The sequence below is a fragment of the Agrobacterium sp. DSM 25558 genome (assembly GCF_900100825.1).
GTDB lineage: Bacteria > Pseudomonadota > Alphaproteobacteria > Rhizobiales > Rhizobiaceae > Agrobacterium.
The window spans coordinates 55,410-113,080 of record NZ_FMUD01000015.1 but is presented as its reverse complement, the minus strand read 5'-3'; the positions used below and the strand labels follow the sequence as shown (position 1 = coordinate 113,080).

The window sequence follows — 57,671 nt, the reverse complement described above, 5'->3', positions numbered from 1 at the left end:
CTTTTGCGAAGTGCGGATTCAAAGACCGCGCCGACGCTCGCTGTGCTCACGCCCTACAAAGCGCAGGTTGACAAGATAAGCAGCCGCCTCAAGCTGGAGATGAAAAGATCGTTGACCCACCTCGCTGAGTTCAGATCGGTGCGGACCGATGGTTCTTTCGTTGGCACGATCGATTCGTTCCAGGGCAATGAAGCGGATGTGGTCGTCCTTTCCCTCGTGAGAAATAATCCGCGCACGGGTAGTGGCGCGCTCGGGTTTCTCAGGGATCCACGCCGAATGAATGTCGCGATCAGCCGAGCGAAGTCTCAGCTCATCATCGTTGGGAGTACAAAATTTCTGGAAGAGGCAGTTGATGGCGTGAACCCCGACGATGATGAGCACGACCTCTCCTTTCTGACTTTGATGATGACAACTTTGCGGGACCTGGCGAAAAGCGAGCGGAACGGTATGCCTTTGGCCACTTTCATCAAGCCGGATCGATTGAAAGATTAAAGATGACAGTCCTCATCGCGATCCCGATCTTCCGCGTCGGATGCAAGGTAGAGATTGATCGTGGCCGCTCATGGAGCGTTGTCGAGGAGGCCCTTTTGTGGGCCGTCGCTCGGCAGGGCCGGACGATTGCCTGGCTAAAAGAGCAGGCTGACCTGCCCCATCAAATTGTCGTTGGAGCTCTGGCACGACTTATGCAGTTCCGGCTTGTGGAGGCGCTCGTTTCCGAAAATGGTGCGTCATTCAAGGCCAGCGCCTACGGACTAAGGATCGTTACCGGGGGCGATGCATTGCCATATTTTCCGAAACGGTTCTCCAAGCGAGTGGGATTTGTCATCGAATGGGCGACCGGCGAGTTTTTCCCGACGTCTCAGATCACCCTAATGTCACCCTATAAGCTGGATCAGGAAAGACGCGGTGGCGCAGAAATTCGGCAGTTAAATGTGAGCGGCGGTTTGCCCCCAATGTCGCATTCCGCCAACCTGAACCGGTTGGCAGATATAGCCACCCGAGGGTGGGACGAGCGGATTGCGTTGGTTGACGGGCGTACTGCAACATTGCACGATAATGAGTTCATGATCGTCAAAGTGATCGATGGCGCTCCCCGAGGGCTGCCGGACACCACCGGCCCCAAGCTGAAAGCGCTCGTGGACGAAGCCTGCGCCTTGCCTACAGGTACGAAAACGATGTCGGTTTCATATGCCGGACCGCGCGAGGAGGACGAAGCTCTGGCCGACGAGCATCCTTGCTCCTTCGATCATTCCGACATCATCATTGGCGGATCTCAACAACGGGAATGTTTCGAGGGGATTCTTCAACGGGCTCATAGAAGAGTAGTCATCCATTCGACCTTTCTGGACGCGAAGCGCTTCGAAGTTATGAGTGAGCCCATTCGGGCAGCATGTGTGAGAGGGGTGCGCTTCGACTTCCTGTGGGGTGCCGAACGGGATGATGACACAGAGCAGAAAAACTATCGCGCTGCCCTCACGATAGCGAAAATGATCCGCAACGACCGAGATTTACGCGGCCGGTGTACTATTCATTTACGCTCGACCGGATCGCATGCAAAGCTCATCCTTGCCGATACGCTTCACGATGGCTGGATTGGTGGCGTCAGTTCGTGCAACTGGCTTTCCTCCCCATTCCAGAGCGTTGAGCTGACAGCTTTGTTGCGCGACCAACACGCTGTAGCGGACGTGGCGGAAGCGTTGCGGCATCTCGTTGGAAGACGAGGATTATATGATGATCTGGCCACAGAGATGGCGATAACCGCAATCGATCTTAGACGGATGCCAAGCGGAAAGGGCATTGATCGCGTACGCGTGCTTATCGGTGAGGAGCATGACCGCTTTATGCGGGTCGCAAGCGGGGCGGCCAAACGACGATTTGTTGTCGGGAGCAACCGCCTCGGCACCACGGCCCGCCCTGGGGCGCTCATTCAAGGCGAAGTCGCTGCTTCCGCACATGTCCCGGCGACGGTTCTCTATTCCACGACGACAGGCCCCGTGAAGAATCGCCACGCCAGAGCGCTGGCGGAGCAATCGGCCGAGGCTGGAGTGAGGCTCGTGCGGACAAAGAAGATACCACTGCACGGTAAATTCGTCGCGGTCGACGACGACGAAATTGCTGTTACAAGCCTCAATTGGGCGTCGGCTTCTGCGGATCCAGATTTCCCCTGGGGTGAAATCGGCGTCCAAATCCGATCAGAAGGAATAGCGGCGGCCGTATGCAATCAGCTTGAAGGGATTTTCCCAATGTTAAAAGAGGGCGCTTCTGCGTCTACTGAGGCGGTGTCGGACTGACGCTGTATCGGAACGGCAGCACCGCCTCCTTTAGTGGCCGTCCGGGCAGATTGCCAAATAGCCTGGCACAGCCAGGTCGTTGCCTCTTGCGGCGATGCGCTGAAAAGAAGAACAAAGAGTAGGCAGAGATTCAAATGCAAGGGACAGGTAGGTAACCAAACGGCAAACCAATGAATGCCCGATTCGGGAACCAAACATGACCTTTGTTACGCAAAGTGAAGCCGAACTTCCTGAATGTCGCGCGGGGTGGCTGTGACCGGCCTGCGTTGAAGTCAAAGGCAAAGACACCGCCCACTCCTTCTTCAAAAGAATGGCCTGACTCCGAAAATTTCGCCCGTGAGCGCCAAGCGGGCATCGTAACGCCGTACATTCTCACGAATAGGGTTTCCTGTCTGACCGCCCTTTCGTTATGGTTGCATTTGCCGACGCAAGCAGCTTGGGGGGTAGATGAGTCGAATATTCTCAAATGGTCCGGGAAAAGATTTCGTGTTCAATCCTTTTTCTAAACTGATCGGAGCCTCGTCGTCCGTGCAGTTGGCGGCACCCTACTTTACCGAAGCACAGGGAATATTGGCGGCCGCCCAGGCCGGTAAACAGGTGCGGCTTCTCGTCGGCCTGAACTCGGCGACGAGCCCTGAGGCCTTAAAAACAGTTTTCGGGGTTCCTGGGCTGACCGTCCGATACCTGACGCGGCGGTTTCATGCAAAGATTTTTGTGTTCGACGATGCCGCGCTGTTGGGCTCGTCCAACCTCACGGATGGAGGATTTCGCGCAAATCGTGAAGCGGTCATCTGCTTGGACCGGGAGGAGGATGCGGATTCAATCGAAGAAATCAGGACCCTGTTCGTCGAGCTCTGGGAGGCAGGGCAGGTTTTGACTCAACCGAAGCTAACCGCCTTCGTCAACGCGACTAACACTATACGCAAACGCATGCTCAATCCGGACCGAGAGATCGAAGACGCCGTTGGCAAGGCTGAGCCACCGAACATCAATGTCGCCAGCACCGCGAAACCTAAGGAGCGTGTGTTCCTCCAAACGCTGCAGCGCGAGATCTATGAACAGTACCGGCCGGCCTTTACGGAAGTGGCTGCACTCCTCGCTTCAAATGGACTGCGCCGACCTGAACTCGACGCGATAGGGCTTGCCAATGAAGCCAATCGATTCCTCAATTTCGTCCGGCTCTCTCACGTCATCGGAGACGAGGCGTGGCAGTCAGCACCGCTGCGCGGAGTCGAGGATCGCAAAACACTTATCTTGTCACTTGGGAAGGAATGGATCAGGGCAAAGAACAATCTGGTTCCCGAGAACTTCACCGATTGGCTCGATACAGTCGCTCATACATTCGGGACAGCCGAGTCTCTCAAAGCAGCAAGCAAGGACGAAATCACGCAGGGTCTCCTGTCTCTGCACGCATTTTCCGAGCAGCTGCGTTTCGTAAAGGGCGGTCAAAAGAACCTGCCCGGAGAGTTCTGGGCACGCAACGAAGACCGGTTAGACCACGTTCGATCGTCGCTGAACTATCTCATCCATGGGCCAGGGGACTTCATCGAGCGTTTCCATGACATTCTCTACCATCCGTCGCGCCGATTGGGACGGTTCGGCTATTTTTCCGCGCTGGAACTCTATGGCACCGTGAAGCCGGACGAGTGCCCGCCGATGAACGGAAGGATGGCGAAGGCTTTGCGCTATCTTGGTTTCGACGTGAAGGGGGCCTGAACAAGCATCATGTCTAAACCTTCCAAGAATCACCATTATGTGACGCGAGCACAGCTTCGGCATTTCTCGATCGACAGTAAGGAGAAGCAGGTTTGGGTCTTCGACAAGGAAAGCGAGAGGACGTGGCCGAGCGGGATCGCCGCGGCCGGCTCGGAGAACAACTTCAATACGGTTGAGCACGAGGCCGGGAAGTGGAACTTCGAAGATCTGTTCAATGATGTAGACAATCGATCCGCCAGGCTCATCCGCGACATCGTTGGAGCACGATCTCTCGCTTGGTTTCAGGCGGAGGACCATATCGCGCTGCTTAATCTGTTCGCGACACAGATGCTGCGCACCCATCTGGCGCGCACGTCACCTCGGATGCTTGCCGAACAGATGCGGGACCTGGTACGCCAGTTTGGCTACGATCCCGACCAAGACCCAGGAATGACGGTACCAAGCGAGACAATTCTGCGCCTGGGAGCCGTGCGCAGTTTTCTAGATCGAGGCGAACTACTCAAGCCGATGGCCCGTCTCGTCCCAGCATTATTTGCAGCACGTGATAATGCGCGCTTTGTTCTGTCTGATCACCCGGTGGTTATGAGCAACGCCTATCTCTACGGTGATGCGGCGCTTCAATCCCATGGGGTGATTGTCTTTCTTCCTCTCGCGCCCGGCATTGCTGTCGCGCTCATTTGCCCCACAATCATTGCAAGATACGAGGCGATCGAGCGGGCCGAACTGCCAGCAGAACGACGGAGCCGGATGGAGCGATATCGCAACGGCTTCCGCGCTGGTCAACCGATAACAATAGAAGATGCAGAGCTGGACAACTGGAACCGTCTCCAGGTCGCTTGTAGCCGGCGCTACCTCTACGCTTCGACTAACGATTTCAACTTCGCGCGCGCCATCCTTGCTAAAAACGCCTCGCTTCGAACGGTCGAGACGCATACTTCGATGGGGGAAATGGGGAGTGGTCCCCCTCGACGGCGAGGAATGCCAGCGGGGCTGCAACTGTTGGTTCACGGGCGATACGACAGCTGCCTCCTGACAATTGCGGAAGTTGATGAGGCTGGTGAGGGATTGACGGCAAGGACTGAGAACCTGGACCTCCTTCAGCAGGTTTCGGTGGATCCTGACGAGTTGAGGGTTGAGCTCTACGATAACGGCAGAGTGCGGCGCGGCATGTCGGCAGCATGTGTTGAGTGCTTTGGGGACCCGCAGTTTGGGTGGTTTCGCGTTGTCCATCGCGACGGAGCATTGCGAGAGCTCGCGCGACGGACCGATCCAACACGTCCCTTGAATACCCATCCTCCGCCCTGATCAACTATCGAAGGTGTTCATCGACGGCGCCTGTGTTCGTCGAAGTATTCTGTTCGATTGCAGTCACTGCAGCCTTGATCCTCACTGTTTGCGTGCCGCGTCGGCACCTTGTGCCTCACCTGCTCCGGAGCCCCGCCAACGGCAGGAAACGATCGCGACAACGGAGAGCGCTGCCAGGAATGCAGCGAAAAGGAGGACGAAAGAAAGCGAGCGCGTTGCAATGGATCCTGCGACTGCAGTTGCAGCTGCCGAACCGAGCCATGATCCGGCCTGCAGCCATCCGAATGCCGAACGAAGGATGTTCGCGCGCATGGAATTGATCAAGGCAACCGATGAAGACTTTCACTTCCTGAGTTCGTGGCTGGCGGACGAGGAAAAAGCATACCAGCGGCTGCGTGACAACGATCAATACGGTGATTTCGACAGAGGCTTCTGGTGCAATCTTTCGGTTATTGAGAGAAACTTCGAGCGAGGCGAGCTTGAAGTAGTCCGAATCGGTGGCAAAGCCGTCGCCTTTCATTTCGGCCAGTTTCTATCGCCCGGTATCACGGAGGTGCATCCCCTCTACAGGGGTCAAGGATTGGGTACTGCGATCGTGAGGCAAGTGCTTGCACGAGCTTCGAGCCTGCGAGTGTGCGAGTGTGCGAGTGTGCGAGTGTGCAGACTACACGTCTCCTGTATCACGCAACGGTCGGTGCAGTTTTGGGAAAGGTTCGGATTTTATCCGCGCGACGCCGACGCAGACGACCGTTATAAGATCCTGGACCACCCGATCAAATTACCGTTGGAGGCGCGCCCGGTGGTGCAGGTAGAGTTTTTCGGCGAGGGCGCGTGGTACACCCAAGGGTCGGGTGGAAGGCCCTATAAGATGGTGGATCTTCCTTGCGTCCTGGTCGGCGACAGGATCCTGCTTGGCGCGATGTGTCACGATGCAACGGCTGACCGTGACAGTCCTCGGGGCGATCGACACGTCCGAGTCACGTTGGACGGCGAGACGATTTTTCACGACTGGATCGGTACCAGCTCTTCGAAAGCCTTTGGCTTTGGTCGAAACCCGCATTGCTATACAACCTGCGCAGACTCGTTTGATCTCTCAACGCTGACGATTGAGTAGGTCCGGAAGCACCTCGCATCAATCCAAGAACCAGCCGCATCAATCCAAGAACCAGCCGCAGCAATCAGAAACTCGCCGAGGCAAACGGCAAGCGGGCCGTGATCGATCACGCGACTTTGACCGCGCTCGCAGATGGTTGTTCAACCTTGTAAGCCGAACAATCCACCTCAGGGCGCGTACAGTATGCTGGCAAGCCAATGAATGGATTATCGCCGGAAGGCCGGGTAAAGCACTGTTCATGGAACTCCGTCCAGCAATGACCGTAGGTTTGATACAATTACCTTTGTCATCGCACTCGATGACAGCCCAAGAATGGCGGCCGTAGCGTGGGCGGCAAGCGGCACGTCGCTCGGTTCGGTTGCCTTTCCCTCCAGCTGGGTGAACGGTCCATCTGTTTCGGTGAGGATGCGATCCCGCGGAAGGATTGCGATAAGGTCTCGACCGCGATCGTTTCGGGCCATTTCGGCATTAATCGAGAAGTAACACCCCAGAGCCGCCGCTCTGCGCGCATCGCTCTTGCTGCCGGTGAACCAGTGAAGCACGACCGTTCCGCGTTCTCGTGGAAGGTAGGTTTCGATCATGTCCAGAACCGCAGGCGCGCTCCTCACGCTGTGTACCGTGAGTATTTTCCCGCCCGCTTCGGCGCATCGTACGAGAACCCGCTGAAACACTTGTTTTTGAGCTTCCAGCGACTTGTAAAAGCGAGGGCCTGCATCGAGACCAACCTCACCCACGTAGCGTGCCTCGGGCAGATGACGCTCCCATAAAGACAGCTCGTCGGCGCGCTCGGCAACCAGCTGAGGGTGTAGCCCCAGCGCTGCGCGAACATAACGTGTGTGTCGCGTGAGCTCGTGGTTGCGTGCCCACGCCCTCGGCGTCGTCGTCACCGTTAGCGTATAGATCCGCGCAGCTTCCGCTTTCGCGACGGCCGCTATGTGGTCGGGATAGAGATCGAGGTGACAGTGGAAATCCACGCCACGGATTGATGCCGCCTCGGTCATCCGGGTCTCGTCCTCACGCCCTTGAGAAGTTCCTCGACTTCTTCAAGCCCGCGTCTATAGACATCCGCGAGAGCGGCTTGGCGCTGCGGACTTTCATCGAAGAGCGGTCCCGGTTTGTGAATGAGGATCGGCGCCAGTCCCGGCCGCGCGCGAAGACGCTCTATGGCAAGCTGGAAGGAGCGAACCTGCACACCTTCAGATTGGCGCGTGTCGAGGGCGTGAGCGGTGAGATCGGCTGCGGTATAGACCGTCGGGTCGGCATCCGGCCGCAAGCCTTTAAGCAGGGCTGCGCGCCGTATAAGGCAAGGCAGGCAGTAGCCGCAGTGTTGTGTGCCGAGCCCCTGCCATCTTCCTTTCGTGGGGGAGGCGCAAGAGAGCGACGCCGGCGTAAGCTGACGCAGAAGCGTAGGGTTGGCGCATTCGTCTGCCATCTCCCCTTTCGTGCGATCCCAATAGGGGTTTTCGATGCGGCCCGGGATGCCGAGCTCGGCCAGGGCGTCATTCCAACGAGCGATATAGAAGGGATGCGTTGTGCGCGTGCTCAGCGCGCCGAGCCGGAGCGGGTCAAGTGGTACGTTGACCGCGATCAGGCCGTTTTCGGGCACTTGCAGGGTGAAGGCCCGCTCCAGGCCGGTGCCAGCGAATATCCCCAGAGCGAAGAATAGGAAAGACCGTCCTCGCGTGGTATTCTCTCCAGCCGATCCCCGGACCAAACCATCGGGGAAAGCCATCCAGAGACGCAAGCGCTCGAAGCCCCGTCCTCGGTAATGTGCCTTGAGAGCGTCAAAGATCGTTCCTTGCGCCTCGCTGGTAGCGCCTTCGCCAGCGTGGCTGATGAGTAGCGGGACACGGCCCGCCTCAAGGGCATCGATTGCCCCGATCAGACTGTCGAGGCCACCCGAAAAAAGGGCGAGGTCGTCGAATAAGGGACCGAGAAGCCTTGCCGGAGCCGCTGGCGCCACGCGCCCGAAGCGCGTCGGACGAGAACGGAACCCCAACGACCAACGATCGCCGGTCAGGAAGTTCAACAGTCTCTCGAAGATCGAGGCGGCGCCCTGCCAGCGGCCCACATCCGAGACGGGGACGATCAAGCGCAATTCACGTGTCCAGCCGTCCTGGGATTCGCTGTCGCGCGAGATGCGGGTGTCGGCTGCATGAACATGCGCCGCCAATACAAGAAGATCCACGCCCATTTCCAAGGGGAAGACCCCGAGCCGAGAAAGATCGGTCAGCGCGCGCCCGATCCCATGGTCGAGTGTTCGGTCGCCAACGACGAGATCGAGCCGGGTTTCGACCTCCCCGTCACCCAGCGGCATACGGTCACGATCGCCAGGGCCGTAACGGCCAGTGATAACATGTCTTCTCATTCGCCCTCCGCCTCCGCCTCCGCATCACCCATAATCCGAAGGATGCCGAACGCCTGCTCGTAAACGCGTCCGACAAAGGCGAGCACACGATCGGGTGTCAGCGCAGCGGCCGCAGCCCGTGCCGTCGTGAGCGCATCGGCGACCCCGCGCCTGATGAAATCATTGAGCTGCGCCTGTACGCGCGCGGCTTCCCGGCTGTCGCTGGGTAGGGTCACTGTCCTCGCCCCGATATCGTTGCAGAGCCGGGCTTCGATCGCATTCGTCGCATAGAGTTCAAAAACAGTCTGCATCTGCTCGGCGGTGATGCCGTCGAGGTCGGTGATGCCTGCCCCAGCAAGGTCGGCGATGGTTTCTATGAAGGCTTCACGGGCGATTCCCTCATCGATCGAACCGCCATCGGGGCAGACATAGTCCGCAAGGCCGAGGAAGATTTCTTCGATCGGCCTGCCGGCCAGGCCGTCGAGGTTGAGAGCGCGCAACGCTTCGGTGGCGCCACGGTTGACTGCATCCGACAAGAAGCCGAGCAGGCGACTACCCGCGCCCCGGGCCGAGCCCATCCTCGCGGCCGCCGTGCGTGCGCCGCCAGAGGATGAACCCACATAATGAGATACAGCGCGGCCGAGGCTTCTGCGGTCGTCGCCGCCGGAACCGGCGAAGCGCGAAAAATTGTTGCGCGCCGCCGAAAATCGGGTCGGATCGGCGATCGGTGGCAGTGGAGGTCTCACTGGCGCGACCGGTGGCGCGTCAGGTGGCGTTCCGTCAGGGGGAGCGCCATCCGGCGGTTGACCCTGAGAAGGCGGCGTACCGTCAGGTGCTGCCGGCGCGGCGCCGTCATCACCAAGCCAGCTTGGGACGAGAGGGGTGCTACCGCCCTGTCCGCCGAACGCGCTGGACGTGCCCATCAGCGACCTCCCTGCCGGGTGCGCAGCACACCGTTGGCCGCCGTCTTCAGCATGAGCCCACCGTCTTTACCCCACGCCTGCAGCAGTCGATCATAACGCTGGACGGCCTCACCGTCCTTAATGACACCCTCCCAGCCTCCGCAGCCCCATGGACCTAGGCGATCTCGTGGAAGTGCGTCGAGGAAATCGATGAGTTGGCCCTGAAGCGTGGGATGGGCCTTGATCAACACCGCGAGACCTGCCGCGCCGGCGGGTTCCGTGTCGAAAGCGTCGGTGCCGACGATGCGGCCGCGGACCGCTTCGAATACCTGCGCCGCCTCAGGCGGGGCGAGCCGCTTGAGATCGGCTTCGAGGCCTTGCACGGCGAACTTCCCGCCGAAGAGTTGTTCGACGACAGCGGCCAGATGTCCGAGAACGGAGGCGGCGCCGAAATAATCCTTCCGATCCTTCGCCACAAACAGGTAGGGCCGGAGATCCTCGTCGCCGATCATCGTGGGCACCATCGCCCAAGCCTTAATGGCGGGCGACGAGAGCCATTCACCCAGAAGCGCGCTCTCCGTAGACTTCACCACTTCAAGCGCGGGTTTTGCACCATCACCTTCTTTACCGGTTGTCTTACCCGCCTTCGCCTTTGGTTTGTGGTCCTCTTTCACTTTCGCTGCGGCTTCCAAAGAAGCAAGATCGGCGCATTTGCCATCGCTGGCAGCGGCGGCGGCTGCGGCGATTTGGTCGAACAGCCGCGGAATGAACCGTTCGGCGAGCATCAGCTTGGCCAGTACGGGCAGCTTCACGTCATCACCGAAGCCCCGCGCCTCTGCGGTCCGCTGTCGCAGGACCAGCATATTAAGGAAGCGCTTGATCTGTCTTGGATTGCCCTTCGTGCCGCTGGCGAGGATCGGTCCGATCTGATCACTCAGGGCAAGCGCATTATTCGCACGGGACGCCTTTTCGCCAAGAGCTGTCCTGACCGAAGCGGAATCCAGCGCACCTGAGGTCCATGGACGTTTCAAGCGCTCTCGTGCGACGCCAATCAGTTTGTTGAACGCCGGATCGTCGTCGCCCAGTTCGGCCCCGACGAGCAGCAACGTCACGTAGATGCGCGTCTCAGTGTCGCCCAGCGCGGGGATTCGAAAGGGGACCTGGATCAGCTTCTCGAGATAGTTGCGGGCATACGTCTGCGGTCCAGTCGTATCAGGCAGATCCGGGAAATGCTTGCGCACGGCGTATTCGATCATCGCCTCGTCTGCCGCGACCACGAACGCGGTCCGTGACGTGAAGACAAACAGCCGGACCGCTTCCAAGGTTTCGATGGCTGTGTCAGGGAGGCAGCGATCGAGGTCATCGATGAGGACGACGAGCTGTTCGACACCCGCCTTTTCAAGGAGTTCATCGAAGGCTTTGCGGAAGGCGTTGATCTCCTCGGGAACGTTGGCGCTTTCACCTTCCCCGTCTTTCAGCAGCCCCTTTACGCCATCGATAGCCGATTGGACATTATCCTTGGTGGCGAGCTTCGCCGGATCGGAAAGGAAGCCCTCCAACGTGCCGACGATTGCACCGATCTGGTCGGGCGTGGGGATGCCCGTAAACGCCGTGAAAGCGAGACCGCCGGCTTTCTTGGCGACCTTGAGCCAGTCGATACGGCGGAACACATCCTTGACGGCTTCACCTGCCCGCGTCAGCGAAGGCCGCTTCTCGATGAGCCCGGTGACGATGCCCTCGATCAGGGCGATCTTGGCATCCTCGAACCCCTGAAAACGCCATCCGTTGAACTTGAGGCAAAGGACCTTCGATTCCTTCTCGAAACCAGCTTCGATCATCTCCAGGACGCTCGATTTGCCGGCGCCCCAATCGCCATGAACGCCGATCGTCACCGGTTGATCAGGGCGATCTCGCAGGAGCTGAATAATCGTCGTGGCGATCGCCTCGTTGTTGAGAAGATCAACCTTGGTTTCGTTGTCTGTCAGGATCATCGGCTCCCCCCGTTCTGATCGAAAAGCTCCCGGACCGAGATGTGGGGTCGGCCCGTCTCGGCCGCCCTGCGGACCTTCCGCTCAAGGACCGCCTTCAGCGGAATCTGACGATCGAGCGCATCGTAGATGTCACGGCCGTCCATACAGATGAGGCGCTTGCCCGAGCCGAACGCAGTCAGCCCCTCGGCCGTGAAACCATTATAGCTGACGAAGAGTCCCCGCGCCCAGGCCGCCTTCTGTTCGAGCTTACCGTGGAATACGTGCAGATCGGCGACGCCGGTCGACAATGCATGCCACTTTGCCTCAAAAAGGTAGGTCTCCTCGCCAAGCAGGAAACTACCATCGATCTGTTCGCCGGTATTGCGGAATGGCTCCCGGGCGGTCAGGCCCGCCATATCGAAGCTGCGCTTCAGGAAAGCCTCGAAAGCGTAACCTCGCTCATGGGGTTGAAGTGATGCGACGGCCACGAGTTCGTCTCGCAATTCGGCGAGGAGACGCAAGTCGAATGCCGGCCTGGGAGCCTCACCAACACCGTTGGAACCTTCTCCCGTAAGTCGGGCCAGAAGGGTCAGATACCGTCCTTCCGCGTTGACAACAGGATCCGGCTGACCCGTGCGCGCAAGATATTCGCCGCGATGTTCCCATAGCGCCCGTAGCGCGCGGATGGCCGTGGCATCGTCGACTTTCTGGAGGAAGCAACGCAAGCGCTTGCCCTTCGATCCGCCGTGCTCGGCGTAGGTCGGATCGTCGATATCGATGTCGAGCTCGGCAACAAAGAATTGCGAGAAGCTCGAATCCGAAAAATCCAGCACGTAGCCACGCCCCCGCGCAAATTCGACGAGGTCCTCAATCAACCGCAGATCAATGGATCGTATCGAGCTAATGAAAGTCCTCCCCCGAACACCCAGTGTCTCTATTTGTTTACTGTTTCTTCCAGGACTGCAACTTTCGCAAGTATTTCATCGAATGGAGGCGGGCTCTCATCGAACATCATCGGCGCCATTGCGCGATAGTCCGCCCGCAGGTCCTTGATGCGCGCCTCGCTCGGCAGAAGGCGGAGCGTGCCCGGCCGAGCAGTGTCGTAGGTCGCCCAACCCGATCGGAAGAAGATCGCCTTGTGCTTGGCCACGGTGACCAGGAGGTCGACGTCACTGGCGGCAGCCTTTCCCTCTTCAGTGTCGAGGAGCATGGCGAGATCATAATAGTGCCGTGAGAAATATTGCGGCGTCGCCGAATCGGCAGGACGATGCGCCTCAGCGTGCAGGGCCGTGGCTTTCTCCCAAAAGGTCCGTTGAGCCGCCAGAACGGTGACAATCGTATCAGGATGCTCGAAGAAATCTGGGAAATCTTCCGCCGCATATGGGCGGATCACCTTGTCTTGGGTCGGCCAAGGATCTCCCCGTGCTCCGAACTCCAGCTTCACGCGCGGCGTAATATAAGCCATGCCCGAATATTCTGCCGTACCCAACGCGGTCGGATAGTGGAAGTTCACCGTTTGGCGGTCGGCGGGATCTATTTCCAGCGACCACTCGCCTTTGTTCGCCTCACCCAACTGCGCGACGATTATGGCACGAAGGGCCGGAACCAGCTTTTCGGAGATATGCTGCTCGACATCGCGCACCAGCGCTTCGATAAGCTTGTTCGCCTGCTTCTTGCTGATGCCCTCCTGCTCGGGATCGCGATCACCCGTGTAACCGAGGTCGGCTCGATCGAAGGACAGGTCGATATCCTCGGAAAACCGGCGGATGGCGCCGAAGGCTTTGGAAAGGGACGTACCACCCTTGAAGACGAGGGAGGCTGTCTCCTGCTTCTGCAATTCGAACAGTCGCCTCAGGGTCCAGCAGACCCAGAAGTCCTTTTCGATGATGGTGTTCGCGACGCCACGGGCAGCACCCGTCTCCCCGAAGAGGGCTGCCCGATCGCGAGGCGGTAAAAGCGCCACCTTATCCATTGATGCCACCCGGGGCAGCGTTGGCGATCGAAACGAGCGTCGCACGCATCCAGGCGGGCGCTTGGATCGCAGTGGACGCGAGCGTCTTCTTGTCACTTGCCGATAGGCGCTGCGCCGCGACATGCATGACGTCGGCGGCCCGCACAGGTCCGACGTGACGTAGAGCCTGAACGACTGTCCCGGCCACACTGCCCGGCGCGATCAGATGCTTGGGCGAGGCGTGACGCAAATCCACCACGCGCTTGCCCAACACTACGCGTCGTGAGGGCCCGTCAGTCAGATAAGTGCTTTTCGCGGGGACCTGTGTCGAGAGGCCGAGCGCATTCGCCGCCCGCGCACCAGCGATTTGCACCTGCGAGCCGGTTTCGCGGGCGAGCGCCTGGGCGACATCGTCAGGGGCCGGCGCGAGAGGACCAAGCTTCGGATGGATCTTTGGGAGATCGTATAGACCCCGTGCGAGCCGGCGAAGTTTTCCGCTCTTTGCCAATCTCGAAAGCGCCTGGTCCACTGCCGCGCGGCCGGCGATCCTCAAGAAATCACTAGGCGTGAAAACGCCACCGCGGCCGTTTGCTCGAGCGCGCTTCATAATCTGGTCGGGAACTGATGTCGTGGTCGTGCTCATATGTCAGAAAATAGCCTATATTTTTCTGACATGCAAGCGTTGCCAAAAAGGGCGTGTCCAGTGGAAGTTCGTTACCGAACCCGCCAGTGCAAGCTTGGATTTTCGGCCGCGCTTTCGTCACCGGCGATGGCCTTCATTCCGATGCTCATCACCAAGCTGTGCGGAGTAGGAGATTAAGCAACTGAACGAAAACGACGCGCCGGCTTCTAACCATGAAGCCTTACCGCCTCTTCAGTTGTGCGACGGGATCAGGAGGGCATCGCGGCCCTTAAACCCCACTACTGTTTGTTTGAAATAATCGGACAGACATGGTGCGGCCCGGTGAGGCCGCATCCATCTCATTCGGAGATACCTTATCCCATTATGGGCAACAGAGTCTGGCCCCACACAGCAATGAGGTGAGCTCGTCAGCCGATCTCGCCACGACCTTTGCGCCGGCTGAAAGCAATCGGTGATCATGGTCCTCAAGGCAATGGCCGCCTGCTGTGAACCCAATCACCGTCATTCCCGCCGCGACACCGGCGCGAACGCCGGCGATGCTGTCCTCCACGACGACGCAGCGCGCAGGCTCAACGCCCATCTTGGCTGCAGCGAACAGAAAGAGATCCGGCGCAGGCTTGCCAACCTTCACCATGGCGGAGCTGAAGACGTGTGGATCGAAGTGCGGCCACAGTCCGGTCAGTTCAAGACCCAGTCTGAGCTTTTCGGGGGCACTGCTCGACGCCACGCAGCGCGGTAGCTGCAATTGATGCAAGAGCTGATCGATACCACTGATGGCTTGCAGTTCCGTCCGATAACTTTCCTTGATACGATCCTGCACGATGGTGTCGAAGTTGCCCGGCAATGGACGGCCCCAATCTTCTTCGATCAACTTGCGCATGGTTGCCGACGATAGGCCGGTAAAGCGCAGTACCACGTCAGAATAGGATGTGGGATAGCCGATGCGTGTCAGTTCCTCAGCGTCGATGCGGCTCGCGAGTGTCTCACTGTCGATCAAGACGCCGTCGCAATCGAAAATGACTAGGTCATAAGGGTTCTGCTGTTTCATTGCGTACCTCCAAGTAGCGGACCCGCTTCCGAGACTGCCACGACATTTCTGTCGCTGACTTCGAAGCGGTGAACGAGCACGCCGTCGTCGTCGATCAGCGCGACGTCAAAGGCCGGCGCGTCCTCGACGAAATCTGCGTCCCTGCGTGTGAAATGTGGAATGATCTGATGCGCCACGCCGCGGCTTGCGCTAAAGGGAATACCGCGCCAGCTGCCGCCGACATCGACATGCACATGACCGTGGAAGATGTGCCGGACATTCCCGACCGCGACGATCGCCTGCATGATCTGGTGCCAGTTCTCGGTGTTCCAGGGCTCAAAATGCGGCAGTCCGATCGGCTGTAGTTGATGATGGGCGAAGAGATAAACCGGAGAGTCCTGTACCTCGTCTAGACGCGCCAGCAGCCATTCGAGCCGGCCGTCGGTCAAAGATCCATGTCCAAACCCTTCAACGAGGGTATCAAGGAAGATGAGGCGTCCTGCAGAGCTTTCATGGACCGACTGCACAAAGCCGTTTTCATCGCACGGCTCGTCAGGAAATGCCTTTATGAAATGGCCGCGGTGATCGTGGTTGCCAAGCAGAAGCCTCGTAGGCACGCGCAGTTCCTGAAGCACGTCGCGCAGTAGGTCGTAAGCGGCGGCATCTCCCTCGTCGGTGAGATCGCCAGTGACGACACAGAGTTCGGCGTCGGCGTGATCGCGGTTGATGCGATTGATGGTTTCGCGCAGCCGATCGGCAGGGTCGAAGCCGAAGAGCATGGCGCCTGGAGGCACCAGGTGCAGGTCGGTCAGGTGGATGAGTTTCATGGGAGAATCCGTTTGAAGCAAAGGGACACGGCACAATTTGCGCCGCATCCCCCTGGGGAGAACTAATTTGTCTTGGGCAGAAGTGCGCGGACCTCGGTCGCCATGTCTGCAAGGGCAGCTTCCGGCTCCTTCGATCCGAGCGCAATAGCCGTCATTCCGTCGCGGAGGACCTGGCCGATCTCGACGCCGTTATCACCTGGCCACGAGAACCACGGGCGGGCCCGCGGGGTCTGGAGCACGCTCGTGTACCAATTTGGGTGCTTGTCGTAGAAGCTGCCGAGATGATCCTTATCGAGAGCAAGGGTGTTGGTCGGCATATAACCGGTATTCGGCACGACCATGCTCTGGCCTTCAGGTCCGGTCGCGAACTTGAGGTAGTCCCAAGCGGCGGCGCGCTTGGCTTTGTCGTCAGTCAGGATCACGGCCACCATGCCGCCTGTCGGCATCGTGGCATTGTCAGCGCCGAGTGGCTGCTGCGCCGTCTTCAGCGCAAAGCGATCGCCGATCTCCTTTTCGAGACCGCTGACGCTGCCGGCGGAAGCAAAGAAGAAGCCGAGCTTGCCGGAGGTGAACAACTGGCGCGCGGCGTTAGAGTCGATCGCCGGCTGGGCGCCATCGGTATGGAACCGCTTGAAGAGCTTGACCGCAGCCTGACCGGCGGGACCGTCAAAAGCGATGTCGGTTTCCTTGTCGTCCATCATTTGGCCACCGAAGTTGCGGACGAGGTTCTGCGTCGTCCAATCGTCGGAGCCGAGCTGATAGTACATGCCGGATGTACCGTCGCCCAGCGCTCCGATCTTGGCGGTAAGCGCAATGAAATCATTCCAATCCGTCGGGATCTTGGCTGGATCTCCGCCGGCCTTCTTAACGAGATCGGCGTTGAAGTAGACGACCGGCGTCGACATTGCGAATGGCAGGCCATACACATGTCCATCGATCTTGGCGAGCGACAGGATTTGATCCGTATAGCCCTTATCGCTCAGATGATCGGCGGCGACGAAATCGTCGATCGGTTTTACCAGCCCGCGCGTCACAAGCGGCCGAAGCACGTTGAAGCCGACATAATGGACGTCCGGCAGTTCGCCCGCCATGCTCTGGCGGATCAGCGTCTGGACAGCATCGTCATAGCTGGGGGCCGCGGCCCGGAAGCTGATCTTGACGTCCGGGTGCTCGGCCATGAAGCGATCGGCGATCGGTTTGTGGATGACTTCGTGTTCAGCCCAGGCGTAGTAGACGTCGAGTTTCGTTTCGGCTTTCGCCGGAAAGGCTGCTAGCGCGGCAGTGATACCGGCAGCAAGGATCGTTGCAATTGTTTTCACATTGCTCTCCTGAGGTTTGAGATTGGATTGGGAACGGAGCTAGTGTCGGCCGAGCACCAGACCCCGGATGAAGTGCTTCTGCATGAGAAGGAAAAGGGCGACCAAGGGCGCGGTCACGAGGACGCCCCCGGCCATTAGCGCACCGACGTTTCCGGCGCCCTCACCCGCCTGCCGAAAATAGGCGATGCCGAGCGAAGGCGTCATCATGTCGGGATCAGTAGTCACCACCAGCGGCCAGTAAAGATCGTTCCAATGGGCCACGATGGAGAAGATCGAAAAGGAGGCGACCGCCGGCCAGGCCGCGGGCAGCATGATCCGCCAGGCGATCGAAAGCTCGCTAAAGCCGTCCAGCCGCGCGGCGTCAAGAACCTCGTCGGGAAAGGTCACGAAGAACTGTCGGAACAGGAAGATGGCGAACACCGATATGATCCAGGGTAGGACCAGCGCGGCATAGCTGTTAAGCAGCCCGGATTTTGCCAGTGCGATGTAGATTGGTATCGTCGGTATCTGCACGGGCACCAAGAGCCCGAGAAGGACGGCTCCTAGGAGTATAGGGCGACCTGGGAAGGACAGCTTGGCGAGCGCATAGCCGGAAGGAATAGCAACCGCGATCTGCAGCACAAGAATTGTAAGGCACACGATAATGCCATTTCCCATGAAACGCAGAAGAGGAATCGCCGAAAGTGCGGTACTGTAATTCTCGATTGCGCCGTTGAACGTCGGAATTGGTAAAAGACTGCCGCTGAAGATCTGGCTCTGCGGTGTCAGCGAGGCAAGCAGCATCCAGAAAAACGGGAAGACCATCAAGACTGCGCCGCTCGCGAGCAGCGCGTGCGAACCAAGGCGCGATGTAGAAGATTGCCTTATGATCATGACCGGCCTCCATTGGTGCTTGTGCGCTGCCGGCGCTCGGAGATCCGCATCTGGAGGAGCGACAGCAAGGTCACGAAGACGAAGAAGGAAACCGCGATCGCTGACGCATATCCCACTCGAAAGAAGCGAAATCCTTCTTCATAGAAGGTGTAGAGGATGACCGAAGTGGATTTCATCGGTCCGCCTTTTGTCAGGACTGCAACTGTCTCAAAGACCGAAAATGCCCGGATGATCGTCATTACCGTGACGAACAGTGTCACCGGCGCCAGCATCGGCCAGGTTACGAGCAGGAAGCGTTTCACTCCCCTGTCTGCGCCATCGATCGCCGCGGCTTCGTAGAGCTCCTCGGGAATTGTCGAAAGACCCGCCAGGAAGAGGATCATGTTGAAGCCCACCAGCTGCCAGACGCCGATTCCCGCAAGGGCGTAGATGGCAGTGTCCGGATCGGACAGAAACCTGACCGGAGACGTCCCCAAGAGCTGCAGCATTGTGTTTGCGAAGCCGAGGCTCGGATGCAAAATTGCTTCCCATGCAGTGGCAAGCGCCACCAGTGTCGCTGCCACAGGCAGGAAATAGGCCGTTCGATAAAGCGTAGCAAAAGGCGATCGAGCGATCAGGAGAGCGACCAGAAGCCCCCATCCGATCGATGTCGGCACGACGACAAGCACATAGAGCGCGGTGTTGCGCAGGCTGTGGGATAAACCCGGATCCGTCAGCATGCGCACATAGTTGCTAAGACCGACAAACCGAGCACCCGCCAAACCAAGCGAGGCGTCCGTGAAGGACAGGACGAAGACAAGGATGGCAGGGCCGATCAAAAGGGCGGCAATCAACACAGTCGCCGGCAGGGCCAGAATGAGGCCGGCTCGCGCTTGGGCGCGCGTGAATTGGTGGTTGATCGAAACGCCATCCGAGGCGCTGATCGGAATGTCGTTGACCACGGCCATATCAAGCTGCCCTGCTCTGATCGAGACACTGGCGCGACCCGGCGGAAGGGAAGAACCATGCCTTTTCCGCATCGATGTTCAGCCCGACGATCTCGCCGCCACGCAGGGACTGCGCGCGTTCCGCTGCAATCCGGACTACGAACTGCGCTCCGACCTCAGCGTCGGCAAAGACGTAGGCGTCGGTTCCGGCATGCTCGACGCGCGCGACCTGAACCGGCAGGGCGCCCGGCTGGTCTCCACCAGTGAGCGACGCATGTTCCGGCCGGAAAGCCAGCGTGCCGGCCTCTCGGGATCCGAGCGCGTCGCGAATGATGATCCGGTTGTTGCCGATCGTCAGTCCGCCGCCGGTCGGTGCGGCCACAGCGAGCTCGTTCAGGAAGGGCTGAGCCAGGAACCGGGCAACATCGAGATCTACGGGATTGCGATAGAGATCGGCAGGGGCCGCGACCTGGCGGATCTCACCGCCAAACATGACCGCAACACGGTCCGAAAGGGCTGCCGCCTCGGCCTGATCATGGGTGACGAAAAGTGTCGTCGTTGCCATTTCCTTGTGCAGCCGGGCGATCTCGCCACGTGTATGAATGCGCAGCGCGGCATCCAGGTTTGCCAGCGGTTCGTCCATCAGGAAGATCCTCGGATTGCGCACCATAGCTCGCCCCAAAGCCACGCGCTGGCGCTGCCCGCCCGAGAGCGCCGCCGGCCGGCGGTCGAGAAACCCGTCGAGTTTGAGGAGCGCCGAGGTCTGCCGGACCCGCTCGTCGATCGAGCGATTGCGTTGCGCGGCTCCAGGCAGCAGAGCGCCGATGCCGGGAAGCCGTTCAAGGCTGGTCAGTTCGCGCATGATCAATGGGGCGGCAATATTGTCGTAAACGCTGAGATGCGGATAAAGTGCGTAGCTCTGGAACACGAAGGCGAGATCCCGATCTTTCGGTGCTACGCTATCCAGCCCCCGTCCTCCTGCACTCACGTGACCATGATCGGCGCGTTCGAGCCCCGCGATGATGCGCAAAAGGGTGGATTTACTGCAGCCGGACGGCCCAAGCAGCGTTACGAATTCGCCGGCCCCAACCTTCAGCGAGACGCCGCGCAAAACATCGGTCGCTCCATAGCGCTTGCCGACATTGTCGATGTGGAGGTCCAAAGCTGCCATATCCGGTTCCTTTCGGTTGGCGGCAGCTGTAGTGGTGTTTTATTTCATTCTGATGACAATATGGAGTTTAGTTTCATTTTGGGGAGGTTTCATCCATCGCAGTCGCGAGCGCGAGCATCAGGCTTTCGATCACGAAGATCTTGCCGACCATCGGCGTCAGAGTGCCGCCAATTGGTCGGTCGTGCAGGCCCGAAGCCTGCAGTGCAAAATCTGCTGCTTCGCCGATTGGGCTGCGCGCTCGGTTGGTGATGGCAACGGTCACGGCGCCTGCTGAGCGGGCACCCTTCAGAAACTGCACCGTATCGACCGACAAGCCGGAGATCGAAAAGGCGACCGCCACGCATCCGGGACCGAGGCCATTGGCAACTTCATGAGCCATGTTGGCGTTTCTGAATGCCACGGCCGTCAGCCCAACACGCATCAGTCTGTAGGCAAGCAGCTCTGCCGTCACACCCGACATGCCGGATCCATAGAGATCGATCCTTCTGCTTGCCGCGAGCGCCGCAGCGACGGCCTCAAGCGTTTCTCGATCCGCGTTGGTATGAGCGACAGTCAGGTTGTCCACCATGATGTCGCGCAAGGTTTGCAGAGCGGCGTCGGGGTTTTCAGGAAAAGAGGATGGGCCCCCCGGACGGCCGATCTCTGCTGAAAGCGCGAGCTTGAACTCACGGTAGCCTGAAAACCCGATCTGCCGGCAAAGACGCACTATGCTCGCCTCACCGCTGCCTGAGAATTCACCAAGCTCTGCGACCGAATGGTGCAGTACCTTTTCAGGGTTTTCAAGGATGTACTTGGCAATACGCGCGAGCGCATTCGGCAGAGCATCAATGTCATCCTGCAAGCGGCCGAGAATGCTCTCATGCCGGGGCCCGAGGGATGTTTGCGATTTGATATTCACTGCCAAGCTACTTGCTCCTTGATAAGGCTTTGAGCACCCACATATTGGCTAAAGCCTGCGCTGCCATCGTAGGAGATAGCACACTCGCGAAAGGATCGGCGGCTCCAGGTTTGGCCATGGCTACTTTCCAGGAACTGATCTGCGATCAACGACTTTCCCCCCTCGCAATTGCCCCAACCGCATGCTGCTCCTCCAAAACCGGAGCCAAGGCTGCGACCAGCACAGCAGAAATTCCAACAACACCGAAGCAGACGCGCAGGCTCGTTGCCTCCGCGAGCAATCCGATTGCAGGCGGTCCCAGGACCATCGCACCATAGGCAAAGGTCGCAATGGAAGCGATCGCCTGGCCAGGCGGGACATGAGGGTCCGCCGCCGCACGGCTGAAAGTGAGCGGGATCAGGGCGGCGTAGCCCACGCCCATCAGCACGAAACCCACCAGAACGACGGGTAAAGTCTCGGAGGGAGCAACAATGAGAAAGGTACCAAGGGCTGCGGAGACGCCGCTGAACCTTGCAACGACGGTTGACCCGAAGCGCGTGACGAGGAAATCCGCAGCGAGTCTCATGACCACCATGGCGGCGGAAAACCCCGCATAGCCGAGCGCGGCGTGCGCCTCAGCGGTGCCGACGACGTCATGCAGATAGACGGCGCTCCAGTCGGCAGCAACGCCCTCGCCCAGTCCTGAAGCGAGCGCAATGAGGCCCACGAGAAAAAGGGCGCCGCGGGGAAGCGGCAGGCTGCCCGCCACCTTTTGCTTCTTGCGGATCGCAGATTGCCAATCGAGACAGAGGATAGGTCCCAGGAGACAGCCAACGAAAACCGCGGTGACGAGGAAGTGAAGGTGCAGCGGCGCGTTCGCATGGGCGCCAAAATAGCCGCTCGCCGCGCCGAGACCGGCCCCAAGGCTCCACATTGCGTGGAAAGACGACATCACCGGGCGTCCCATGTGCTTTTCCACTTCGCTTGCCCAGCTGTTCATCGTTACGTCCATCGAACCGTGGCACATGCCGAACAGGAAAAGTGCTGCGCCCAAGAGAGGCAATGTCGGTGCAAAGCCGAGAAAGATGATTGATGTCAGGAGCGCAACTGCGATTGACCGGGTCACTCGCACAGCACCGAAACGATCGGACAACCGGCCCGCAAGCGGGAACGAGATGAGCGCGCCCAGCCCAAGAAGCAGCAACAGCGCTCCGAGATCCGCCTCGCTCAGGTCAAAGCGCATCACCACCGCCGGGACACGAGAGGCCCAGGTTCCAAACAAGACGCCGTTCAAGACAAACGCTGCAGCGACACTGCGCCAGGGAGTGAGCAGACTTGACATTGTCTCCAGACGAAAGTTGGCTCTCAGTCGGCCGCCCAGGCCGAGATTTTACGGGTTCCTGATCCGGCGGGCCGCGGAATCAGTGAGACGATCTCGGCTGCGTCCGATGCTCTGTGTCATCGGCAGCCTATAGCGGTGCTTTATTTCACTTTAATGACATTTTGGAGCCAAGCTCCATAGCCCAACGAATGGAAGTACATTCACAGCATCCGCGGACGGGCCTTTCAAGAGAGGTCGCGGAATGCTGCGGTCGCAAAAAAGGCTGCCGTCAAAAGCCATTCGAAAACTCAGTCCTCGAGAACTTGGCTCTCCTGCTCAGAGGTCGCGTGGCCTTCAAGCGCCTGGCGACTGAGCAGCCCGGCGTCCTCGAGCCGCTCGAGATCGGGCAGGTCGCGCAGCGTCTCGAGGCCGAACGCTGACAAAAAATGCTTGGTCGTCACATAGGTGTACGGCGCACCGGGTGTCGGGCTACGCGGGCCGGAGCCGAGGAAGCCGGCGTCGCGCAGGCTGGCGATGGTGTCCCGGCTCACCTCCTTGCCGAACATGTTGGACAACTCGCTGCGCGTCACCGGCTGCAGGTAGGCTATCGCCGCCAGAACCGCGGCCTCATGCTCCGACAGTGCCACCGAGGATGAACGCGTTGATGCCTGGGAGGCGCGGATTGCGGGCGCATATGCCGAACGGCTTCGATGCTGCCAGCCGCCGGCGACCGGAACGATGTCATAGGGACGCGACCGCAGCTCCTCGCGCAGGTCGTCGATCAGCAGATCGATGCTGCAATCTTTTCCGACCACCCGCGCCAGCGTCTCACGGCTGGCGGGCTCGGGGGAAGCAAAGATCACCGCCTCAACCCGCAGCATCCATTCCCGCCAGCGCAGCTCCGGCGGCAGCTCCTCCAGCTCCCGGTCGTAGAGGCGTTCACCTCCCACACTTTTCTCAGAGCCCCGTTTGCTGCGAGTTGCGGTGGATCCGGCCATGGTCACAATCCAAAGATCCGGAAGGATGAGCGACCGGACAGTTCGCGCACCACGTCAAAACTTTCAAGGCGCTCGAACAGCCGGGTGGCAGCCCAGCGTGACAGGGTACTGCCGTGTGCCGAAGCCGGCACGGCATCCTCGTTCAGCAATTTGCGGATCACCGGCTCGGCACCCTTGGTGCGCAGCTTTGGTGCCACGGCCATCAGCCGGCCGGCGCGTCGGTCGATCTCAGTGGCGGACCGCAGCGCCGCCTCGACGCCCTCAACCAGCGCAGGCAGATCGCTTTTGGATAAGCCGGTTCGCCCGGTCGCACACGCCCTCGTCCGCCAATCGTGCGGAAGGCCGCGCCATATCGTTCGGGCAGAAGCAACGGCACGGGTTTCGGCCATTTGAGCTTGTGCGCCAGGACGACCTCGGCCATCGCAAGCGCCAGCACCTCGGCATCCGGGCGAACGGCAGAAATCGCTGTTATCAGGTCCGCCACCGCGAAGGGTGCTGCTCGCCCGGACTGATTTGCAGAATCGACGATATCAGGAATTGACGCAAGACCGTCGTCCCACCGAAGGCCAAAAAGATTGGCGATCTCTTTGACGAATGAGGTGGTGACAGGCCCGGATCGGTGCGTCAGCATTCTTGTGATCAGAAACAGCTTTCCGGCCGGGCCAGGATCGTCGCCAGCGACTGTCAGCAAGACCGCGTCGCGGAGCGCGCTTTCCTCTTCATCGCGGCCGACCATTTTCGCGGCGACGGCAGCTGATTTGAGGGCAAGTCGATCGCGCCAGCAGCCAATCCATGGTGGGCCCGCACGGATCACATCGTCCAGTGATTTCAGAGCGATACCAGCGGCAAAGGCGGCGTCGGATTCGCTGATGTCGCGGCCGCGCGACAGCGCCCAGCCCGGAAGACGGGGCGACCAAGCAGGGGCTATTGAAGCGGTGGGCACGAGCGAATCCATGCGCGGGAGTGTAGATTAGGTGCGCAGTTTAGGCCAGCATTATCCACTTGAACCGCACGCCCCGTCGCTGCTATAAAACGTCCGATAATCTTGCATTATCGGACGTCTTGTTCTTTATATAGAGAATGGCCCAAATCATCGAGCAGAACACCGAAATTTACGTCGAGGAGACCTCAGCGCCGTCTCTCAGCACGGCTTCTGGCGGTGATGTTTCCGCGCCGGAGGTGGCACGCCACGGCCCGCTCTCCTCTCCCGCCGGTCAGGATCAGACGCCGTCCCATCTCGCAGACCTTGCTGATCGGGCCCGGGGTTATGTCGAAGCCGCCAGCTCCGCCAATACCCGCAAGGCTTACGCCTCGGACTGGAAGCATTTTGCCGCTTGGTGTCGGCGGTCCAATCTGGCTCCCCTCCCCCCGCACCCGCAAACCGTTGGGCTCTACATCACGGCCTGCGCATCTGGCACGGCTGAACGGGGCATCAAGGCCAACTCTGTCTCCACGATCGAGCGCCGCCTTTCCTCCCTATCGTGGAATTATGCGCAGCGCGGGCTCGCCCTCGATCGTAGGGACCGGCACATCGCAACCGTTATGGCGGGGATCCGCAACAGCCATGCCAAGCCGCCGGTGCAGAAGGAGGCGGTCATGGCAGAGGATATCATCGCCATGGTCGAAACGCTCGACCGCGGGTCGCTGCGCGGCCTGCGCGACCGTGCCATGCTGCTCGTCGGCTTTGCAGGAGGTCTTCGCCGCTCCGAGATCGTTGGTCTTGATCTGAAGGCAGACCAGACCGAAGACGGGCGCGGCTGGATCGAAATCCTCGACAAGGGGATGCTCATCACCCTGCGCGGGAAAACCGGATGGCGAAAGGTCGAGGTCGGTCGCGGCTCGTCTGATGCGACTTGTCCAGTCGCCGCGATCGAGACCTGGATCAAGTTTGCCAAGCTGGCCCATGGCCCCCTCTTTCGCCGTGTCACGGGGCAAGGGAAGGCCGTTGGCTCGGAGCGACTGAACGACAAAGAGGTGGCGCGGCTTGTGAAGCGGGCCGCAATGGCCGCAGGCGTTCGCGGCGATCTCAGCGAGATCGAGCGGGCCTTCAAGTTTTCTGGACATTCCCTTCGCGCTGGCCTCGCCTCCTCTGCCGAGGTCGACGAACGCTACGTCCAAAAACAGCTTGGCCATGCTTCCGCGGAAATGACCCGCAGATATCAGAGACGACGTGATCGCTTCCGCGTGAATTTGACCAAGGCTTCAGGGCTTTAGCTGGCCCCTCCCCTCCTCCGCGTGAAATCGTAAGCGAAGTTTTTGGGTTCGGGATTCTCACTTAGCTCTTCAATTGAAATCGGGAGCTAAAAGCCACAGCCGCGTCCGATATCGGCCGCAGCAACGTCGAAATGGGCAATTTGCCGAGATCGTAAACCATTGAAATCATGGTAAATGATTTTCTAAACGGACGCCAGTGGATAATTAGTGTCTGTCACATTGTACGGTTTTGGGCTGATGGTCTAACCATCGATAAGTACTCCTTATCGATGGTAGTTGATATCAAGCCGCAAATCAGTCAGAATCGCTGCAAAGCGGGGCCGTCAGCGCCGCAAAACCAGTCAATTTGGAGCATCCTTGGCCAAATCCTCTAAATCAAATTCCGACGTCGAACGGCGCGCCGAGGAGCTCGACACGATTGCGTCCGTGCTTCCGCTTGAACGTCGCGACGAACTTGCCGAGCTTCTCACCGAGCAGGACATCGACACTCTGCGCCACCTGGTCAATGCCGGCATGGGCGCCAATACACTCAGGGCGCTGACATCGGATCTGGCTTACCTTGAAGCCTGGGGCCTGGCCGCGACCGGCAAATCCCTGCCATGGCCAGCTCCTGAAGCGCTGCTGCTCAAATTCGTTGCCCATCATCTGTGGGACCCTAAAAAGCGCGCGACCGATACCGCCCACGGTATGCCAAACGATGTTGACGACAAGCTGCGTCAACAAAAATTTCTCAAATCCATCGGCCCACATGCGCCAGCCACCGTGCGTCGGCGTCTGGCGAACTGGTCGACACTGACAAGGTGGCGCGGCCTGGATGGTGCCTTCGCCTCCCCTGCCCTCAAATCGGCCATTCGCCACGCCGTGCGGGCCGTCCCCCGAACGCGTCGCCGCAAAAGCGCCAAGGCGGTTACCGGCGACGTGTTGGCAAAACTGCTGGTCACTTGCGCGGGCGACGGCTTACGCGATCTGCGTGACCGGGCGATCCTGATGGTCGCGTTTGCCTCCGGTGGCCGTCGGCGCAGCGAGGTCGCCGGGCTTCGGGTCGAGCAGCTCACCGTCGAGCCGCCAATCGAGATGCCGGACGGCCCTCCCCTCCCCTCTCTCGCCATCCATCTCGGTCGCACGAAAACCACCTCCGGTGAGCAAGACGATACCGTCTATCTCACCGGCCGGCCGGTCGAGGCTCTCTATGCATGGATGTCGGCGGCGAAGATCGACAAGGGCAGTGTCTTTAGGGGGATCGGGCGATGGGGCACCGTGTCCAAACGGGCGATCGATCCGCAGTCGGTCAATGCGATTTTGAAGCAGCGAGCGGAGATGGCGGGGTTGGACAGTGGGGAGTTTTCGGCGCATGGTCTGCGGTCAGGCTATCTCACCGAAGCGGCCAACCGAGGCATTCCCCTCCCCGAGGCGATGGAGCAATCACGCCACCGATCGGTACAGCAGGCATCCAGCTACTACAACAACAGCACACGACGTACAGGTCGGGCAGCCCACATGATTTAACCGCGATAGCGAGCAGTTTCTCTATTAAACTCGTAGCGTGGCTCGCCCAACGAAAAATGATATGTAAGTTTTGTAGCCTCGGAGAAGGAGCGATGAGGATGAACGACAATCCGGCAGTCAGGGTAGTCCTTTTGACTGAGCAAGCCACTCCACCAGAATATAAAACGAGCGGCTCAGCGGGAGCTGACCTCTTCGCGGCATTCGACAGCCCAGCCATAGTCTTGGGGCCGGGCCAGCGAGCAAACATTCCAACGGGAATTTGCATAGAAATTCCCGAATTCATGGAAGCACAGGTTCGTCCGCGATCAGGCCTTGCGTCGCACCATGGAGTAACCGTCCTTAACTCCCCTGGTACGATCGACAGTGACTATCGCGGCGAGGTTAGCCGCGTTCTCACAACGAATTTCGACACCCTGTTCGAACGAGCGGCAAAGGACCGTAAGGAAGAATGGCGCAGCGTAGCCGTGAAAGGTCTCCCCAAGCCTGGAGGTCCGCGTGACTATGGGATCCATCACCTCCATGGTCGCATAGCCGATTCCGTTCTTGAACTTCCGGAAACAGAGCTAATCCTTACGAGTGCTGATTTTGGTGACGCGTACCTGCGGGACGGATGGGCCTCACGTTATGTCGAAGACCGCATGCGCACCGCGACTCTGGTCCTTGTTGGCTACAGGGCAGAAGACGCGGCGCTTCGTCTCCTTCTGGAGACGCTCGACGTTGATCGGGAGCGATTTCCGGATCTGAAGAAGGTCTACGCTTTGGAAAGAGGAACGCCCGGCTCTGCTGCACAATGGAGAGCAAAGGGTGTTACGGCCTTCCCTATCGCGAGACAGTGCAAGCACTGCTTCATGGTGAGGGAAGCGAAGTAATGGAGGAACTTGAAGATGCTTCGCACAGGACGTTCGAACCGGAGATCGCTCGCTACCTGGTCGCCGCACGCGCTTCTCAAGAGCGCGGAGAGTACGATCAAATTCGTTCTTCCTGAAGGAATCAAGCTCAGGTGGATCGTTTTCGTAGGCCTCCCCGAGGTCCTCGTAGATCTTAAGGGTAAGCTCGTTGAAAAGCGGAAGGTCAGCTCCTTTCGAAATTCCAGCGCCACAAAGGAAAACAGCGTTGCCGGAAAGCACCGCCTCAACGAGCTCGTCTGGAATTTCGGCCTCGCCGTCTATGAACTTCAAGATACTCTCCGTCAAAAATTTCAAGGCGTCGCCAAGAGTTACAAACCAAGTGCATGCAGTGCTGCACCAGCTGTCGGCGCATATTGAATCAAGGACGGCCCAAAATCCTCGGCGATTTCATGTTTCAATATCCTCGCTTGGGTGAAATATTCCAAGGTGTTGGACGACAGGAATATGAATGGAGCAGTATTGCCTCCTGCACGTAGTAGCCGTCCCGCTTCTAGATAGGTCTCCAATATCATGCAGTCCTGCCAAGTATCCTTCCCCCGTTGTGCCGGAGCGCGGTTCCCCCGCACCCGTCCGAAAGCGCGAGCCTCCGTTTGAGCGTCGGGTAGAAGCGAATGGAAAGTTGCAAACCACCTCTCTAAGTTGGCACGCGCGCGGTCGACGTGATCGTCAAGATGGGAAAAGTCGATCTCATTTGGAGACCCGAAGACCGCGGTGATCTCCGATAGTTTAACAAACTGCTTCCGCAAACGCTCAATGGCTTTCGCAGCCTCATCCTGAATACGCTGGTCATGTAAAGCGAATTCGATTTGCACCTGTTGCGCGATCAAGCAGGATAATCGGCCGTCAACAGACGCTTGGATCAAGCTCAAATAAGCCTTACCGTCGGAAGCGCGAACTGCGTCTCGCGTTGGGTCTCTAAAGACATCAAGGATTGAGCATGTGTCGATGCACAGGGTAGGCAGGTTCTTTGAAGCCAGCTGAACGTCATCCATGGCTACTAACGATCTTCGTCAGAATATTTCAGAAGCGCTCGAGCGTTTTCATAGTCACCAGCGAGTTTGTGAGCCGTTTCCTCGTCCCAGCCCTCTGCCTCATGCAGCCACCTAAAGAGCGTGCCGGGGTCAAGCCGCTCGTGTCTACGGTGAGCCGCAACGATGAAATCGAACCAGCGTCTTTCGTCGCTTGGATGACTCGCGCCAGTCGATTTATTTGCAGCGCCAGAAAATCTCTTAAGCTTTGTCCCTACCTCGTCGGAAACCCAATCGGCCAGCGTTTGTCGAGATTCGGTCGCCCGTAATTCAAATCCTAGTCGATATGCTACCGGCTGGGCGATTGCATCGATAAACTCCTGGAGGATTGCGTTGTACTCGCGCTTGGTGAGGGATCCAAATTCTAAGGGTACGACGTTCGGCACGTAGTATCCCTCCTGCGTCTCCCAAAGGGTGAGGCCAGCTGCTGGGTGCTCGTTATTCCCGGCGCAACGGAAAAGCACCACATCCGCATCGGTTACTGCGCTACTTTTCACTTCCGCTGAACGCTCCAGATCCACGTCCCAATCGCCGGATGCGGCGGCTATAAGCGCTTCACGCAGCTTTGCTCGTCTTTCAGAGGGTCCATGGAGGGACATATCTCTAAACACTTCGATTTCAGCGGCCATTGTTACTACCCTTCGCACCCGATCATCTGATTACGTCTAGTCACGAGAGACCGACAAGCATGAACATCGTCAATATCCGGTAAAGTTCTTAGCCGGAGGCTTTCGTCATCGGGAAACTCGTTCTCTCTAAATACCGATGGGGTGTTATAGGGCCCTGTGATTGATTTGCCTAAAGGTTGATTTCGACGAATGGCCCGCTGACTAGCGGGTAATCCGTCGTTTAGCTTGGCTACCCGTCAGGAGCCTTCCCTCCAGTTCATCAGCTGATCCTTCGCAAAGTTGAAGATCACGACTGACTATGAGCTTGATGACGATTTTCGGGTCTGCTCAATCTAGGTTTGCAAGACGGCAAGTGCCAATCTCGCCGGCCCAAGGCACCCACTAAAGAGTGTGTTGCCAGCGACCTTGCTGCACGAGAGAACCTCGAAAGCAGGAGCTCTGCTATCTTCACCACTGTCTGGCGGGAAAAAATTAGTGAGCGGCTGACCATCTGCTGGCTGGTAACTCACGTCTAAACCAATGGAGTGGAAGTCGTACGTCTTGAGGCCCTGGCTCCGACTGTCATCATTTGCACCCTTCCTCCACGTTAACATTATGTCTCAAATCCCATAACACCCTGAACTTAATCAGAAATTGACGAAAAAAGACGGCTGACAAGTTCTGTTTCTGCTGCTCGCTACTTCTACCTCAGGGGTGACCTGATCGTGGGGGCAAATGCGACTGTTCTATGCATATGACTAAAGCCTATCCACCTCTCTGGGACAAGCCTCCGCTCCCATGACTGTTTTTCATGGAACGATGTGATCGCGGCCGTTTGCTCCGCGACTAGTTTTATAAACGCATCGAATGCCACATAACAAAGATCCCGCTCGATTTCGAGCAATCGAGCGACTTTTGAAATGCCGAGAGGCTCATTACCACCAAATACATATCTAACTTTGCCATCCTGACCGTCCGTTGGACGGTGCTGGTGATACCCATTTGCCTCCAGGTGCCGTTGCATCAATCGTGTCTCGAAAGCGTTGATACGCTGCAACAAGTTTATCCGAGCGGTTCTGCGTAAAATCATCGGTCACGCAACAGCACTCCCTTCACCATTGGACCTCAAGAGTGACATCAGCATCGGCCCGAGCGAAAACTCTCCCTGCTCCGATCTTTTCGTCAAGTCTCGTAGATAGCCACCAGGCGAGTTTATGAAATTCGATCGTTCGAGAATGCACGCCATCGCCACCGCCGCATTTTCAGGCCCCATCGCACAGCAAGCCTCCTCGTAGGCTGACGGGCTAACGCCCATCATCGAGCGGACCACCACGGCCGCGGTCATCAGCTCCCGCCAATGTGCAATACCGCCCACGGGACCGTAGTCAACAATCTGCGGGCAAGCCCGAAGGACCATGCCAAGCGGGAAAGCCTTTATTTTCTCGAGTTTAATCTTAGTCTTTGCGCCCGCCACACTCCTTGCATTCGGCTCTTCCGGCACGTTTGCGCCCTGCTCTTCTTCGGAGCTAGGTTCAAGTTCATTTATAGATTCGGATTTTGAATTCTGTATGTGCCGATCATTTGGACCGGCATTGCCATGCATAAATTCAGTTTCTAACTGCATCTCCAACATGTTGATGACTTCTTCACGCAGAAGCTCCATCTCTCCAAGTGTTGTCTCGACCTGGTTTCTGTCTGGGTGGCGAGGATGGCGGCTAAGGATTCCAACGTATATTGTTTCTACATGCCCCCAATTGCCAGGGGCACCTTCCTCGATCGCAGCTGTAATCAGTTTGCGGACGTCTCGACGGCATATCGTAAGCGTTTCTTTTGACCGGCGAAACCGCATCCGTTCCGCTGCGACGTCTTGGGCCAGTAAGGCTAGCTCGGTGGACCGTGTGAGCAGCGGGCTCAGATCGAACCCGTAGGCTTTTTCGATTTCACCATCGCGACTGCGATGTGCGTAACGTTTCCCGTTCGGACTATCACGACGCAGGATAAGTCCAGCATCGACGAGCGCGCCGAGCTGGCGCCGCAGTGTACTTTCCGTGATCCCATGAGCGCGGACCGACAACTGCGCATTCGATGGGAATACAACAAGCCCGTTCGAGGCGTCGAGCTGTGTATCAGGGTAAAATGTCAAAAGGGCATCGAGAACGGCAATTGCTCGGTCCTGCAGGCCGAAGCGCTCCCTCGTTTCGCACACATCGCGAAAGACCTTCCACTTTTCGACACGCGTGCTTGGTGTTGATGCAGCGATCGCTAATTGCTCTTTCACCAAAGCAAGCTTCGCTGGCCGCCGCCCAAAGGGCGTCGTTATATGTCCCGTATGCATTTTTCTTTCACCTTTCTTCAGGCAAAGGAAATTCGCTCACCAAATCGGCGCCAAGACTCTTGACTGTGATTCCGGGAAATGCGATTCTCAATCCTGCGAGAGATACGAGAGAGGCTTCCACGGTTTACCGTTTGGGGGCCTTTTTCTTTTGCTGTTCAGTCTCCGTTGTTTTCCTGCTTCGACCCTCTGTACTCGACGTACAAACGATCCATGTGGGCTGAAAGCCACTCACTGAAAGGCTTCGCTTCGACATTCGAGAGTTCGATCGCAACTTTCTTCGACTTGGCGTTCATCACGAATTTCAGCGAAGAGTCAGTTGACGTCCAGTCCTTCACGGACGAACTGGTCTTTGGCTTCTTGGCAGCTGATCTGACTTTGTATCGCTTTAAAAAATCATGTAGTTCATCGAACCGCTCATCGTCGGTCAACTCCATGAAGTCGGCAGTTTCCGTATGCTCTGTGGCTACCTTCGAAAGGGCAGGCGCGAGGAGCAATTGACGGAGACTCAGCCACCTATCGCGTCCGATCTTCTTGGACGCTCCTAGCACCCTGAGGATCGAAGCCGGGACAGTTTCCACGACCCCCAGCATTTTCGAAAGCATCGCCTCATCGATCGCGAGTGACGACCGAACCACGTCCTTCGTCATTCCCGACTCAATCAGGTTTTGTGCGAAATATGCACGCTCTATGAACGACAGGTTGGAGCGAGCGGAATTCTCCTGTCCCTGTGCAATAGCGGAAGTAACATCGTCCAGTTTCTTGACGACTGCCTTGACCGAAATTCCAAGCTCTCTGGCGACTTTCAGACGGCGATGACCGAAGACAACCATGAAGCGTTGGCCGTCTGATGAGCTGGGGCGAACCAGAATCGGCGTTATCTGGCCGGATTCCTTTATCGCCTGCTTGAGCTCCTGGTATTCCTCGCCATCGTCGGAAAGGCGATCGGCGACAAAGGAACCGTCAATTAACTGCGGGTCCAGATCGACGATCACCTCGCCCTGCATCAATTTCTTGCTGTTCTCCGCCATATCCTCGATCGACCGAACGACGGTCTTAGCGGCCCCTGTCATGCCGTATCCAGGTTTTGTCGGCGTCTGGTTTGACGCGATTGACGCCATGTCCAGTTTTGCAAAAGGATTTTCACGCGCCATAGCCAGCCTCCGAACTCGCTTTCATCTTCGACAGGGAATTGATATCGTTCACAAATACCGGTGAAAAAACGGCTGACAAGTACGTCATTTGCGCCCCCATGCGCCGTGGATCAAGTCCTGGATTTCACCATTGGCCGCGTTCAGGCTCTCCATTGCCCGATCATAGGTAGACCGGACGAAATCGCCTCGCTCCACCTCGTACAGTGTTTGCTTTTTTATTGAAGCGTCAGAGATGGCCGTTGATTTGAGCACATGATTTCGCAACATCTGTTGGGCGAACATGGATTGCATGAACCCGACCATCTGTGCCTGGGGGATGTCGGTCGGTTCGAAGCGCGTCACGAGATAGCGGAACCACTCGACACGCATCTCGGCGCCCGCCTCTGCGACCGGACCCATGATACCGCCCAGCATCATCAGGAATTGGCTCATTGACATGATATCCAGCATCTGAGGGTGGATCGTGATCAGAATGCCTGTCGAGGCCATGAGCGCCGTGATCGTCAGATACCCAAGTTGTGGCGGGCAATCAATGACCACCACATCATACCTGTCGTCCACCTGCTTCAGCGCATTGAAAATGCGCATATAAAACAGTCGGCCGTCCTCACCTTTCTTGGAGGATATCGCCAGGGGGACATCATATTCGTACTCCTGCAGGACCAGATTTGCAGGCACCACGTCAAGACCAGGGATATTGGTTGGCTGTATAACGTCTGCAATAGATTTCCGCTCCTCATCGAAACGAAGAGCCTCATACAGGGACGCCGTATCATCGAGTTCGGGCTGGATCCCGAAAAGGGAGGTGAGGGACGCCTGAGGATCAAGGTCGACCGCCAACACACGATGGCCAGTAAGAGCAAGGTATTGCGCGAGGTGTGCGGCAGTAGTTGTCTTGCCGCTCCCGCCTTTGAAATTTACGACCGAGACGACCTGCATCGGTTCGCCTTCGCGTCGCCGAGGAACGTAATACCTTTTGTCAGATTTCTTATTGGCCTCAAGATAGTCCCGGAGTTCCAACATTTGATCAGCCGTATAGTAGCGGCGTCCGCTGACCGACTCTATCTCCGGGCCCTTTCCGTCAGAATGAAGTTGTCGGAGGTGGGTCTGGGTAACCCCCATAAAATCCGCGACTTCCCCTAGTTGGAATTTACGAAGCCCTTTGCGAGCATCAGGAGGATACTGCTGGCTGCGTAACATATGTAACGCGTTGGAGATCTTGGCACCCTGCTGGGCAATCTCAATATCAAATCTGTTGGGCAGCGAGTTGCTCATTTTGCGAACTATTTCCAGTAGGGCATCACTTTCGAAAAAGTGGCCGCGAAGCCGTCATTTGAGAAACTATCTCGCGATTCCCATAATGCCGCAAGGGATTTAAAGTTAATGAAGAATTAAGAGGCGGAAATCGTTTTGTCTCTTTATTTGCAAAATAGCTAACAGAATCAGCTTTTTAACTCAATTTCGGACGAGTTCGTTCACTCTCCGTTTTACTGTGAATCCTACAAAGACTCCTGTGCAAAGCGACTTGGAAAGAAAGACACGGCGCGACAACGTCTGTGAGAGGGATCCGACTCACGCTTCGACTTGTAGGATTATACAACTGCCGAGCCGTTCGAATCTGTGCTGATTTCCAAACCGTCCACCAATGACGGAGGAAAGTCATGCAGGTAATCGCGTTCTCAACACCCCGGACGATTCAGGAAGCTCGCCTCCTTCACCTCCAATACCAGCTTCGTGCGAGGGTTTTTTCCGATCGCCTTGGCTGGGAGGTCGACGTAACGGCAGGGTGCGAGTCGGACGGCTTCGATGCCCTTCAACCGACCTACGTTATCGCGATTACCGAGACCGACCAACTGGCGGGATGCGCGAGACTTCTCCCGGCGCTTGGTCCGACTATGGTGTCCGACGTTTTCCCCTCGCTTCTCCCAGACGGTCAGCTCATCGGTCATGCAGCGATGATCGAAAGTTCTCGGTTTTGTGTCGATACCACTCTCGCGGAGGGGAGGGGAACAGGCTCGGTCCACCAGGCAACGCTGACCATGTTCGCGGGCATCGTCGAATGGTGCATGACCAATGAGTACACCGAGATCGTCACAGTAACCGATCTTCGGTTTGAGAGAATCCTCGCTCGCGTCGGATGGCCTTTAAAGCGTTTGGGCGAGCCGAAGAAAATCGGTGTGACAATAGCGGTCGCTGGCACACTTCCCGCCGACGCGGACACATTCGCGAGGCTTCGACCCTCCGACTACTGTTCTGAACTCGACCCCTCTCGGTCAGGTAGCCTTAGGAGACATTCGTGAACCAGCTTCGCTCTCATCCCAGACTTGTCCGCAAACTTCAGGAAGCGCTGGGCGATCAGCTTTGTATCGCCCTGGATGACGCGACTGTCGTCGAGATCATGCTTAATCCGGACGGAAGACTGTTCATCGAACGACTGGACCATGGCGTTGCGCTGGCTGGCGAGATGTCATCTGCAGCAGCGGAGATGGTGATCGGGACTGTGGCGCATGCGCTTCAGTCCGAAGTGGACACCGAGCAACCGATCATCTCAGGCGAACTGCCAATCGGCGGCCACCGCTTCGAGGGGTTGTTGCCTCCAGTTGTCGCAAAGCCCGCATTCACCATCCGGCGCCGCGCATCACGCCTCATTCCACTCGAAGACTACGTTCGCACAGGTGTGATGACCGAATACCAGGCCGCCACGATCCGTAGCGCCATTTTAGCGAGGCTGAACATCATCATTTCCGGTGGGACGGGCTCCGGTAAGACGACGCTTGCGAACGCGGTGATCGACGGAATCGTCAAATCGGCCCCCGAGGATCGTCTGGTTATTCTCGAGGACACTGCGGAAATACAGTGCGCCGCCGATAACGCCGTCCTCCTGCATACCAGTGATACGATAGACATGGGGCGATTGCTCAAGAGCACCATGCGGCTGCGTCCCGACAGGATTGTCGTCGGCGAGGTTCGCGACGGCGCAGCTCTTACACTGCTTAAAGCCTGGAACACTGGTCATCCGGGGGGCGTAGCGACCATCCATTCGAACACCGCCATGTCAGCGCTGCGACGTCTCGAGCAGCTGACCGCTGAGGCGAGCCAGCAGCCGATGCACGAGGTCATCGGAGAAGCGGTAGACCTGGTCATCTCCATCGAGCGAACACCGCGCGGGCGGATCGTACGCGACATCATCCAGGTCGAGCGTTTCATCAACGGACGGTATGAAATCGAATCCGATCAGCTCACGGAAGAACAGGAGGCGCGCGATGTCGCGTAACCATACCCTCATCGCCGCCGCGCTCTTGGCGGCACCCATCGTTTTTGCCTCGTTTGCGCCGGCGCTTGCCAGTTCTGGAGGCGGCCTTCCCTGGGAAGGTCCTTTGCAGCAGATTCAGGAGTCGATCACCGGGCCTGTCGCGGGTGCGATCGCGCTTGCAGCCGTGGCGATCGCCGGCGGGATGCTCATCTTTGGTGGTGAGTTAAACGATTTCGCGCGGCGACTTGTCTACGTCGTCCTCGTTGCCGGCATTCTTCTCGGCGCTACCAACATCGTCGGCTTGTTCGGCGCGACCGGTGCGTCGATCGGGCTGACCGACGTGGAGATGATGCCGATTGTTCCGGACGTAGGAGGGGAGGGGGATCATGGCTGAGTTCCTATCCCGCCTGCGGCGTAACCGCATCCATCGGGCGCTGTCTCGCCCAAATCTGCTGATGGGCGCCGACAGGGAGCTGGTGCTGATCACCGGCCTTGCGGCCGTGATCCTGATCTTTGTCGTAATGACAGTTTACTCGGCACTTTTCGGTGTTGCTGTCTGGGTCGTGATCGTTGGCGCGCTAAGGATGATGGCCAAGTCCGACCCGCTCATGCGCCAGGTCTATATCAAACACGTTTCTTACAAGCCCACCTACAAGGCGACCACGTCGCCCTGGCGACGGTATTGAGGTGGCGGCCATGGTAGCTCTCAAGCGCTTCCGGGTAACCGGGCCCTCCTTTGCCGATCTCGTTCCTTATGCTGGTCTCGTCGACAATGGTGTCCTGCTCCTGAAGGATGGGAGCCTGATGGCCGGATGGTACTTCGCGGGACCAGATTCAGAAAGCGCTACCGATCTGGAGCGCAACGATCTTTCGCGGCAGATAAATGCGGTCCTGTCGCGACTTGGAAGCGGGTGGATGATCCAGGTAGAGGCTATCCGTATTCCAACAGTCGACTATCCGTCAGAAGACCGCTGCCATTTTCCCGACCCGGTGACCCGCGCGATCGACGCCGAGCGACGGGCACATTTCGAGCGTGAGCAGGGACACTTCGAGAGCAAGCACGCAATCGTCCTGACCTACCGACCACTCGCGTCCAAGAGAACCTCTCTGAGCAAATATATCTATTCAGACGAAGAGAGTCGGAAGAAGTCTTACGCGGACACGGTGCTCTTTGTCTTCAAGAGCGCCATACGAGAGGTTGAGCAGTATTTCGCCAACACCCTTTCAATCCGGCGAATGGAAACCCGTGAAACGATCGAGAGGGGAGGGGAGAGGATTGCTCGCTATGACGAACTCCTTCAGTTCGCAAGGTTCTGCATCACTGGCGAAAGCCATCCGGTCCGGCTTCCCGATGTCCCCATGTACCTCGACTGGATCGCAACCGCCGAGCTTGAGCACGGGCTGACACCAAAAGTTGAGAACCGTTTCCTCGGCATCGTTGCGATCGACGGTTTGCCGGCCGAAAGCTGGCCGGGTATCCTGAACAGCCTTGATCTTATGCCGCTGACCTATCGGTGGTCGTCACGTTTCATCTTTCTCGACGCAGAGGAAGCTCGGCAAAAGCTCGAACGCACCCGCAAGAAATGGCAACAGAAGGTCCGGCCGTTCTTCGACCAGATCTTCCAGACACAAAGCCGCTCGGTCGATCAGGACGCGATGACAATGGTCGCTGAAACAGAGGACGCGATCGCGCAGGCTTCATCGAAGCTTGTTGCATACGGCTACTATACGCCCGTCATCGTGTTGTTCGACAGCGATCGCGAAGCACTGCAGGAGAAGGCCGAAGCGATCCGACGACTGATCCAGGCAGAAGGTTTCGGGGCAAGGATTGAAACGCTCAACGCTACCGACGCCTATCTCGGCAGTCTGCCTGGTAACTGGTACTGCAACATCCGTGAGCCGCTGATTAACACCAACAATCTCGCCGACTTGATCCCGCTTAACTCGGTGTGGTCTGGAAGCCCGATCTCCCCAAGCCCGTTTTACCCACCGAATTCTCCGCCCTTGATGCAAGTTGCGAGCGGTTCGACTGCGTTTCGTCTCAACCTGCATGTCGATGATGTCGGCCACACGCTGATCTTCGGTCCGACTGGGTCAGGCAAGTCGACACTTCTTGCCTTGATCGCCGCGCAGTTTCGCCGCTACGAAAATGCGCAGATTTTTGCATTTGATAAAGGTAGGTCGCTGCTTCCGCTGACACTCGCTGCTGGCGGCGATCACTACGAGATCGGTGGTGACATTGCGGAAGAGGGGAGGGGCCTGGCTTTCTGCCCATTGTCCGAACTCCAGACTGATGCCGACCGCGCCTGGGCGACGGAGTGGATCGAAATGTTGGTCGGTCTGCAGGGCATTACGATCACCCCGGATCATCGCAACGCCATCTCTCGGCAGGTCGGCCTCATGGCGAAAGCATCTGGCCGCTCACTCTCGGATTTTGTCAGCGGCGTTCAGTTGCGCGAAATCAAGGACGCGTTGCATCACTATACCGTCGATGGCCCCATGGGTCAGCTTCTCGATGCGGAGGAGGACGGTCTCACGCTCGGAACCTTCCAAACCTTCGAGATAGAGCAGTTGATGAATATGGGAGAGCGCAATCTCGTGCCCGTGCTGACCTACCTGTTCCGGCGGATCGAGAAGCGTCTGGATGGTTCGCCGAGCCTGATCGTACTCGACGAAGCTTGGCTCATGCTCGGTCACCCGGTCTTCCGCGACAAAATCCGGGAATGGCTCAAGGTGTTGCGCAAGGCGAATTGCGCTGTCGTCCTTGCGACCCAGTCGATCTCGGACGCCGAACGGTCCGGTATCATCGACGTCTTGAAAGAATCCTGCCCGACCAAGATTTGCCTTCCAAACGGCGCCGCCCGCGAGTCCGGGACGCGCGAATTCTACGAGCGTATCGGTTTTAATGAGCGGCAGATCGAGATCGTCGCAACGGCGATACCAAAGCGCGAGTACTACGTCGCCACGCCGGAAGGCCGGCGGCTTTTCAACATGTCGCTTGGGCCGGTCGCCCTGAGCTTTGTCGGCGCGACGGGCAAAGAGGATCTCAAACGGGTCCGCATCCTTAAATCCGAGCACGGCCGTGAATGGCCGATCCGCTGGCTTGAAACGAGAGGAGTTCACGATGCCGCATCGCTACTCAAGTACGAATAGAAGGATTGCCTGCCTGGCGGCGGCGCTCGCCATCACGGTTGTCAATCAAGGTTCGGTGCAAGCCGGTTCAGCCGCCGGCGCCGCAACAGAATGGACGCAGCTGGCCAACAACGCGCAACTCGTAGACCTTATGAAAAGCTCCGGCATCCAGGTCGACAATCAGTTGACCCAGATCAGCCAGCTTGCGGAGCAGATCCAGAACCAGCTGAAAATCTACGAGAACATGCTGCAAAACACTGCGCAGCTTCCCAGTTATGCCTGGGGAAAGGTCGAAAGCGATCTCAACCAGCTACGCAGCATTGTCGAACAGGGTCAGAGCATCTCATTTTCTCTGGGCAATGCCGATGATGTTCTTCATCAGCGCTTTGAGAGTTACGCTGATCTCAGGACGAGTTTATCCGACAACGCCACGTTCTCCTCGACCTACCAGTCCTGGTCGGACACCAACCGCGACACGATCGCCAGCTCGCTGAGGGCGGCTAGTCTTACGGCCGACCAATTCGATAGCGAAGAAGATACGATGTCGTCACTACGGTCGATGTCGGAGACGGCAGATGGGCAGGTGAAAGCTCTGCAGGTCGGGCATGAGATCGCGGCTCAGCAAGTCGCACAAATGCAGAAGCTTCGCGGTCTCGTCTCCCAACAGATGACGATGATGGGCACGTGGCTGCAGACAGAACAAACCGACAAGGACCTTGCACAGGCACGGCGTGAAAAGTTCTTCAACGCTGAGGTAAAGAACGTGCCGCAGGGCCAGAAGATGGAGCCTCGCTGGTGAGCCGTGCCTTCCCCGTTGCCTTGCTGCTCGCCGTTGCCGCTTCGGCTGCAACGGTGCTGATCGTCAGTTCCCGAAACACAGGAACACCCCCGCCGACGCAAGCGCAGCGCGCCGCCTGGGAAGGTTTTTTTGGCTCTGAAAGGGAACTGCCGCCAATCAAGGAAGGTCAGGAGATGCGCCCGAGATGGTGAAAATAGCCGCCGCACGCTCGTTCCTGATTATAGGTCTCTATGTCCTAGCCTTTGCTGTTCCCGTGTTCGCGCAGGAAGGACAGGTTCTCACGGAACTCGAAAACCAAGTCTCGACCGCTGCGAAGGGGTGGGAGACTACCGTAATGGACGCTGCGAGATCGCTGTTCTGGATTCTCGCAACGATCGAGATCGGCATTGCGGCGGTTTGGCTGGCGATTCAATCCGCCACGCTAGACAGCTGGTTCGCCGAACTGGTCCGGCGGATCATGTTTATCGGGTTCTTTGCCTTTGTCTTGGCGCAGGGTCCAACCTTTGCGCGAGCTGTAGTCGACAGCCTTTTCCAGATTGGTGCCGGCGGCGGTTCAGCGTCGCCCGCTGAGGTCTTCGATGCCGGCATACGCGTTGCGTCTCAAATGTCAGGGCAGGCACAATTCGGGGTGTTCGAAGACAATGCCCTTGCGATCGCAGCAGTTCTCGCCATGGGCATCGTTGTCATCTCGTTCTCACTTGTTGCAGCGATCTTCGTATCGGTAATGGTTGAGATGTATGTCGGACTGCTCGCCGGCATGATCATGCTCGGACTGGGCGGTTCGTCCTTCACCAAAGACTTCGCCGTCCGCTACCTCGTCTATTCCTTTGGTGTCGGAATGAAACTGATGGCCCTGGTGATGATTGCCAAGATCGGATCGAGCGTTCTGCTTGGTCTCGCCCAAGCGCCCACGGCATCGTCGGACCAGTTTGTCACGACGTTGGCTATTTCCGGTATCTCGGTAGTGGTCTTTATCATCGCCATGTATGTCCCGAACATCATCCAAGGCGTTGTCCAAGGCGCATCAGTGTCTGGAGGAATGGAAGCAATCCGTCACGGAGGCCAGGCGGCGTCTTTCGCCGCAGGCGCTGGCTTTCTCGCCGCCGGCGCGGCAGGCGCGGGATTTGCGGCGGCACAAGCCGCACGCGCTGGGGGCTCATCGGTCGCTGGTGCTGCTCTGCGCGGCATGGGCGCGAGCTTCACTTCCGGCGCACAGGCTGCGGGATCAGCCGCGAAGGAAAAAGCGATCGGTTCTCCCGGCGCCTATGCGGGGTCGATCCTCGGGTTGGCCAACGCCAAGCTCGATGAACAGCGTGGCGGTCACAACGGGCCGAAACCTCTTCCCGAACGCAATGACAAACCATAATCGAAACAAGGGAAGAATAAATGGCCGCAAACCGTGCCCCGGAAAACCCGTATCTTGCCGCTCGCCAGGAATGGACGGAACGCTATGGCTCCTATGTGAAGGCGGCTGCCGCATGGCGCATCGTCGGAGTCCTTGGGCTGGCCATGGCGGTGATCGGCTTTGGCTATGCGATGTATCTGAGCACGCAAGTTCGGCTGGTGCCGTACATCGTCGAGGTGGACAAGCTTGGGACCGCCGTCACAGCAGGCTTTCCGCAGCAGATCGAGTATGCCGACGTGCGCGTGGTGCGTGCCACGCTCGGCAACTTCGTCACGAGTTTTCGCTCGATCACCCCGGACGCAGTGGTGCAGAAACAATATATCGACCGCACCTACGCGCTTCTCCGCACCTCCGACCCGTCGACCGAGAAGGTCAACGCCTGGTTCCGAGGCAATTCTCCATTCGAGAAGGCAAAAGCTTCAACGGTTGCAATCGAGGTCAACAACATCGTTGCGCTCTCCAACCAGACCTATCAGATCGACTGGACCGAATATGAACGGGACCGCAAGGGAAAAGAAACTGGCACGCGGCGGTTTCGCGGGATCGCGACTGTAACGATCACCGCGCCTCAGGATGAGGCGACGATCCGCCTCAATCCAATCGGCCTTTACGTCCGGGATTTCGATTGGACAGCACAGCTTTAAGGGCAGGGGATTTTCAATGCACAGAACACGACTACGATTGGCAGCCGCCGTCTGCATGACCGCCCTTGCGGGGGGCGCATATGCTCAGAGCATGACGAGTAACGAACTGAAAGGTACAAATCTTTCACGGAAATGGCGCGGCACACCGGGACTGGTCACGACAGGTCCGGACGGGAAGGTCATCTTTCTGTTCGGCCAGACCCAGCCGTCCGTTATCTGCTCTCCACTGCAGGTCTGCGACATCGAACTTCAGGGTGGGGAGATTGTCCGCGACGTACTTGTCGGCGACACGGTGAGGTGGAAGGTGGAACCTGCCACTTCGGGGGCGACAAGCGGACAGGCGATCCATCTCATTGTCAAACCGTCGGAACCAGGCCTTCTCACCTCAATGGTCGTCACGACCTCCCGTCGCACCTATCACATTCAGCTCAAATCCCATCAAAGCCAGTACATGGCGCGGGTCGGGTTCGAGTATCCGGAAGATGTTTCCACCAAACTCGCCGACATCAATTCCCGTCTCGAAACGGCCGGTATTCCGGGCACTGCGCCGGAGAAACTGAACTTCTCCTATTCGGTGAGCGGCGGCGCATCGTGGAAACCGAAGCGGGTCTATTCCGACGGGGTGAAGACCTATATCCAGTTCCCGAAGTCTATTTCGGGACAGGACGCACCTGTGCTCTTCGTCGTTTCAGCCGGTCAAAACCGTATCGTCAACTACCGGATGAAGAACGACATGATGACGGTCGACTATGCGATCGACAAGGCGATCCTCGTATCAGGCGTTGGTTGGCGGCAACAGAAGATTACCATCCGGCGGGGAGGCTGACCATGCGCAGGCTTTTCGCATATTGTGTTGCGGGTGCGTTTCTCTCTGGTTGCCAGACGGCAGACGACACCTTGATAACCAGCTCTGCCCCCGTTTCGATAAGCGGACCAGCCGCGAGCGCGGTCGCAGGCGACATGGCAAGCCGCTTGGCTCAGCAGATCGGCTCGGCTGGCGGAACCACGATGATTGTCATGCACAACGATAAGTCGGAATTCGGGACTGCCCTCGAAGCAGCCCTGAAAGGCTGGGGCTATAGGGTCGTCCCGGACGGCAAGGTATCTAAGACCGCCACGCTCATCGAGCTTGCTTATGCAATCGAGGGCTTCGACGGACAAATTCTGGCCCGCGTATCAACTTCATCGATAGCACTGAGCCGTGCATATGCGCCGAGTGCGGCCGGCGCGGCGCCAACCAGTCCGCTTTCGATCATGCAGCGCAACTGACGGAGATTTACAATGGTTCAGTCGCTCCAGCTCGGCACGTCAAGCCAAGCAGACGAACAGAATGGCATGCGCCGACTCAACCGCTTGCCGATCATCATAGCAATCATTGTCGTCGTGGTCTTTATCGGCGTTGTTGTGATTGGCCTGTCACTGCGCGGACTTTCTTTCAATCGTGGGAACTTCGATGACGCTTCTAACAGCCCCGCGACTAGTTTCGGGGATCAACTCAAGCGGGGTATTTCCGATGGAATTATCGGTGAGCCGGACAAACAGGAGGTTTTCCAACCGGCACCTGTCGAAATGGAAAAATCGGAGAAGCAGCAACCGATCGTCGAGCGCCAGTCAGTTGAGCGAGAAGAAAGTGGGCAAAGTCTCGAACCGGAAGAGGTCTGGAAGGCTCGCCTGAAGCGAGAGCAGGATGAACAGTATATGCGAGAGGCGCAGCGCCAACGCATGGCCCGCATTCAGGCTCGTGCCACAGCGCTCGATTCGCCGCTGAAGGTCGACGTTTCGGATATCGATAGTACCGTGAATACCAAAAGTGACACTGGCCGACAGCCAGCCACCAGCGCTGCGAACAGGACATCCGATCTTTATGCTGCGGCACTGCAATCCGGCTTGATGGGACAGAACGCAGATCAGAACGGGCAAGCATCGAAGGAGGATTTTTTCAACCAGGACATCAAGGATCTCGGCTATCTGCCGAACCAGGTCGTGCCGCAGATGTCACCCAATGAATTGAAGCGCGGATCGGTCATTCCCGCCACATTGATCACTGGGCTCAATTCTGACCTGCCGGGCCGTATAACTGCTCAGGTCAGCCAGAACGTCTATGACAGTGCCACCGGCCACCGGCTTCTCATCCCGCAGGGTGCAAAGCTGTTCGGTCGTTACGATTCCAAGGTATCGTTTGGCCAAGAGCGCGTTCTTGTGGTCTGGACGGACCTTATTTTCCCAAATGGATCTACTCTGCAAATCGGCGGCATGGCCGGCACGGATGCCGAAGGATATGGCGGCTTCCGGGACAAGGTCGATCGCCGACTGTGGAGGACTTTCGGTTCGGCAGCGCTGGTGGCATTGATCGGAACCGGGATCGATATGTCGATGCCTCAAAGTTCGACGCTGGCGACATAGGATACAGCGTCCGACGCGGCACGGCGAAATTTCGCCGAGAGCTTCGGTCGCGTTGCGGAAGAAACGATATCGAAAAACCTGAACGTTCAGCCGACGATCAACATCCGACCGGGCTACAAGTTCAACGTCCTTGTTGACCAAGACATGATTTTTCCCTCGACCTATAGCCTACGGTAGTTTTCACGTCGATATTTTCAATCAAAGCTTGTACATACTAGTAAGATTCTGCATTAGTATGTCACTTTTTTGACAGTTAACTCTAGAAACGCTCGGAAAAGCTGAGTATTATCAATATCGCAACATTTTTTGGCGATCTCGTCGTAAACTCAGATCCGTCACTGCATTCGCAGAATGGCCTATGGCCGAACAGTTTATATTTAAGAAATTTCGGTGTCGCCTGGTTCGGGCCATCTCGCATTCGCCGCATAGGAGAAAGTTAGTGGACGGTCACATTCGCTCACTCATTGATATGACTGAAGCCGCGCATGATGAGCGCATGATCAAAGGTGCACTGAAGATATTTGCGCATGCATGTGGCTTTGAGCGTTTCGCATATCTCCATACCGAGGGGTTGGACCTGCGCACCTTCAATTCTTATCCAGAAGATTGGCAGGGCGTTTATCTCAAAAGCCGATATTCCCGCATTGATCCCGTCGTTACGGAAGGCAAACGTCGCATGGAATTGTTCTCGTGGACGGCTGACAATTGGGCGGATCGTGGAAGTTCCGAACTCAGACGATTTCGTGACCAAGCGGTCGATCACGGCATCAGGAGCGGCGTGACGATACCCGTTGAGGGAAGTTTCGGATCGACGATGATGCTAACATTTGCATCCTCAGCCCTGACAACTGACGTTTCAAAGTTGCAGGATCCGCACATGGCGTACCGGGCAGTTCTAGCGATCCATTACCGTTTAAAGATCATTGCTGCGACGATGATCATTTCGCCAAAAAGAGTGCTTTCATCACGAGAGGCTATGTGTCTCATGTGGGCGACAAAAGGCAAAAGCGCGCCGGAAACCGCAATGTTGACAGGGATCAAATCGAGGACGGTGCAGCATTATCTGGATAAGGCGCGAGAGAAGCTCGAAGCGGCGACTGTTCCCCACCTCGTCGCAATCGCCAAGGACCACGGTCTGCTATAGAGTCAATCGTCAACATCTGGGGCAACGTCAGGCACGTAGCCGAGCGCATCAATGATTTCCGAAAGTTCTTCTTGCTGGGCTTCAGAATTCTGCTGGCGCGCGGTGTATTCTCGCTGCAAGTTTTCGACTACAGCGCTCGACGCCGTAGGATCAGATGAGGCGCGGGTCCATTCTTCGTAAACAGCTTCGTCGGCGTCGATTAGGCGGCGGTGCACTTTGATCGCAGCGATCGCCAGAGCTTCCAATTCTGACTTTTGCATTAAGGTGAATTGTGATTCTTTGTGTTCTGCCTCGTCGTTACCGTCGGCTGAGCCTGCATTATTCATCCCTCCGCTCCTAACTTCATTTCGCACCATCTGATACCGACGGTTCACCCATATAAATTGCCAACCCTTACATCCGCAATCACTGAGTCCAGGAATAGCCTCGGTTCTTGGGTCAACACGGAAACCGTTTCCAACTCGAACCATCAGCGCAGATCGGCAGAGCGTTTACATACTTTAGTTGATAAACTCAAAGTGTGTAAACAGCGATCTTCTGCGCATGGACATGCGCAAACTGGTCGGCTCGAACTTTGCACGCCTGCGTCGGGAGAAAGGCCTGACCCAGGAAGAGGTTGAGGCGCGCTCTGGTTTCAGTCAACAATACCTGAGTAGTCTAGAACGAGGGCGGCGCAACCCGACCGTGATTACGCTTTATGAACTCGCTCAGGCCTTGGATGTCAGCCACGTCGAGTTAATTTGTCCAGTGAACGAGAGAGAGTAGAGCGAGCCGACGGCCTTGAGATTACGCGCAGTATCGTATATATTCTCCTCAAGGAGAATGATTATGGTTGTAGCACTTCGTGAATATACGCCCACTGAGGCGGCTGCCGTGAGTGAGATCGGCATTAAATCGGTACATAACGCAATCGACAAACGAATCATTGGAAGTCTGTCTTCCAATTCGCGCAGCCGTGCGATCACTGACGACGATCTGTTGCGCCTGAAGCTCTGGTTCGGCGTCGGTTCAATCCTTTCCGCCGAACGCAGGAAGCGCCTTTTTGCCGCCATCGACGAAAATCCTGAAGCCGACACCGTCAGAGCGGACGACTATCTGATCGTCGACGTTGCGAGAGCGAGGGAGCATTTAACCGCGCGTGGCGAAGCGCTCAGGGAAGCGGACAAGATCATACACAGCGTGAAAGGCGTGGTTGGCGGCGAGCCGGTCTTCAAAGGCACGCGCGTTCCAGTCCGAACGATCGCTGCGATGAAATTGCAAGGCGCCGCTACGGACGAGATCGTCGAGGGCTATCCAGCTCTTACTACGCGTATGGTGGACCTCGCCGAAATCTGGGTAGCGGCTCATCCTGCCCGTGGGCGGCCACGAAAGTTGTCGGAACAGGGACTGAAAGTGAAGTCGGTGAAGCGCTTGCCTCTTGAAGCCGAAAAGCCCTCGGGCAAGGCTTCGTGAAGTTCCTCGTCGATGAATGCCTGCACACGTCTCTCGTGGCTGTGGCTCAAGAGCACGGCCACGATTGCTTTCACGTCAATTGGCTGGGCCTGAGCGGCGAGACCGACTGGGATCTGATGCCCCGAATCGTCGCGGAAGACTTTACATTCGTTACGAACAACGCCCGTGATTTCAGGAAACTCCATGCGCGAGAGGATCTGCATGCTGGCCTTGTGATCATCGTACCGCAGGTCCTACCAGTGCAGCAGCGGGAATTGTTCACGCTCGTTTTGCAGGAACTTGGCGGTTCTCCGGACCTGGTGAACGAGGTGATCGAAATCGCCATCGACGGGGAAGAGGCTCTACTGACGCGCTATGCACTGCCAGAGTGAAGAACCATACCCGCCAATTTGTACAGATCGATCCAAATCTCGATCCGTCGGCGTTGTATATTTGCTCACACTAATTTCATGCGTTGGAAACACACTAATTTGATGCTCTCGGACCACCGCTGGTAAGTAGTTCGACCGACGTTCCTCACGGGAAGACGACCTCACGCTATGGCTGAGCACCGATGCGAGATAAGTCCACCCGCATCTCCGCAGCGCCTATTTTCTTTTCGTCCAAGGATTCCACCTCAGTCTGCATGGGAGCCTCGGCATCGACCGTAGCCGCCTCCGCTGTATCAGCAGCCTGCGGTTTCTTTTGGGTGGTTATTGCCCTACCCGGATCCTCCGCGTGAAAAATACTCACACCCTCGAACTCACCGGTCTTCCAGGCATAGACTGCATCCTCGAACATTTGCTGGAACACGTCTTCTCCAGTGGGATTACCATACCATTTCGCGACGATCCTGAGGACCTTGGCGAACATCGCCGTCCCTATGCGAAGGTTTTGGCACGCATCGACAAGGTCGGGTTTCAGATCCGCGGGTTTTGTCACTCCCACACCAGCAGGGAGCTGGGTCAGCCCAACGCGAACAACCGCATGGCCAGCATATTGCCGCACAATCGCCATAGCGTCCTCTACCGATGCTGGTTTCGGAACAAGAATCATTCGACCGCCGGATTTGACGGTCACGGTGAGGGGATCGGCCGAGCCCGCTGCCCTCACAAATTGCTCCACGATCGCGGGTTTGACGAAAGGGTCTGCGCATTCCTTTATCAGTGCGGCGTCGAGCATGGAGTGTTCCTCGGCTTTCAAGAGTTAAAGGCAACGACAAGCGGTCTTGCGAAGAGCTTTGCCCACGAAGTCGCTGTGGCACGCTGGATGGCAATGATCGACGTCCCTCTGGTCCACCAGCCATTTCCCACGGCAACGACAAAATCCGGGTCGTGCAGCATGGACTGGAGGATCGGCCACACGAGCAGTTGCTCGTAGCAGATCAGCGGCGCTGCCCGATTGGCGCCGATCGGGATTACGGGGTTCGCAAAGAAATCCGCCCTTGCTCCACCGCTCTGCCCGAACAAGGATCGCCATGGTTGCCACATCGCGCCAGGAACCGGCATACGTTCCCGATAGACGATGCGGCCACCCCTGCTGTCGATCGCGACCAGGACATTGTCATACCCGGTGGCGTCAAGCAGCGCGGCACCAGCAATAGCCGTCTCCCCGCTTGCACGGAATGCGCCGGCCCAAAGCCGCTCGACAGTCGGTGTCCAGAAGCCAAGCGTACTTTCGGGAAGCACCACGTAACGTGCGCCATCGCTGGCCGCATTCTGAAACGTTTCTCTCAAGTCACGTTGGCGTTGAAGACCGGCGTCCCGACCAAGCGAAGCGCCCATTTGCAGATCGACGCCGCGCCATCCCTCAGGTAGGGTCGGATCGGTCCAGATCGCGGCGGACCAAAGCCACAAGCCTGTCAAGGCAGTGGCAACAGCTGGCCAAGTGCGGGTTACAAGGCCCACAAGGCCAGCTGTCATGAACCCAAGTCCCCACCATCCCCATCCTGGAAACACAACACCCGCGGCTGTGACGGGATGCGCCCAGCCCGTGATGCCGAATGGTGGGATGGCCATGACGGCTGCTGCCACAAGATAGCGAAACGGACGGACTCCGCTGTTCCTTGTCCAAAGTACCGTATGCACGGCAACGAAGCCCAACGACGCGCACAGCCAGAGCAACAACCCCGGCCAGATATCGGACGAATAGAAGGCGGCGACGCCCTGTGGCAAACCTCGCGATGCGGCCAGGAAATATCCGGCCGATACACATGCCGCCACCAATCTCGTTCGCGCGATTGACCAAAGAACGGGAAATCCCAGCGCAACCGGCAAAAGCAACACGTGGCCGCTCCAGCCCACCAGGCCGATCGCGATGGAAGCGAAAACGGGTGCAGCCGCCCGAAGATCTTCACGGCGCATAGGTGAGGACCTCCTGCGCCAGACCGAGAACGCCAGAGGCGGGCACCGGACCGAAGTATCGGGCGTCGTAAGAGCCTGGAAACGAGGAATAAAGGAAGACATGTCCTGGCGGAATGGTGCCACTCGGAAAGGGCGTCAACGACCGACCTTTTCCATCGCGCAGTGCGATATCTGAGGAGGGGGCCCTCCTTCCATCCACGCTCACGCTGTCGCCGATTTCGACATGCTGTCCTGCAACGGCGATTACTGTCTTGATCAAAGGTGCGAAACCGCCTGGGCAGGAACCAGAGTGGAAATAACCTCGTGCCCTAGCTGCACGCATCGCCACCGTTTCCGGTGGGCAAATGAACAAGAGGTCGTCGACTGCTGCCGGTCGATGAAGCGGGATGATACGCCACAGGCCGAGTGGCGCGCTCGGGGTCAGATTGATGCGGTAACCGCCGGAGACGGCGGTTACCACCAGCAGGATGGCGGCTACGGCCACTACCGACAGAGCCACTATCGCTCGTCGCTGCTGAGCGGTCATGGACCGGAGCGTTTCATTTCCCGCCCTCATTTCAGCGAGAGCCCCTGGCTTTTCGTCTGTCGCAGGGTTTCGGCCTGTTTGAGCGCTTCGGTCGTTCGTTCATGCGCGCCAAGCTGCTGCACTGTCCGCATGGAATTCCAGGCGGACTGGACCTCCGCCTTCTGGCCGGTCGTCATGCCTGCTGTGACGGTCTCGAATGTCTTGCCGTCAGTGTCTTTCGCGGCCAACGGCAGGAAGGTCCGTTCCCCGAAACGCTCGGACACAGCCCGGGCGAAGCCTTCGAGTTCGGCCTTCACCATTTTGTCGGCGAGCGCGTATTCGAGACCTGCGGGCAAATCGTTGCGATCGATGGCATCGCGCACGCGTTCAAGCGTTTGCCTGGCAGATGGGGAGAGCGCCGGGATGTCGACCGAAACCTTCAGCCGAACCGCGCGCTCCTGCGTCTCATGTTTGATTTCGGCCTCGGCCCGCTCACGAAGGTAGCGTTCAAGATTTCTGGAGAGCGCCGGCACATTGGCGATGGCTTTTTCCCGGTCCTGCCTGTCGGCACGGCTGGCGAGAAGACCGGTCTTGCCCTTGAGGGTGCCGAAGCTTTCTGGCTCGTGCGCGATTTTTGCCAGCGTGGACTGCGCGACCGACTGGTCCTTGATCATAGCATCGACATCAATGGCCTTGAAGGCTGCTTGCGGGTTCGCATAAACGAAATGGAAGCGGGTCGAGACGTCGTCCCATTGCATCTTGAGACCGGGGTCCGCGGCGAGCTTGTCTTCGACAGCCTGGTCGAGCGATGTCGGGAAGATGGTGATGCCTGATACCATGGGCCTGGCCTCCTTGATTGTATCGGTGATGGCGTGTTTGTTGCTGCCGCGGCCAAGCCCGAGCGCTGTGCCGATGGCGGCAAGACGGGTGCCGAGGTCGGCGAGTTTGTGTTTCTGCCGGACGGCCCATTGAAGACGATCATGTGCGATCGTGCGGGCGACGTTCATGAGATGCAGGCCGCGGGCCTCGGCAAATCGCAAGGCGTGGCCGTAGAGAGTGCTCTGCTCGTAATCGAGGGTCGTCTCCTTGGCGTTTTGGCGCGACAGGATTGGAATGAGGCCGCCCGCCTTGGCAAAGGAGCGACTGCCGTAGTAGACGGCGAGATCCTCACGGTGGCGGGTCATGGCCACATAGGTGAGATGCCGGTCCAACGAGAGGGATGCCAGGACCTTCACCCGGTCGACGGTGGCGCCCTGGGCTTTGTGGATCGTCGTCGCATAACCATGATCGAGAGTGTTGTAGAAGCGCTGCTCCACCGTGACCTGGCGACGATGCTCGCCGTCTCCAACCTCGGCAACAATCCGTCCGGGTGCAGCCTCACGCACTTTTGCGAGCATGCCGTTCTTGACGCCAAGGCTGCCCTCGTTCTTGAGGAACACGATCTGGTCGCCGGTCGCGAACATGCGAGATCCGTCCTCTGTCCTGAACACAAAGCCGTCTTCGAGAACACCGCGCTCGACAAGTCTGGCGCGGGCCATGTCGTTGAGCTTTCGCACGTCACGACGAAGGTGTGCGAGGATCAGGCTGGTCCTGGAAGGATCATAATCGCGATCCCAGTCGGCGATCAGGCGCTCGACCGCCTGTGCCTTGAGGTCCGATCCCCTGACATGTCCATGTGCGCGATAGGTATCGACCGCTTGGCCGACGTTACCGCGCGCCAGATCAAGCGAAGCGTCGCGCATCCATTCCTGGCGCTGACGATAGATCGTATCGAGTTCGGCATAGCCGATGCGATCGGCGATCGCACGGAAGGCAGCACCCGCTTCGATCGGTTGAAGCTGTTGCGGATCGCCGACAAGGACGAGCTTGGCACCGGCCTTGGTGACGGTTTCGACCAACAGCGCCATTTGCCGTGACGACACCATGCCGGCTTCGTCCAGGACGAAGACGCATCTGTCGTCGAGCTGGTTGCGTCCCTGGTTCCAGCGAAGCTCCCACGACGACAGCGTGCGGGAAACGATGCCCGCTTCTTTCTCCAAACCTTCGGCGGCTTTGCCAGCCAGGGCTCCGCCGACCACACGATAGCCGGCCGCTTCCCAGGCCTCGCGCGCTGCCTTCATCATCGTGGTCTTGCCAGCGCCAGCGCGACCGATGACAGCGGCAATCCGCGCGGGCGCAGCGACATGGCTGATCGCCGTTCGCTGCTCCTTCGACAGACGGGAATGGCGCGCAAAGGTCGCCTGCAGCACTGCCTCCCGGACACCATGGGAGGTGCTGCCGGAAAGCCAGATCGCACGATTGGCCATCTCGGCTTCAAGCCGGATCATCTCGCGCGTGGTGTACTTTGCTGGAGAACGAATGCCAGTCGTAAAGTTGATCCGCTCGCGTTCCAGCCGGAGCGCTTCCGGGCTTTGCAGAATGCGAACCATCAGACTTTGGAAGAGAGCGACATCGTCGATATAGCGGTACAGGACCTTCGCGACATCGCGCTCGTCGAACACGCTCTTCTCGCGCGTGATCAGGTCGAGCACGATCTCCGGACGGCGCTGGATACGGCGGGCGTTTTCGCTGCGACGCTGCTCCTGGATCTCGATGCGTTCGAGGTTGGAAGTTGAGGTCTGCGACGTGTGGTCGGACCGCTCGGCCTTGCGCGCGATGGCTTTGGTGCCGACGCCGAGGTGAAGGGTTGGCTCGAGATCGATCCCCTGCTTTTCGAAGGATCGGCCATCGATGCGCAGATCGAGACCGGCGAGCGCCAGATGTCTGTTCTGGCAGGCAAACCAGCCGTCGCGAAACGCGTTGAAATCCTCCGTGTTGCCAGCCCATAGCTGATAGACGATCTTGCCGGCATCATTGCGGATTGGCGTGCCATCCGGGCCTGTTACCGCGACCTTCTTCGAACCGAAACCGTCTTCGGTCAGCGGGCGCAATGTGGTCATGAGATGGACGTGGGGATTGCCGGGGGCGTCGTGGTAGACCCAGTCGGCGACCATGCCCTTTTCGGTGATGTGGCTTGTCACAAAGTCGCGCATGAGCGCGATGTTCTGCGCGGCCGTCAGCTCGAGCGGCAAGGCGATGGTGACGTCCTTTGCGAGTTGTGCGTCGGATCGCTTTTCGAAGTCCTCCACCTTGTTCCAGAAAGCCTCGGATGCGCCAGCGACCGAGCGATCGGCAATCATGCTGCGCACCCATTCCGGCGCGTCATCAGGGACCACGAACGCCTCATGCAGGAGCCCCTGCTTGCGGGTGTAGTCGATCGTCCGGGCTTCCCGCTCAAACTCCATCTTGGCGCAATGCCGGTAGGCCGCCGACAGGACGGCGCTGCGGCCGGAGCCACGGGCGACGATGCTGACGGAGAAGTGCGGGACGGCCACGGCGGAGTTCTCTCCCGGTTGCGAACGACATCAAAGCGTTCGTCGGGAGCGGCGGCGTTATCAGGCTCTGTCAGCAACACGTCGCGCCAGCGACGTATAATTGCGCCCTTGGAAGCCGTCCTTCGAACGGCCGGGATCATTCTCGAAAGCATCGCCGTTGGCGATTGTAGGATTCACAGTAGTGCGTCCCGCACTCCATTCCGAAAAACTGGGTTCGAAAGACAAGCTTTCTCACCCAGGAGACGATCGGACATGAAGAAGCCATCCTCGAAAATCCGCGATGAAATCGCAAAGCTGCAGGAACACCTCAAACTTGCCGAGACGAGAGAAGCCGAGCGGATCGGAAGGGTCGCGCTCAAGGCGGGTCTTGGCGAGATCGAAATCGACGAGGTGGAACTTCAGGCAGCGTTTGAGCAACTGGCGAAACGATTTCGCGCAGGCAATAGGGCAGACAAGGGCGGCACGAGCGGATGGAAGAAGAGCACCGGCGACAGCAGCGGAGAAGCGTCGAGCGAGGCGGACGCATCTCGCGCGGGCCCGGGCAGCGGTGGTGAGGCTTAAGCGTATGGCGAGAACGATGACATCCGACGCCCGCAAGAAGGACACGCGCGAAAAGATCGAGCTCGGCGGCCTGATCGTCAAAGCCGGGCTGCGTTATGAGAAGCGCGCGCTGTTGCTGGGCGCGCTTCTCGATGCTGCTCGCAGAATGAAAGGCGACGAGGAGGAGCGCTCCAGGCTTACGGCAATCGGTGTGGAGGCCTTCGGCGATGACCATCAGTAGGGTTGCGCTCGTGGTCGCACCAGGGACGTTGATGATCCTGACTGTCATCGGAATGACGGGGATCGAGCAATGGCTTTCCGGTCTGGGTAAGAGCGAGGCCGTGCGACAGGCTTGGGGGCGGGCGGGGATCGCATTGCCCTATGTGGCAAGTGCGGTAACCGGAGTTCTGTTCCTGTTCGCGAGCGCCGGCTCGATCAATATAAAGCAGGCAGGTTGGGGCGTCCTTGCCGGATGCGGTGGGACGATCCTGGTCGCAGCGGTCCGCGAGACGATGCGCCTTGCTGCCTTTACGAAGACGCTGCCAACCGACAAGACGGTCTTTGCCTTTCTTGATCCGGCAACAGCGATCGGAGCGGGCGTAGCACTGATGTGCGCCTGCTTGGCAATCCGCGTTATACTGACGGGCAACGCCGCTTTCGCACGGCCCGAGCCGAAACGCATTCATGGCAAGCGCGCGCTCCATGGGGAAGCGGATTGGATGAAACTGACGGAAGCCGCGAAGTTGTTTGCCCAAAAGGGTGGCATCGTCATCGGCGAGCACTATCGGGTAGACAAGGACAGTGTCGGAGTTCGGGCGTTTCGAGCCGACAGCGCTGAGACATGGGGTGCCGGTGGCAAGTCGCCATTGCTGTGCTTCGACGGCTCGTTTGGCTCGTCGCACGGGATCGTTTTTGCCGGGTCCGGCGGCTTCAAAACGACGTCCGTAACAATTCCAACGGCACTGAAATGGGGTGGCACGCTGATCGTACTCGACCCCTCGAACGAGGTCGCACCGATGGTCTCTGCGCATCGCGGCGGAGCGGGGAGGGACGTGTTTGTCCTCGATCCAAAGACGCCCGACGTCGGTTTCAACGCCCTCGACTGGGTTGGACGTTTCGGCGGAACCAAGGAAGAGGACATTGCCTCCGTTGCCTCATGGATCATGAGTGATAGCAGCGGCGTGCGCGGGGTGCGTGACGACTTTTTCCGCGCATCGGCACTGCAACTGCTGACAGCGCTGATTGCCGATGTTTGCCTGTCCGGTCATACGGACGAAAAGAACCAGACGCTTCGACAGGTGCGCATGAACCTCTCTGAGCCGGAGCCGACGTTGCGCAAGCGGCTTCAGGATGTCTACGACAATTCGGGCTCGGACTTCGTGAAGGAAAATGTCGCAGCCTTTGTCAACATGACGCCGGAAACCTTCTCGGGTGTCTATGCAAATGCGGTCAAGGAAACACACTGGCTTTCCTATCCGAACTATGCCGGCCTCGTTTCGGGAAAGAAGTTCTCGACCAGCGATATCGCGGCAGGAAACACCGACGTCTTCATCAATATTGACCTCAAGACCTTGGAGACCCATTCCGGTCTCGCCCGGGTCATTATCGGCTCGTTTCTCAATGCCATCTACAATCGTGACGGTCAGATGAAGGGGCGTGCGCTGTTTCTTCTCGACGAGGTGGCCCGCCTCGGTTACATGCGGATCATCGAAACCGCGCGCGACGCCGGACGCAAATACGGCATCACCCTGACGATGATCTACCAATCCATTGGCCAGATGCGCGAAACCTATGGCGGTCGCGACGCGGCGAGCAAGTGGTTCGAGAGTGCCAGCTGGATTTCGTTTGCCGGTATCAACGATCCCGAGACAGCCGATTACATCTCCAGACGCTGCGGTATGACCACGGTGGAAATAGACCAGATCAGCCTCAGTTCGCAGGCAAAGGGATCATCGCGAACGCGCTCGAAGCAACTCGCTGCCAGGCCACTCATCCAGCCTCATGAAGTGTTACGCATGCGTGCGGACGAACAGATCGTCTTTACCGCAGGAAATGCACCGCTCCGATGCGGACGAGCTATCTGGTTCCGGCGAGATGACATGAGGGCTTGCGTCGACGGGAACCGTTTCCATTCCAACGCATCTGTGCCACCAACAAAAACAAAATGAAGTGGAAAGTGACGTGACACACAGGATGGGGTGGCGGGTAGGTGCGAAAGATGCCGGTGTAGCGCTGCTGGTCGCAATCGTAGCCGGTGCTGCATACACGGCGTTGGGCGTCGATCTTGGAATTTTTGCTTCGACTGCGATGGCCTCTCCGCTGTCGCTTGACACACAGTCGGCCGATTTTTCTATCTGCGGGAAAAGTCGCCGCGTAAACTGCGTCGTTGACGGCGATACATTTTGGTTTCACGCCAAGAAAATCCGGATCGCCGATATCGACGCGCCTGAACTCAGCCCGCCCCGATGCGAGGTCGAGCGCGCGAAAGGGGAAGCGGCAAAGCAGCGGCTGCTTGCGCTTCTCAACGGCGGAAAGTTCTCAATTACCGCCACTGGCAGGGACCATGACCGCTTCGGTCGCGATCTGAGGATCATCACCAGGAATGGCCGCTCGATTGGTACTGTGCTCGTGGAGGAAAACCTCGCACGCCGGTGGGACGGTCGTAGACGACCGTGGTGCAATTGATTTGATTAGTTCTATCGTACCCACTCGCGGCATGGTCTTTCTGCAGCCCGGTCCGCTCTAGCAAGTCGTGCCTAATGCGACGTCCGACGGCGAGAGGATCTTTACCGAACGGCCGAAACCGCATAGCCGGGTTCGGGGAGCAAAGCGAGTAGAGCCGTAGGACGAAGCCGTCTCGCCCGATTATTCGGCGGGCTGTTTCATCACAATAATGAATCGAATGGTGTCGACCGATTCATAACTCTCGTTGGACGAGAAAGGCAGGATCGGCGAATCTGTCCGTATGATCTACCAACCCTACCACATCTATACAGAACGAACGGACCCGACGAAAAACATGGCCCGGTTCTATGCCATGGAAATCTCCCGAAGCTTGTTCGGAGAGCCCTGCCTCATCCGGCGCTGGGGCCGCATTGGAGCGTCCGGGCAGAGCATTGTGCATCATTTCGAAAACGAGCACGATGCTGTGGTGCTCTTTCTCGACCTTGCCCGGCACAAAAAATCGCGCGGCTATGTGCCGAGATCGGCGTAAAGACGGCAGAGATGATAGACACGCAACATCGCGGGTATGATTTCGAACAGTTGGCGCACCCTGATCAGAGCTACAAATGGCTATTCGAGGCCAAGATGCGCCCTAAGGACGCTCGTGAAAGGAAAGTGGCTACAAA

At 58.2% G+C, this 57,671-nt stretch carries 54 protein-coding genes and 2 pseudogenes (1 of these 56 only partly in view); 29 read left to right on the top strand and 27 right to left on the bottom strand.

Features of this window, described 5'->3' with window-relative positions:
* The 5 genes from DSM25558_RS14540 to DSM25558_RS14515 all read left to right on the top strand — a co-directional run.
* Positions 1-492, top strand: partial view of an AAA domain-containing protein gene (locus tag DSM25558_RS14540; protein WP_244554199.1) — the end only. Its footprint begins 3,246 nt before the window's first position; 492 of the gene's 3,738 nt are visible here — the last part of the coding sequence; its start codon lies off the left edge, out of view; the stop codon is at positions 490-492.
* A 206-nt stretch (positions 493-698) separates the two neighbouring features.
* Positions 699-2,291: a phospholipase D-like domain-containing protein gene (locus tag DSM25558_RS14535; protein WP_244554198.1), complete on the top strand. Its 1,593-nt coding sequence runs from the start codon at positions 699-701 to the stop codon at positions 2,289-2,291.
* A 486-nt stretch (positions 2,292-2,777) separates the two neighbouring features.
* A complete protein-coding gene (locus DSM25558_RS14530) occupies positions 2,778-4,007 on the top strand; it encodes a phospholipase D family protein (RefSeq protein ID WP_159442501.1) in 1,230 nt (409 codons plus the stop codon).
* 9 nt (positions 4,008-4,016) lie between these two features.
* Positions 4,017-5,312 carry a DUF4238 domain-containing protein gene (locus DSM25558_RS14525; protein WP_077105459.1) on the top strand — a complete coding sequence of 432 codons (1,296 nt, stop codon included), beginning with the start codon at positions 4,017-4,019 and terminating at the stop codon, positions 5,310-5,312.
* Positions 5,313-5,622: 310 nt separating this feature from the next.
* The gene (locus DSM25558_RS14515) at positions 5,623-6,426 is read left to right on the top strand and encodes a GNAT family N-acetyltransferase (RefSeq protein ID WP_159442500.1); all 804 of its coding nucleotides are present in this window, start codon (positions 5,623-5,625) and stop codon (positions 6,424-6,426) included.
* 236 nt (positions 6,427-6,662) lie between these two features.
* On the opposite strand, the gene qatD is transcribed toward DSM25558_RS14515, so the two are convergent.
* From qatD to DSM25558_RS14430, 17 genes and pseudogenes are all read right to left on the bottom strand, one after another.
* A complete protein-coding gene (gene qatD / locus DSM25558_RS14510; protein WP_077105456.1) occupies positions 6,663-7,427 on the bottom strand; it encodes a Qat anti-phage system TatD family nuclease QatD in 765 nt (254 codons plus the stop codon).
* Positions 7,424-8,794 (bottom strand): Qat anti-phage system QueC-like protein QatC, encoded by a 1,371-nt coding sequence (qatC, locus tag DSM25558_RS14505; protein ID WP_077105455.1) that lies wholly within the window; start codon positions 8,792-8,794, stop codon positions 7,424-7,426. The genes qatD and qatC overlap by 4 nt, the downstream gene beginning before the upstream one ends.
* Positions 8,791-9,519 (bottom strand): Qat anti-phage system associated protein QatB, encoded by a 729-nt coding sequence (gene qatB / locus DSM25558_RS27750; RefSeq protein ID WP_244554197.1) that lies wholly within the window; start codon positions 9,517-9,519, stop codon positions 8,791-8,793. Before qatB ends, qatC begins: the two co-directional genes overlap by 4 nt.
* Positions 9,520-9,695: 176 nt before the next feature.
* Positions 9,696-11,666, bottom strand: coding sequence for a Qat anti-phage system ATPase QatA (qatA, locus tag DSM25558_RS14495; RefSeq protein ID WP_077105453.1), 1,971 nt, complete (start codon positions 11,664-11,666; stop codon positions 9,696-9,698).
* Positions 11,663-12,520, bottom strand: coding sequence for a restriction endonuclease (locus tag DSM25558_RS14490; RefSeq protein ID WP_077105452.1), 858 nt, complete (start codon positions 12,518-12,520; stop codon positions 11,663-11,665). Before DSM25558_RS14490 ends, qatA begins: the two co-directional genes overlap by 4 nt.
* A gap of 59 nt (positions 12,521-12,579) precedes the next feature.
* Positions 12,580-13,617 carry a nucleotidyl transferase AbiEii/AbiGii toxin family protein gene (locus DSM25558_RS14485; protein WP_077105451.1) on the bottom strand — a complete coding sequence of 346 codons (1,038 nt, stop codon included), beginning with the start codon at positions 13,615-13,617 and terminating at the stop codon, positions 12,580-12,582.
* On the bottom strand, positions 13,610-14,239 hold the full coding sequence (locus DSM25558_RS14480) for a DUF6088 family protein (RefSeq protein WP_371480005.1): 630 nt from the start codon (positions 14,237-14,239) through the stop codon (positions 13,610-13,612). Before DSM25558_RS14480 ends, DSM25558_RS14485 begins: the two co-directional genes overlap by 8 nt.
* 361 nt (positions 14,240-14,600) lie before the next feature.
* Complete coding sequence (locus DSM25558_RS14475; RefSeq protein WP_077105449.1) at positions 14,601-15,287, bottom strand: HAD family hydrolase; 687 nt, start codon at positions 15,285-15,287, stop codon at positions 14,601-14,603.
* Complete coding sequence (locus DSM25558_RS14470) at positions 15,284-16,093, bottom strand: phosphodiesterase (protein ID WP_077105448.1); 810 nt, start codon at positions 16,091-16,093, stop codon at positions 15,284-15,286. The genes DSM25558_RS14475 and DSM25558_RS14470 overlap by 4 nt, the downstream gene beginning before the upstream one ends.
* 62 nt (positions 16,094-16,155) lie before the next feature.
* Positions 16,156-17,412, bottom strand: a complete 1,257-nt coding sequence (locus tag DSM25558_RS14465) for an ABC transporter substrate-binding protein (RefSeq protein ID WP_077105447.1) — start codon at positions 17,410-17,412, stop codon at positions 16,156-16,158.
* Between the two features lie 39 nt (positions 17,413-17,451).
* Positions 17,452-18,285 (bottom strand): carbohydrate ABC transporter permease, encoded by an 834-nt coding sequence (locus tag DSM25558_RS14460; RefSeq protein ID WP_077105446.1) that lies wholly within the window; start codon positions 18,283-18,285, stop codon positions 17,452-17,454.
* Positions 18,282-19,232 (bottom strand): carbohydrate ABC transporter permease, encoded by a 951-nt coding sequence (locus DSM25558_RS14455; RefSeq protein ID WP_077105445.1) that lies wholly within the window; start codon positions 19,230-19,232, stop codon positions 18,282-18,284. Before DSM25558_RS14455 ends, DSM25558_RS14460 begins: the two co-directional genes overlap by 4 nt.
* 1 nt (position 19,233) lies before the next feature.
* On the bottom strand, positions 19,234-20,382 hold the full coding sequence (locus tag DSM25558_RS14450) for an ABC transporter ATP-binding protein (protein ID WP_077105444.1): 1,149 nt from the start codon (positions 20,380-20,382) through the stop codon (positions 19,234-19,236).
* 73 nt (positions 20,383-20,455) lie between these two features.
* Complete coding sequence (locus DSM25558_RS14445) at positions 20,456-21,280, bottom strand: MurR/RpiR family transcriptional regulator (protein WP_077105474.1); 825 nt, start codon at positions 21,278-21,280, stop codon at positions 20,456-20,458.
* Positions 21,281-21,425: 145 nt separating this feature from the next.
* Complete coding sequence (locus DSM25558_RS14440) at positions 21,426-22,601, bottom strand: MFS transporter (RefSeq protein ID WP_077105443.1); 1,176 nt, start codon at positions 22,599-22,601, stop codon at positions 21,426-21,428.
* Positions 22,602-22,888: 287 nt separating this feature from the next.
* A complete protein-coding gene (locus DSM25558_RS14435; protein WP_077105442.1) occupies positions 22,889-23,578 on the bottom strand; it encodes an SMC-Scp complex subunit ScpB in 690 nt (229 codons plus the stop codon).
* A 2-nt stretch (positions 23,579-23,580) separates the two neighbouring features.
* Positions 23,581-24,533: pseudogene (locus DSM25558_RS14430) on the bottom strand (DUF1403 family protein).
* A 125-nt stretch (positions 24,534-24,658) separates the two neighbouring features.
* On the opposite strand from DSM25558_RS14430, the gene DSM25558_RS14425 reads away from it, so the two are divergent.
* The 3 genes from DSM25558_RS14425 to dut all read left to right on the top strand — a co-directional run bounded on the left by DSM25558_RS14425 (position 24,659) and on the right by dut (position 28,167).
* Positions 24,659-25,792, top strand: coding sequence for a site-specific integrase (locus tag DSM25558_RS14425; RefSeq protein WP_077105441.1), 1,134 nt, complete (start codon positions 24,659-24,661; stop codon positions 25,790-25,792).
* Between the two features lie 357 nt (positions 25,793-26,149).
* Positions 26,150-27,298, top strand: a complete 1,149-nt coding sequence (locus DSM25558_RS14420) for a site-specific integrase (protein ID WP_077105440.1) — start codon at positions 26,150-26,152, stop codon at positions 27,296-27,298.
* Between the two features lie 92 nt (positions 27,299-27,390).
* Entirely contained in the window at positions 27,391-28,167 is a 777-nt protein-coding gene (gene dut / locus DSM25558_RS29655) for a dUTP diphosphatase (protein ID WP_077105439.1), read from the top strand.
* Positions 28,168-28,514: 347 nt separating this feature from the next.
* Here the strand turns inward: dut and DSM25558_RS14405 are convergent, their stop codons facing one another.
* The 5 genes from DSM25558_RS14405 to repA all read right to left on the bottom strand — a co-directional run bounded on the left by DSM25558_RS14405 (position 28,515) and on the right by repA (position 34,603).
* The gene (locus DSM25558_RS14405; protein WP_077105437.1) at positions 28,515-29,198 is read right to left on the bottom strand and encodes a PIN domain-containing protein; all 684 of its coding nucleotides are present in this window, start codon (positions 29,196-29,198) and stop codon (positions 28,515-28,517) included.
* Positions 29,199-29,203: 5 nt separating this feature from the next.
* The gene (locus DSM25558_RS14400) at positions 29,204-29,863 is read right to left on the bottom strand and encodes a hypothetical protein (RefSeq protein WP_077105436.1); all 660 of its coding nucleotides are present in this window, start codon (positions 29,861-29,863) and stop codon (positions 29,204-29,206) included.
* Positions 29,864-30,935: 1,072 nt separating this feature from the next.
* Positions 30,936-32,177 carry a plasmid replication protein RepC gene (repC, locus tag DSM25558_RS14385; RefSeq protein WP_077105433.1) on the bottom strand — a complete coding sequence of 414 codons (1,242 nt, stop codon included), beginning with the start codon at positions 32,175-32,177 and terminating at the stop codon, positions 30,936-30,938.
* A gap of 155 nt (positions 32,178-32,332) precedes the next feature.
* Positions 32,333-33,328: a plasmid partitioning protein RepB gene (repB, locus tag DSM25558_RS14380; RefSeq protein WP_077105432.1), complete on the bottom strand. Its 996-nt coding sequence runs from the start codon at positions 33,326-33,328 to the stop codon at positions 32,333-32,335.
* A gap of 84 nt (positions 33,329-33,412) precedes the next feature.
* On the bottom strand, positions 33,413-34,603 hold the full coding sequence (gene repA, locus DSM25558_RS14375) for a plasmid partitioning protein RepA (protein ID WP_042615767.1): 1,191 nt from the start codon (positions 34,601-34,603) through the stop codon (positions 33,413-33,415).
* 386 nt (positions 34,604-34,989) lie between these two features.
* On the opposite strand from repA, the gene DSM25558_RS14370 reads away from it, so the two are divergent.
* The 13 genes and pseudogenes from DSM25558_RS14370 to DSM25558_RS14310 all read left to right on the top strand — a co-directional run bounded on the left by DSM25558_RS14370 (position 34,990) and on the right by DSM25558_RS14310 (position 46,108).
* The gene (locus tag DSM25558_RS14370) at positions 34,990-35,628 is read left to right on the top strand and encodes an acyl-homoserine-lactone synthase (protein WP_077105431.1); all 639 of its coding nucleotides are present in this window, start codon (positions 34,990-34,992) and stop codon (positions 35,626-35,628) included.
* A complete protein-coding gene (trbB, locus tag DSM25558_RS14365) occupies positions 35,625-36,602 on the top strand; it encodes a P-type conjugative transfer ATPase TrbB (protein WP_077105430.1) in 978 nt (325 codons plus the stop codon). Before DSM25558_RS14370 ends, trbB begins: the two co-directional genes overlap by 4 nt.
* On the top strand, positions 36,592-36,975 hold the full coding sequence (locus DSM25558_RS14360) for a TrbC/VirB2 family protein (protein WP_077105429.1): 384 nt from the start codon (positions 36,592-36,594) through the stop codon (positions 36,973-36,975). The genes trbB and DSM25558_RS14360 overlap by 11 nt, the downstream gene beginning before the upstream one ends.
* The gene (locus tag DSM25558_RS14355; protein ID WP_077105428.1) at positions 36,968-37,267 is read left to right on the top strand and encodes a conjugal transfer protein TrbD; all 300 of its coding nucleotides are present in this window, start codon (positions 36,968-36,970) and stop codon (positions 37,265-37,267) included. Before DSM25558_RS14360 ends, DSM25558_RS14355 begins: the two co-directional genes overlap by 8 nt.
* A gap of 10 nt (positions 37,268-37,277) precedes the next feature.
* Positions 37,278-39,734 carry a conjugal transfer protein TrbE gene (locus DSM25558_RS14350; RefSeq protein WP_077105427.1) on the top strand — a complete coding sequence of 819 codons (2,457 nt, stop codon included), beginning with the start codon at positions 37,278-37,280 and terminating at the stop codon, positions 39,732-39,734.
* Positions 39,706-40,512 (top strand): P-type conjugative transfer protein TrbJ, encoded by an 807-nt coding sequence (trbJ, locus tag DSM25558_RS14345; protein WP_077105426.1) that lies wholly within the window; start codon positions 39,706-39,708, stop codon positions 40,510-40,512. Before DSM25558_RS14350 ends, trbJ begins: the two co-directional genes overlap by 29 nt.
* The gene (gene trbK / locus DSM25558_RS14340; RefSeq protein ID WP_077105425.1) at positions 40,509-40,703 is read left to right on the top strand and encodes an entry exclusion protein TrbK; all 195 of its coding nucleotides are present in this window, start codon (positions 40,509-40,511) and stop codon (positions 40,701-40,703) included. Before trbJ ends, trbK begins: the two co-directional genes overlap by 4 nt.
* Positions 40,697-41,878, top strand: a complete 1,182-nt coding sequence (trbL, locus tag DSM25558_RS14335) for a P-type conjugative transfer protein TrbL (protein WP_077105424.1) — start codon at positions 40,697-40,699, stop codon at positions 41,876-41,878. Before trbK ends, trbL begins: the two co-directional genes overlap by 7 nt.
* A 20-nt stretch (positions 41,879-41,898) precedes the next feature.
* Positions 41,899-42,561: a conjugal transfer protein TrbF gene (locus DSM25558_RS14330; protein WP_065661789.1), complete on the top strand. Its 663-nt coding sequence runs from the start codon at positions 41,899-41,901 to the stop codon at positions 42,559-42,561.
* A 16-nt stretch (positions 42,562-42,577) separates the two neighbouring features.
* A complete protein-coding gene (gene trbG / locus DSM25558_RS14325) occupies positions 42,578-43,387 on the top strand; it encodes a P-type conjugative transfer protein TrbG (RefSeq protein WP_077105423.1) in 810 nt (269 codons plus the stop codon).
* A 2-nt stretch (positions 43,388-43,389) separates the two neighbouring features.
* A complete protein-coding gene (gene trbH / locus DSM25558_RS14320; RefSeq protein WP_077105422.1) occupies positions 43,390-43,830 on the top strand; it encodes a conjugal transfer protein TrbH in 441 nt (146 codons plus the stop codon).
* A gap of 12 nt (positions 43,831-43,842) precedes the next feature.
* Positions 43,843-45,141 (top strand): annotated as a pseudogene (gene trbI / locus DSM25558_RS14315) (IncP-type conjugal transfer protein TrbI).
* A gap of 262 nt (positions 45,142-45,403) precedes the next feature.
* Positions 45,404-46,108, top strand: a complete 705-nt coding sequence (locus DSM25558_RS14310) for an autoinducer binding domain-containing protein (protein ID WP_077105421.1) — start codon at positions 45,404-45,406, stop codon at positions 46,106-46,108.
* A gap of 2 nt (positions 46,109-46,110) precedes the next feature.
* Here the strand turns inward: DSM25558_RS14310 and DSM25558_RS14305 are convergent, their stop codons facing one another.
* Positions 46,111-46,434 (bottom strand): transcriptional repressor TraM, encoded by a 324-nt coding sequence (locus DSM25558_RS14305; RefSeq protein WP_077105420.1) that lies wholly within the window; start codon positions 46,432-46,434, stop codon positions 46,111-46,113.
* A gap of 217 nt (positions 46,435-46,651) precedes the next feature.
* Between DSM25558_RS14305 and DSM25558_RS14300 the strand changes: the two genes are divergently transcribed.
* From DSM25558_RS14300 to DSM25558_RS14290, 3 genes are all read left to right on the top strand, one after another.
* On the top strand, positions 46,652-46,873 hold the full coding sequence (locus tag DSM25558_RS14300; protein ID WP_065661784.1) for a helix-turn-helix domain-containing protein: 222 nt from the start codon (positions 46,652-46,654) through the stop codon (positions 46,871-46,873).
* 63 nt (positions 46,874-46,936) lie between these two features.
* Entirely contained in the window at positions 46,937-47,560 is a 624-nt protein-coding gene (locus DSM25558_RS14295) for a DUF433 domain-containing protein (RefSeq protein ID WP_065661783.1), read from the top strand.
* Positions 47,557-47,931: a DUF5615 family PIN-like protein gene (locus DSM25558_RS14290; protein ID WP_077105419.1), complete on the top strand. Its 375-nt coding sequence runs from the start codon at positions 47,557-47,559 to the stop codon at positions 47,929-47,931. The genes DSM25558_RS14295 and DSM25558_RS14290 overlap by 4 nt, the downstream gene beginning before the upstream one ends.
* Positions 47,932-48,097: 166 nt before the next feature.
* On the opposite strand, the gene DSM25558_RS14285 is transcribed toward DSM25558_RS14290, so the two are convergent.
* The 4 genes from DSM25558_RS14285 to traA are packed head-to-tail and all read right to left on the bottom strand — an operon-like array spanning position 48,098 to position 53,781.
* Positions 48,098-48,721, bottom strand: a complete 624-nt coding sequence (locus DSM25558_RS14285) for a TraH family protein (RefSeq protein WP_077105418.1) — start codon at positions 48,719-48,721, stop codon at positions 48,098-48,100.
* Positions 48,722-48,738: 17 nt separating this feature from the next.
* On the bottom strand, positions 48,739-49,902 hold the full coding sequence (locus DSM25558_RS14280; RefSeq protein WP_077105417.1) for a conjugal transfer protein TraB: 1,164 nt from the start codon (positions 49,900-49,902) through the stop codon (positions 48,739-48,741).
* The gene (traF, locus tag DSM25558_RS14275) at positions 49,892-50,428 is read right to left on the bottom strand and encodes a conjugative transfer signal peptidase TraF (protein WP_065661779.1); all 537 of its coding nucleotides are present in this window, start codon (positions 50,426-50,428) and stop codon (positions 49,892-49,894) included. Before traF ends, DSM25558_RS14280 begins: the two co-directional genes overlap by 11 nt.
* Positions 50,429-50,454: 26 nt before the next feature.
* Positions 50,455-53,781, bottom strand: coding sequence for a Ti-type conjugative transfer relaxase TraA (traA, locus tag DSM25558_RS14270; protein WP_077105416.1), 3,327 nt, complete (start codon positions 53,779-53,781; stop codon positions 50,455-50,457).
* Positions 53,782-54,033: 252 nt separating this feature from the next.
* On the opposite strand from traA, the gene traC reads away from it, so the two are divergent.
* The 5 genes from traC to DSM25558_RS14245 all read left to right on the top strand — a co-directional run bounded on the left by traC (position 54,034) and on the right by DSM25558_RS14245 (position 57,535).
* A complete protein-coding gene (traC, locus tag DSM25558_RS14265; protein ID WP_077105415.1) occupies positions 54,034-54,342 on the top strand; it encodes a conjugal transfer protein TraC in 309 nt (102 codons plus the stop codon).
* Between the two features lie 4 nt (positions 54,343-54,346).
* Positions 54,347-54,562 carry a type IV conjugative transfer system coupling protein TraD gene (gene traD / locus DSM25558_RS14260; RefSeq protein ID WP_065661776.1) on the top strand — a complete coding sequence of 72 codons (216 nt, stop codon included), beginning with the start codon at positions 54,347-54,349 and terminating at the stop codon, positions 54,560-54,562.
* Positions 54,549-56,489: a Ti-type conjugative transfer system protein TraG gene (traG, locus tag DSM25558_RS14255; protein ID WP_083716462.1), complete on the top strand. Its 1,941-nt coding sequence runs from the start codon at positions 54,549-54,551 to the stop codon at positions 56,487-56,489. The genes traD and traG overlap by 14 nt, the downstream gene beginning before the upstream one ends.
* Positions 56,490-56,502: 13 nt before the next feature.
* Positions 56,503-57,006 (top strand): thermonuclease family protein, encoded by a 504-nt coding sequence (locus DSM25558_RS14250; RefSeq protein ID WP_244554195.1) that lies wholly within the window; start codon positions 56,503-56,505, stop codon positions 57,004-57,006.
* 280 nt (positions 57,007-57,286) lie between these two features.
* Positions 57,287-57,535, top strand: a complete 249-nt coding sequence (locus tag DSM25558_RS14245; protein WP_065661775.1) for a WGR domain-containing protein — start codon at positions 57,287-57,289, stop codon at positions 57,533-57,535.
* The last annotated feature ends 136 nt before the right edge of the window (positions 57,536-57,671 follow it).

Excerpts from the sequence above, each read along its gene's own strand:
- DSM25558_RS14360 (WP_077105429.1), top strand. The coding sequence starts at position 36,592 with ATGTCGCGTAACCATACCCTCATCGCCGCCGCGCTCTTGGCGGCACCC.
- DSM25558_RS14400 (WP_077105436.1), bottom strand. The coding sequence starts at position 29,863 with ATGGCCGCTGAAATCGAAGTGTTTAGAGATATGTCCCTCCATGGACCC.
- trbH (WP_077105422.1), top strand. The coding sequence starts at position 43,390 with ATGCGCAGGCTTTTCGCATATTGTGTTGCGGGTGCGTTTCTCTCTGGT.
- DSM25558_RS14280 (WP_077105417.1), bottom strand. The coding sequence starts at position 49,902 with ATGCGCCGTGAAGATCTTCGGGCGGCTGCACCCGTTTTCGCTTCCATC.
- DSM25558_RS14525 (WP_077105459.1), top strand. The coding sequence starts at position 4,017 with ATGTCTAAACCTTCCAAGAATCACCATTATGTGACGCGAGCACAGCTT.
- DSM25558_RS14450 (WP_077105444.1), bottom strand. The coding sequence starts at position 20,382 with ATGGCAGCTTTGGACCTCCACATCGACAATGTCGGCAAGCGCTATGGA.
- DSM25558_RS14300 (WP_065661784.1), top strand. The coding sequence starts at position 46,652 with ATGGACATGCGCAAACTGGTCGGCTCGAACTTTGCACGCCTGCGTCGG.
- DSM25558_RS14460 (WP_077105446.1), bottom strand. The coding sequence starts at position 18,285 with ATGATCATAAGGCAATCTTCTACATCGCGCCTTGGTTCGCACGCGCTG.
- DSM25558_RS14355 (WP_077105428.1), top strand. The coding sequence starts at position 36,968 with ATGGCTGAGTTCCTATCCCGCCTGCGGCGTAACCGCATCCATCGGGCG.
- qatA (WP_077105453.1), bottom strand. The coding sequence starts at position 11,666 with ATGATCCTGACAGACAACGAAACCAAGGTTGATCTTCTCAACAACGAG.
- repC (WP_077105433.1), bottom strand. The coding sequence starts at position 32,177 with ATGCATACGGGACATATAACGACGCCCTTTGGGCGGCGGCCAGCGAAG.
- DSM25558_RS14455 (WP_077105445.1), bottom strand. The coding sequence starts at position 19,232 with ATGGCCGTGGTCAACGACATTCCGATCAGCGCCTCGGATGGCGTTTCG.
- repA (WP_042615767.1), bottom strand. The coding sequence starts at position 34,603 with ATGAGCAACTCGCTGCCCAACAGATTTGATATTGAGATTGCCCAGCAG.
- qatD (WP_077105456.1), bottom strand. The coding sequence starts at position 7,427 with ATGACCGAGGCGGCATCAATCCGTGGCGTGGATTTCCACTGTCACCTC.
- DSM25558_RS14405 (WP_077105437.1), bottom strand. The coding sequence starts at position 29,198 with ATGGATGACGTTCAGCTGGCTTCAAAGAACCTGCCTACCCTGTGCATC.
- qatC (WP_077105455.1), bottom strand. The coding sequence starts at position 8,794 with ATGAGAAGACATGTTATCACTGGCCGTTACGGCCCTGGCGATCGTGAC.
- traG (WP_083716462.1), top strand. The coding sequence starts at position 54,549 with ATGACCATCAGTAGGGTTGCGCTCGTGGTCGCACCAGGGACGTTGATG.
- DSM25558_RS14285 (WP_077105418.1), bottom strand. The coding sequence starts at position 48,721 with ATGCTCGACGCCGCACTGATAAAGGAATGCGCAGACCCTTTCGTCAAA.
- DSM25558_RS14425 (WP_077105441.1), top strand. The coding sequence starts at position 24,659 with ATGGCCCAAATCATCGAGCAGAACACCGAAATTTACGTCGAGGAGACC.
- DSM25558_RS14480 (WP_371480005.1), bottom strand. The coding sequence starts at position 14,239 with ATGAGCACGACCACGACATCAGTTCCCGACCAGATTATGAAGCGCGCT.
- DSM25558_RS14485 (WP_077105451.1), bottom strand. The coding sequence starts at position 13,617 with ATGGATAAGGTGGCGCTTTTACCGCCTCGCGATCGGGCAGCCCTCTTC.
- DSM25558_RS14470 (WP_077105448.1), bottom strand. The coding sequence starts at position 16,093 with ATGAAACTCATCCACCTGACCGACCTGCACCTGGTGCCTCCAGGCGCC.
- DSM25558_RS14370 (WP_077105431.1), top strand. The coding sequence starts at position 34,990 with ATGCAGGTAATCGCGTTCTCAACACCCCGGACGATTCAGGAAGCTCGC.
- DSM25558_RS14435 (WP_077105442.1), bottom strand. The coding sequence starts at position 23,578 with ATGGCCGGATCCACCGCAACTCGCAGCAAACGGGGCTCTGAGAAAAGT.
- DSM25558_RS14305 (WP_077105420.1), bottom strand. The coding sequence starts at position 46,434 with ATGAATAATGCAGGCTCAGCCGACGGTAACGACGAGGCAGAACACAAA.
- DSM25558_RS14440 (WP_077105443.1), bottom strand. The coding sequence starts at position 22,601 with ATGTCAAGTCTGCTCACTCCCTGGCGCAGTGTCGCTGCAGCGTTTGTC.
- trbL (WP_077105424.1), top strand. The coding sequence starts at position 40,697 with ATGGTGAAAATAGCCGCCGCACGCTCGTTCCTGATTATAGGTCTCTAT.
- DSM25558_RS14350 (WP_077105427.1), top strand. The coding sequence starts at position 37,278 with ATGGTAGCTCTCAAGCGCTTCCGGGTAACCGGGCCCTCCTTTGCCGAT.
- traC (WP_077105415.1), top strand. The coding sequence starts at position 54,034 with ATGAAGAAGCCATCCTCGAAAATCCGCGATGAAATCGCAAAGCTGCAG.
- repB (WP_077105432.1), bottom strand. The coding sequence starts at position 33,328 with ATGGCGCGTGAAAATCCTTTTGCAAAACTGGACATGGCGTCAATCGCG.
- dut (WP_077105439.1), top strand. The coding sequence starts at position 27,391 with ATGAGGATGAACGACAATCCGGCAGTCAGGGTAGTCCTTTTGACTGAG.
- traF (WP_065661779.1), bottom strand. The coding sequence starts at position 50,428 with ATGACCGCTCAGCAGCGACGAGCGATAGTGGCTCTGTCGGTAGTGGCC.
- traD (WP_065661776.1), top strand. The coding sequence starts at position 54,347 with ATGGCGAGAACGATGACATCCGACGCCCGCAAGAAGGACACGCGCGAA.
- DSM25558_RS14295 (WP_065661783.1), top strand. The coding sequence starts at position 46,937 with ATGGTTGTAGCACTTCGTGAATATACGCCCACTGAGGCGGCTGCCGTG.
- DSM25558_RS14515 (WP_159442500.1), top strand. The coding sequence starts at position 5,623 with ATGGAATTGATCAAGGCAACCGATGAAGACTTTCACTTCCTGAGTTCG.
- trbG (WP_077105423.1), top strand. The coding sequence starts at position 42,578 with ATGCACAGAACACGACTACGATTGGCAGCCGCCGTCTGCATGACCGCC.
- DSM25558_RS14245 (WP_065661775.1), top strand. The coding sequence starts at position 57,287 with ATGATCTACCAACCCTACCACATCTATACAGAACGAACGGACCCGACG.
- DSM25558_RS14475 (WP_077105449.1), bottom strand. The coding sequence starts at position 15,287 with ATGAAACAGCAGAACCCTTATGACCTAGTCATTTTCGATTGCGACGGC.
- trbJ (WP_077105426.1), top strand. The coding sequence starts at position 39,706 with ATGCCGCATCGCTACTCAAGTACGAATAGAAGGATTGCCTGCCTGGCG.
- DSM25558_RS14330 (WP_065661789.1), top strand. The coding sequence starts at position 41,899 with ATGGCCGCAAACCGTGCCCCGGAAAACCCGTATCTTGCCGCTCGCCAG.